A 57,671-nucleotide genomic window follows, 5' to 3' on the forward strand; every position below is an offset into this window, starting at 1 on the left:
CAGGATGGGAGATTAGCGCGGCACCCCTTGAGCCACGAGACAAGCCGCAGGTGTTGCCCATGCGAAGACTGCGAGCGGTATATTTATGCAAGCTAATGCATATTTATAACTTTTTGCAGTGACATCATTACTTTATTACGATAGAACATAAACTTTGCTTTCACCTGGAGATTTATAACGAGGTGAAATATGTCCCCCGCTAAGCGGTCGCCTATTAACAAAACAGGCGGCGGTTTCTAATCCCCCGCCTCGTTGCAGCGCTGTGTTGTAAATGCTCCGCAGTTTCTTCCGATGCTCAAATGATTCGAGCCGTTAAACCATGAAAGATGAATCATAGCTCTATCTTGCGATCATAAATTACCACCGCCAGGGTGAATACTAATGTCGCCGCCAGCAACAATATTAATAGCTCTCCGGTCAGGGACGAATTGTTAAGGATTGCCAGCGAATCAGCAGGCGTTATCATTTTCAGTTTAACGATAGAAAAATTGATGATTTTACTCATGCAATAAAAGGTGAGAAGGAAGACTATAAAAGTAATCAGACTGGAGAAACGCGAGCTTAATTTTCCTGTAATCTGACTCAAAAAGCCCATACTAATCAGGAATAGTAAAGCGGCAATACTTAGTAAATAAAACAGAATGGCCAGGTTCAAAATATCCGGGTAATTGGATATCAATTTCATAATATCCGGAATTGCTTCCCGGGCCAAAAACAACCCCATCAAGACAGCTATCAAGGTACCTGCAATATACTGGGTAATTAAGGCAGCCAGCTTGGCCCCCATAATCATGACCCCTGAAACAGGCAATGACATGATGAGATAAACCGTATTATTGCTCCACTCACGGCTTACCAGTTTGAAAGAAGAAATAAACGGCAAAAAAGCCGCCACGGCCAGCACCATAAAAGTAGGTATTATAAAAACTGCCGGGTGAAATGATGTATACCGGTTCATATTAAAATAGAACAATCCGTTAAGAATCACTGCCGCAGCTACTACTATAACGATTTCAGGCACTAATTCCCGCATATCTTTGGTATATAATTGGGAAAACATTTTCAACTTACTGGTGGACATGGCGAAACGCCTCCTTCATTATTTCTACCAGAGATTGGCCTCTTTCCACTCGGAATTCTTCCGCCGATCCGGAAAGCATAATCTTTCCTTGATCGATAAAAAACACTTCGTCAACCAGGCTCTCCACCTCGGCAATCTCATGAGTGGATATTATTATGGTCTGTTCCCCTTCCCGATAATCTCTTACCAGGGTGTTTATTATTTCTTCCCGGGTCAGAATATCTATACCTGATAATGGTTCATCCATTAACAGATAAGGGGCACGCCGGGCAACAGTAAACAACAGCTTGGTTTTGGCCCTCTGACCTTTGGATATTTTACCTATTTTCATTTCCGCACTCAGGTTTAAGTATTTTAAAAGCTCATGGTATTTATTATTATCCCAATCCACATAAAAGCTTCGGGTAAATCCGGCCGCCTGACCAATAGTCATCCAAGGATATAAATGATCTATTTCCGGCAAATAGGCTATTCGGGCTTTGCTCATGCGCGGCAATTCACCGTCTATCAGTACTTGCCCCTGATCCGGACGATTGAGCCCTGCTATCATTTTAATACTGGTTGATTTACCTGCTCCATTGGGACCAAAAAGACCAATTATTTTACCGGTGGGAAAATTTGCGTCCAACTTATCCAGAGCCAGTGTACTGCCGAACCTTTTCGACACCTCTTTAAACTCAATCACTAAAACCCTCCTCCCTGTTCCTTTTCTTCTTCCTCCAACATGCTTATCATCTGGGCGCAGGTATATCCCAGAGACTTCATCTCCCCGACAAAATACTCCAGCACATCCCGGGCCATCTCCAACTTAATTTCTGTCAGCATCGGCTCGGCAGCAATAATAAATGTCCCCTGCCCCCGCTGCGTTTCCACCATTTGCAGGGCCTCCATTTCGCGATATGCTCTCTGCACGGTATTCGGGTTTATGCGTGCTTGTTCAGCATATTCCCGCTGGGATAATATTTTATCACCCGTCTTAAGCTCGCCCCGAATAAGCTGCTTTTTATAGCTGTCAATTATCTGCCGATAAATGGGACGGGAACTGTCAAATTTCATGGCTTCCACCTCCTGGGCCATTAGTGCACTAGTCTAATAGTTTACTGTTATAGTAAGCGTATTATTAATTATTGTCAAGCGGTTTATTGAAAAGCTCAAGAATATAGACGTGAAAAAGGGCAGGGACTGGAATCTTCTAATGTAATCTTCTGCCCTGCTTCCACCCAGGCAGCTCAACCTCACATCTAAATTTTTCAAGAGAAATAGATATGGATATTTTAGGCATCATTGGCTATAATAATAGTAAATATTAAATTAGACGGAGGTTATTATGACCTATATTAGCCGGCATACAGAAGCTACGGCAGATAAAGCTGCAAAAATGTTTCCGGTAGTTTTAATTACAGGAGCCCGGCAGGTAGGCAAGACTACATTACTAAAACATATGACCAGCGATATTCCCTACTTAACCCTGGATGATCCGATTTTATTGCAAAATGCCATTGAGGAAGCGGGAAGCTTTTTCAAAATGACACCGCCACCGGTAATGCTTGATGAGATACAGTATGCACCCAGCCTGTTTAGCTATATTAAAATGAGCGTGGACGAAAGCGGCAAGAAAGGACAGTTTTTTTTGACCGGTTCGCAGCAATTTAATATGATGAAAAATGTTAGCGAAAGTCTCGCCGGCCGGATTGGCATTATTAATCTGCCAGGCTTATCTCTGCGCGAAATTAAAAACGATGCTTTTAATGAGCCTTTTGTACCGGGTGAGGAGTTCTTCGGAAAAAGGAAAACTTCCGTCCAGCAAAGTGATTACAAGGAATTATGGGAGATTATCCACCAGGGTACAATGCCAGCCATGCATGCAGATAAGCTTGACTGGCAGATGTTTTATGCTGCCTATGCCAAAACCTATATCGAGCGTGATGTAAGAGCACTGGCCCAGGTTGGCGATCAAATTAAATTTATAAAATTCATGACCGCTATGGCCGCCAGAACCGGGCAAATGCTTAACTTATCAGCTGTGAGCAGAGAAACCGGTATAAGCGTGCCGACCGCCGACAGATGGCTGTCCATTTTGATTTCATCAAACATAGTATACTTGCTACCGCCGTACTATAGTAACATTACCAAAAGAATGGTGAAAACACCCAAGCTTTATTTTCTGGACACCGGACTGGCAGCATATCTCACCAAATGGAACACGCCTCAGGTGCTGGAGGCAGGTGCTATGGCGGGCGCCTTTTTTGAAACCTTTGTAGTTTCCGAAATCCTAAAAAGTTATTACAATACCGGAATTTTAGAGCCGGCTCTCTATTATTACCGGGACAAGGACGCTAAAGAGATTGATATTCTAATTGAACAAAATGGCATGATTTATCCAGTTGAGATTAAAAAAACCGCCAATCCGGGCAAGGAGCACATCGAACATTTTTCCGTATTGAATAAGCTTAAAGGTGTAAAGATAGGCAGCGGTGGCGTTATCTGCCTGTATGACAAGTTAATTCCCATCAACGATAAAAACCTGAGCATCCCGGTGGCATGGGTGTAGAATTATCCTGGTTTCTAACTTCTGACCGCCTTTTGCTCTCAGGGCATCATCCGGTCGATATGTTTTACTGCCGGTACAGGCTGATATTAGCAATATTCTCTACATGAAACTACTCTTGAAAATTCTTAAGACTTTTCACAATTCTCAGGCTTAAATATCCAGCTGAAAAGGATTATAGCTAACCGCGTGGTCGTAGGTATCAATACCCTCCCGACGCTTCAGCCATCCCACCACCGCATAAGTTAGAGGAGTAGCCAAAATTTCAAAAGCCACTTTAAAAAGGTACTGGTAAAGCACCATCTGCAGGAGAACTGCATTGGGTACCACTCCCAGAAAACAGACGGTAATAAAAACTATGGTATCAAGCCCTTCCCCAATCAGGGTAGAACCAATGGTGCGCGTCCACAGCCATTTCCCCCGGGTCAATATCTTCATCCGCGACAGAATAGCAGCGTTGGAGAATTCCCCCAAGAGGTAAGCTAAAAGGGAAGCCGAAACAATGCGCGGGGTCATGCCTAAAACGGTCGCAAAAGCCTCTTCCGCTTCAAAAAAGCCGGGGGAGGGTATCGCCATAACCAGGAAAAAAACTCCTACCATCAGAATGTTGCAGGCAAAGCCGGTCCATATAACCATCCGGGCCCGGCCATAACCGTAAACTTCGGTAAGTATATCACCAAAGATATAAGCCAGCGGAAATAAGATTACGGCCCCGGGCAAGATCATGCTTCCAATGGTGATAAGTTTCCCCGCTATGATATTGGATAACAACAAAGAAGTTACAAAAAGACAGGCAATGATGACAAATAAGTGCGACAGTCTATTCTGTTCCTTAAGCAATTCTAATCTCCCCTCAACCTAATTCTCTCTTAACCCAGTTTTACTATCCATAAGTATAAATAAGAAGTAGGCTGTTGGCAAAATTTTATCGCCGGTTTATTGATTTTTGAACTGGCCTCTCGGCAATTGCTCCAGGCTAAATATCGCTTCCTCATCTCGTCCACCAGCTTTTGCTGTCGTATCCGGTGCAAAAATGAAGTTGTTTGACTAGAAGATAGTTATATTTCAGCAAAAATATCTCCTAACGATATCTTAAGCCCGGCAAAAGCGCTTGATTCTATGGTATCTTCCTCCCCCAGGATTTTTAAGCTGTCTATATCTCTCTCGGGGGAGAAGGAGTACTGTAAAATACTCTTGTTCTCCAGATTTACCACCCAGTACTCCGAAACACCGCTTTTCATGTACAGGTTTAGCTTCGTAACCATATCCTTGCCTTTAGTTGATGGAGACAATACTTCAACAACAAGTGTGGGGATGCCCTCATATTTATTAGCCTCGTTGACCTTATCCAGGTCGCAGATAACAACCACATCCGGCTGGACAACATTAGGATCTTCTTCGAATTTGGTGGCAAAGCCGAAAAGCCTCACATCAAAAGGCGAGGTTAATGAGCGGCAGGACTTTCCTCTAAAATAGTTATTGAAGTGCCAGGCTATTTCATTCACCACAACCTGATGTTTAAAACTTGGTGAAGCCAGCAAGTAAATTTCCCCATTGATGAGTTCATACCTCTGGTCAGATGAATCAACCAAATCCATGTATTCTTCATAGCTGATTCTCTTCTTTGTTTTATAGTTTTTTGATTCTTCGTGAACCAGAAAATAATCAGATTCATTATAGCGAAGCAATTTGGCCACGCTTCTCCCGTTTTTGGTGATAATAATATCTTCCTTCTCTAACAAGGAAAGATACTTCCCGAAAGCATTCTGCAAATCTGTACTTTTGACACGCATAAGCTCACCCCGGCTTCTTATTTTAGCTATTATTTTAAGTGGCTTTAGCTATATTGTCAATTTATATTACCTATACGGGAATTGCTTTATTCATGGCATTTACCTGTCATAAGGCAGGTTAGGCCTGTTTCGCAAACAAATAACATGAAAATATCTCTCTTCAAACACAATATAGGGCTTGTTTCCGATATAGTTTTTGCATATTTTGCACGGTGTCCTGGCTATTCGGTTTTTCTTTTCGGCCTGAAGCTGTTTCTCGAAAGCAGTCATGGTTTTCATGCACATCTCCCCTTTCTATGGCAACCGGAAGGTGACGCTTTTCCCTACCATAACCTTCTTCTCCTGAACCCGGACGAATCATATACATCAAATCGTGGCCCTGAATCCTAATCCACGAAAATTATATCCTTTTTTTAACCAACATAAACTCATATAAACATAAAATGGAGACTTCCAGCTAAAACTGGGATCCTCCAGCAAATTATCTGTTCCATAATACCTTATATTTATGTAATGACCTGGCAACTCGGAAGCTTGGAGACCCTTGTTTCTTGTTTTTATTATAACAGATTAATTAAAAATACTCTAGATTGCAGCATTAATGGTAATAACAGGTTCCCCTACTTTTCCCGACCCTGGATTTGCGCTAAGATAATAATAATCCGATTCGGCGCCGCTTAAAGCAATATTGCAGAAAGGAATGATTACTTAGCATGTTAACCTTTGATATTCAATTTCCCACCCGTATTCATTTTGGCCGGGGCAAGATTGAGGAATTGGCCCGGGAGATTTTGACTTATGGCAAAAAGGTGCTGCTGGTCTACGGTGGAGGCAGCATTAAGCGTAGCGGGCTTTATGAACAGCTGCTAAATATTTTTAAAGAGTCCGGAATCACAGCTATAGAACTGCCCGGGGTCCAACCCAACCCGCGAATAAGCAGTGTGCGCCAGGGGGTAAAGCTCTGCCGGGAACATGGGGTAGAACTGCTGTTGGCAGTCGGCGGGGGAAGTACTATTGATTGCGCTAAAATTATTGCTGCCGGGACCAGCTATGAGGGGGATGCCTGGGACTTCTTTACCCGCCGGGCTAGGATAACCCAGGCTTTACCGCTGGGATGCATACTGACTCTGGCTGCTACCGGCTCGGAAATGAACGGGAACGCGGTTATCAGCAACGAAGAAACGGAGCAGAAGCTAGGCACCGGCAGTCCCTTATTGATTCCCCGTTTTTCCATCCTCGATCCGGAATACAGCTTCAGCGTTCCGCCTGAACAAACAGCGGCGGGAACGGTAGATATTATGAGCCATGTATTTGAGCAATATTTCAGCCCTACTCCGGGAACCTTTATTCAGGATCGCCTGGCGGAAGCTATGCTTAAGACCTGCATCCACTACGGGCCGATAGCCCTGGCCGAACCGGACAACTATGAGGCCCGGGCCAATCTGATGTGGACCGGAAGCCTGGCCCTGAATGGATTGCTGGGAGCGGGCAAGCGCACTGATTGGGCTACCCACGATATGGAACACGAAATCAGCGCCATCTATGATGTAACCCATGGTCTGGGCCTGGCCATCCTCACTCCCTATTGGATGTACTATGTGCTGGATGAGAAAACCGCACCCCGGCTGGCGGATTATGCCCGCTATGTCTGGGGGATAGAAGGAAGTGAAGACCTGGCCGTGGCCCGGGCGGGCATAAACAAGACGGCGGAGTTTTTCCGCTCGCTGCATCTGGCCGGCAGTCTGAAAGAAATCGGGGTGGAAGCAGAGCGACTGGAGGAAATGGCCACGAAAGCAACCGCCTGGGGAGCCCTGGGGGCATTTAAGAAACTGGAATATTCGGATGTACTGAAGATTTTACAAAACGCCTACAAGGGAAATATCCCTTTTAGCGCATAAGCCCGGCACTTTAGCAAATATTACTGGCTTCAATAATGCTTATGACACTGGGGGCTGTGACTTCAAGCACTATCAAGCACTATATTGATACAATTGCCAGGGAATATTTAATTGCTTCTGGCTGTGGAATCTCGTTTTTAAAAAATTTAGGGGGTTCATCCCCCTAAATTTCTGGAAAATACGAAGAATCTCTCTCCGGCAGAACGTTCAGTCTTCGAGCTTTATGTAAAAGGCCATACAGCCAAAGAGATCGCCAACATTCTGTGCCTGAGCATAAATACCATAAAGACACATAATAAACGCATCTATATGAAGTTGAATGTTTCTTCCCGGGAGGAATTGCTCCATTATATAAATAGGCTAAAGGAAATAGGAATTGATGATTATGATGGACAAAAGATTCTCCGGGCAGATGAATTATTAAAATCATTTATTCCGCTGCAAAAAGTAATAATTATGCATTTGCTTGCATAAATATTCCGCCCGCAGTCTACGCATGGGCAACACCAACGGCTGGTCTCGCGGATCAAGGGGTTCCGCGCCAATCTCCCGTCCATGGGAGGTGGCGCTCTCGCGACATCCTGTCGCTCGCCCCCTTTCGCCTGCTCGTCTTCGCCGGTGCAACCTTAATAGTAACATCCGAAGGATGGAACATCAGGAGTACCCGAAGGGTGAAGCATCCATGCTTCGCCAACGCTCGCTTTGCATATTTATAACCATTCCTTTCGCTAACGCTCAGGCACAAAACGTGATGAAAGAATTTCTTTCAGATTTATGCAACCCTATGCAACAAAAAGGGGTTTTTGCAGTAGAGTCAATCATTATTTTGCTATTCCAGGTAATCGACATGTGAGCAGATTTCCTCAACAATGGCTTCCTTCTTCAGGTTGAAGGCCTTCTTATTCTCCTCAAAAAGATTATTTCCCCTGGTATCGATGGAAACGATCAGGGGTCCGAATTTCTTCACGCGCATTACCCACATTGCTTCCGGCATACCCAAATCCAACCATTCCACAGCTTCAACCTCTTCTACGCAATTGGCCGCCAGAACAGCACAACCTCCGGGAAAGACCGCATGAATAACCGTATGTTCCTGGCAAGCAGCCACCGTATTCTGACCCATGCCACCTTTGCCCACAATCAGCTTCAAACCGGTTTGAGCGATAAATTCTTTTTCGTATTTTTCCATACGCATGCTGGTAGTCGGCCCAATGGAGATTACCCGATATTTCCCCGGCTTTCCTTCTATTTCTTGCATAATCGGCCCGGCGTGAAAAATAGCTTTGCCGGCCAGATCGATCGGTAGTTTCTTATGTTGCTTGATCAATCGTTGATGCACATCATCCCGGCTGCTAATCAGATATCCATTCAAATAAAAAATATCGCCAATCGCCAGTGATTCCAACTCTTCATCCTGAATCGGTGTCGTTAATATCTTGCTGCTCATAAAACTGCTCCTTTGTGCGAAATGCTTTCGTACTCCATATCGGCACTAAATTTAATTACGGATCTCCGATGGGCCCAGCAGCCGGTAGACAGGCCCACCGCTATAGTAGCCGGATGACGGGCGGCTTCTTCAATATGTACGCCCATTACGGAATTTTCTCCGGTAAAACCACCCGGTCCAATTTGTATGGCATTCAGCCCGGCTTCGATTCTGGCTTCAAGCTCAGCACCGCGTGGATTGCTGTTTTGGGAACCTATAGGACGCAGCAGGGCTTTCTTGGACAATTTGGCTGCGACCTCAACTGAACCGGCGATACCAATACCAACCAGCAGAGGCGGGCAGGCATTTATTCCATAAGAAGTAATCTGGTCAAATACCAGCCTTACTATGCCTTCATATCCTTCCAGAGGCATCAGGACTCTGGCTATTCCAGGAAGGCTGCAGCCGCCCCCGGCCATATATACATAGATTTTTGCTTCATCGCTTTCAGGTATTATCTCCCAGTCAATCCAGGGAATCCTCTTACCGATATTATTGCCGGTGTTTTTCTCGTCAAAAACCTCCACCGCATTATGGCGAAGTGGGCCCAGGAAGGTAGCCCTTTTCACTGCTTCACGCAGGCAATCCTCCATTTCGCCAAGCAGCGGAAACCCGGTTCCCACTTGCACAAAATACTGAATCACGCCGGTATCCTGGCAGAGGGGGCGGCCCAACTGCCCGGCCAGTTTCATATCCTCGAACATGGCATCGTAAATAATTGTAGCCAGGTTACTATCTTCTTTTTCTCGCAGTTCCTTTAATTTGGCATATACATCATCAGGCAGATATATACCGGTGTATACAGTAAACCCGGCCATAATATCGATGAACTTCTCGCGAAGCTGTTCCATATTTGTCTTACAGACTTCTTCCACACCCATTTTATCTTCCATATGCTTCACCCCAATTGTTATCTTAAAGTTTAACTATAGATTATTCAACAGTGAATGACAACTGTAAAGCATTCGATTTACATAGCCACAGTAAAAAAAGGCAAGTGGTAAAGCCACTTGCCCAAATATTCATTTTGCTATCATTAGCAATTGATTTACTTTTCCAGGTTTATCATCTACTTCTTTACCAGCCATCCAGCTACATAGGCCTCTTTATTACCATAATTTACTTTCAGCCACTTTCCGCTGCTACCCAATACCTGCAGCTCTGTCCCCTTGACTACACTGCCTAAAATCTTGTAATTGGTTCCAGGACCAGTGCGAACATTCAGAGCGTAGACATTAACTGTAGCTTTGTCAGTCGGGCTGACTGCAACCGGGGCAGGAGCCGGTGCCGGTGTTGGAGCAACAACTTTAGGAAGAGCATCAGGAGTAAACAATGCTTTACCATATTTTTCTTTGCCAAATGAAGCTATCATATTCTGTCCTTTAGTTCCGGTCATGAATTCAATAAAGGCATTGGCAGCATTCTTATGAACACCGGGATGCTTGGCCGGGTTCACAGCTATAACTCCATAAGGATTGAAAAGCAACTTGTCACCTTGAAGAATCTCGGTCAATTCGGTTTTTCCTTTCCAGCTTAACCAGGTGGCCTCATCTGCCAAGGTATAGGCTTTCATTTCACCCGACATCAAAAGGGTATCACCCATGCCTTTTCCGGCTTCAATGTACCAGGGCAGGGCCGGGGTAATTCCCGCTTTTTTCCATATGCCAAGTTCTTTGGTGTGAGTACCGGATTTATCAGCACGGGAGACAAACTTGCTTTCACTGGCAGCAATCTTTTTGAATGCAGCTACTACATCGCTAGTTCCTTTTATTTTAGCCGGGTCGCTGGCTGGACCCACAATCAGGAATTCATTATGCATTACATCTTTACGGTTTATGCCAAAACCATCAGCTACAAATTTATCCTCAGCCGCCCGGGAGTGAACCAACAATACATCGGCATCTCCCTTTTGTCCCATTTCCATGGCCTGGCCGCTTCCCACCGCTATTACTTTTACTTTGGTATTGTAATCCTTTTCAAAAACCAGCAGTAAGTAATCGAGCAGTCCAGAATCCTGGGTGCTGGTAGTGGTAGCCAGGGTCATTGTGCTTTCCACATTCTGAGCCGCCTCAACATTAAACGGCAACAGGGTAAAAGCCATCATACAAATAGCAATTACCGCGACTACATCCCGAAATCTTTTCATAATACTAACTCTCCTTTCCTTGGAGCTTCATAATAGCTCCCTCTCCTATATATTTTCTCTAATAAACCATGGTTCCATCTAGAAATTGACGGGTTCTAAGCTCGCGAGGATGGTCAAAGAACTCAGCTGTATAAGCTCGCTCGACTACCTCACCATTAATCAGCAAAATACTTTCATCAGCGATTCTTTTAGCTTGAAAAAGATTGTGCGTAACTATAATTACACTGGTATTATATTCCTGGTGATATTTACGGATTATCTCCTCAATATGCTGGACACTTCCTGGGTCAAGATTAGCTGTGGGTTCATCCAAGAGTAAAACCCGGGGCTGTAAGACCAGAGCCCGGGCCAGAGCTACCCTCTGGGTCTCTCCCCCGGAAAGGCGGGTAGCGGAATGCTTCGCAAAATCCACCATATCCACAAAATCCAAGGCTTCATTAACCCTTCTTTCGCATTCGGGCTTCGCTACTCGCCTGAGCTTTAAGCCATAAGCTACATTATTGAATACCGTACTGCGAAACATAAACGGCCTCTGAAACACCATGCACATTTGCCGCGATACCGACAGCCGGTCAGCCTGTGAAATTCCTATATCACCTCCCATAAACTTAATCCAACCGCTATCAGGAGCAAGCAGGAGATTTAAAACCCGCAACAATGTCGTTTTACCTGAACCGTTAGGGCCCAGGACAGCATAAATTTTACTTGTCTGCAATGTTAGTTCATTAATATTTAATACAGTTCTATCGCCGAAGTTCTTTTTTAAACCTGATATTTCAAATAAGTTCATTGCCATCACCTCTACTTCAAACTAAATTCTTCGGCATTTGATAGGACTATTGAACTTACCATGAAAGATAGTAATAATAGAATAATCCCCAGAGCTATCCCCATCTCGAAGTTGCCCTGCCTGGTTTCCATTACTATGGAAGTAGTAAGCACTCTGGTCATATGCCTAATGTTTCCTCCCACCAGCATTACTGCTCCTACCTCAGCAAAAGCTCTTCCAAAACCGGTCATAATTCCGGCAATAATTCCGGTACGCGCCTCCTTTATTATGGTCCACGTAGCCTGTGTCTTACTTGCTCCCAGGCTAATGGCATGCTCAAAAATCAATCCTTCCTTGGCAGCTATACCGGCAGAAACCAGTCCGGTAATGATAGGTGTAACCAGAAGACACTGGGCTATAATCATCGCTGTAGGAGTAAAAAGCAATTCCATAAAACCCAGGGGTCCGCTGCGAGATAAGAGCAGATAGACCAGTAGACCAGCCAGAACCGGCGGCAAGGCCATCAAAGTATAAACCAACCTTAACAATAGCCTCTTCCCTTTGAACTCAGACAGACCAATCCAAGCCCCCAGGGGAATACCTATCAGGGCACTAAGTAAAGTAGCTGATCCTGATACCTGCAGGGACATTTTAACTATTTCTAATATCTCCATCTTTTGTGCAAACAAACTGCTTACGGCTGCTTCCATAGCGATAAACCCTCCAATGGTTTCAAAATCATTCTTGCCCGAAAACCCTCTTGCTTCTCCCCAGGCAAGGCCACTTAATAATCTATAAATAACTTCTATATACAAATAAAAACCAGGCCCATCCAGAAAGATAAGCCCGGCATTTAGTCAACTTGCATGCGTTTTTGCTCTCCTTTCCAAATGGGAGGCATGAGCGTTTCCCCTCCTACCTATCGGCTTTCCAGTCATAGCTTTTTAAAAAACCTTAGACGGGAAAACTCGGCGAGCCATAATTATTTACTGCTTATTTGTTTATTCTACAATAATTCTAAAATTCCTCCATATCATAGTAAGTTATCGTAGTAAGTTTTTAACACAGCGCTGCAACGGGGCGGGGGATTGGAACCCGCCGCCTGTTTTGTTGATAGGAACCCGATCGCTTAGCGGGAGACATATTTCGCCTCGTTATATAATTAAATTAGGAACCTTTATTTTACTCGCTTCCATATTCCAGGTCTGCCCGGTAAGGCTGTTCAGAATGTTTGACCAGCCGCTGGTATATGCCGGGAGGAAGGAATTGCAGTCCAAGCCTGACTATGTCCTCCAGGAGATATAGCAAATCGGGCTTACCATCCCAATAACTATACAATACCTCGGAGCTTACGCTATCTGTTAATCGTTTGAAAACCAGAGCCAGCAATACCAGGTCATCTAATTGGCCTAAAAACGGAACCATGTCAGGGAGAAAATCCCAGGGCGAAAATACATAGGCTGCCGTAGCCAATAACAAAGTCCTGTCAAGGGTAGTAACTGACTTATCATTAACCAGGCGATAGAGAAGCTTTAAGAGATTAGGAATAAACCAGAGTAATTCTTTCACTGTAGTTTTTGTGAAATCCTTTAAACCAGAATTGCTCATAAAAAACCTCCTTTTTTTATGGGCGGATGATTCTACTGCAAAAGCTCTTTTAAAAGACAATCTTCTTCCCTCTAACATTAACGCTTAATATCAAACCAACTGCAATAAGATTGGCCAGCATTGAGCTTCCCCCATAACTGAGGAACGGAAGAGGGATTCCCGTTATAGGCATTAAACCAATCGACATGCCGATGCTTTCAAAAACATGAAACAACCACATAGCAGTGATGCCCAATACTAGCAAGCTTCCGAACAACTCTTTTGAGTTTGAAGCAATAATAATGGCCCTTATTAGCAAAATACCATAGCAGATAATCACAAAAGCAGCACCTAAAAACCCTAATTCCTCTCCTATCACCGCATAAATAAAATCGGTATGATGCTCGGGTAAAAAATTGAGTTGAACTTGAGTGCCCTGGAACAGCCCTTTTCCGGTTAAACCTCCAGATCCTATGGCTACCAGTGATTGAATGGTATTCCATCCCATCCCTCTCCCTCCCTGGCCATCATTATATGGATCCAGAAAGATGGTAAGCCGTTTCAACTGGTAATCCTCCAGGGGCAGCCACATACCAAATTGGAAATGCAGATAAAGGCAAAGAGCAATTAATAATACAGCGAAGATAATTACCTGTATTAGCACCTTGGAATTAGCCCCGGCAGCAAACATCATAACCAGAGTTATGGCAATGTAAACCAGGGCAGTTCCCAAATCGGGTTGGAAGATTATTAAAAGAAACGGTATACCCATAAACAGAAAACAGGGTAACATATCTGATAATGTGTCAAGTTCACCTTTGCGGCGATTTAAAAATTCAGCAAAGGCGAGAATTAGCAAAACCTTGGTAAATTCCGCGGGCTGTACCATAGGTAAGGAACCCAGTCCAATCCATCCGGTTGTCCCGCGAATCTCTGTCCCCCATATAAGTACGGTAAGTAAAAGTAGAATCGAAATACCGTAAAGTATAGGACTGAATCTCCTAAACTGGCTATAGTCATATCTTACTATTAGTATGGCCAGAGCCAGGCCAAGTAATATTATCAATACTTGCTTTTTTAGATAAAAAAAAGGATCACTGGAAATCCCAATACTAGCGCTTCTTAGAATCACCAGGCCAAAAATTAGCAAGCTAAACAAAGCGGATATAAAAGCCTTATCAATAAATCTTAATCTTTTCGCATTCAATTGCAGCTACCTCCCCAATTCATTATAAGGGGAGCAAAAAACTCTGTCTAGCTAGACAAATAATATGAAACATTGACATGGGGACGGGGTTGTTGACGTTGACATTGACATGGGGACGGGGTTGTTGACAACTTCATCCTTCAGCGTCAAAAAATTATTTTTCGTAATAACCCCCCACGGCCGCAACCTTAATAGTGACATCCGCAGGGTGGAACACCAGGAGTACCCGCAGGGTGAGGGCCACAACCACCGATGAAAAGCGAGTTACTAACCCCCACAATGAAAAAGGAGACCTTGTAATCAGTCTCCTGCTTGTATCGCTTACTTTTATGCTGCTTCACTGTCGACCCTATTCGTTGGCAGCTCTCTTAAATCCCCGTATAGGAATGTTGGCCACCAGGGCAATAGAATTCTCCTCGTTTTCCAGGTCAACAACAAGGGATTCTTCGTCTATTTCCATATATTCCCGAATTACTCTTATTAACTCCTCTTTTAATGTATTCAAGAAATTGGGAGATACTGAAGCCCTATCATGTATTAAAACCAGGCGTAATCTCTCTCTCGCTATATCCCTGCTACCCGCATTCTCCCTTCCCAATAAGCGGTTAATAATATCCAGCAAAACCCCCTCCTCCTTTCTTATCTAGCCATTTTCAGAATTTTTTTGAATCGGTAAAAGAAATTTTCCGGTTCATCGAGGGATGGCAGTGGGATATCTTCTCCCATCATTCTCCGGGCAATCCTTCTATAGGCAGCACCCGCTCTGGAAGCATTTTCCATAACCGCAGGTTCTCCTCGATTGGTGGAAACCACTATACATTCATCTTCAGGTACAACTCCCAGTAATTCTATGGAAAGTATATCCAGGATATCTTTAATATCCATCATATCGCCACGCCTCACCATTTTGCTTCTTAGTCGATTTACAATCAACCGGCTATTTCTAAGCCCGGCAGCTTCCAAAAGACCGATTATGCGATCGGCGTCCCGGACTGATGAAACCTCGGGCATGGCCACAACTATAGCATCATCCGCCCCGGCAATAGCGTTCCGGAATCCCTGCTCTATACCTGCGGGGCAATCTACCAGAATAAAATCAAAATCCTGACGCAACTCATTGGTAAGGTTTTTCATCTGGTGAGGCGTAATAGCCGTCTTGTCTTTGGTCTGGGCCGCAGGTAAGAGATGTAATCCTTCAAAACGCTTGTCCTTTATAAGAGCTTGCTTAAGTCTGCATTTGCCATTGACTACATCTACGATGTCAAATACTATTCGATTTTCTAAACCCATCACTACATCCAGGTTTCTCAGGCCAATGTCGGTATCTACCAATACCACTTTTTTGTCCATCATGGCCAGTGATGTTCCTAGATTGGCAGTGGTTGTGGTTTTTCCGACTCCGCCTTTGCCTGAGGTAATAACGATAACCCTACTCTTCATCTTCAGTCCTCCAATCATATTTTTAACTTTTCTATACAGACTTTTCCGGATCTAATCCGGGCCATTTCAGGGCTATCAACCAGCACTACCTCCCCATCTGGTGGGCGTGTTATGTGGTCAGCTATCCTTAATTGGGTAGGAATCAAGCGATAGGCAACTATAATCGCTTTTTCGTCACCAGATGCTCCCGCATGAACCATTCCTCTAAGACTTCCCATAACCAGGATGTTGCCACCGGCAATTATTTCAGCTCCGGGGTTGACATCACCAAGTATTACCACATTGCCATCGGTAAAAAACTTGTTTCCTGAACGTAAATGACGACAAATTAAAGCTGTTTCTTCATAATGGGAAAAGTTTTCAAAAAAATCGTTTTCCTCTTCCCCACGAATTTCGCTTTTAATAATAAAGTCATGTAAGCGTAAACCACGTTCCGCCAGAAATGTCTTTATTTCCTGGGTCTGCTTTAAAGTTAATTTGCCCGCTTTGGCGGTTATACTTATGCGACTACCCCATGAGCAATCCTGGGCCAAGCTTAACCTTCTCTCCAATTCCCTTTTCATCTCTTCAAAGCTGTTACAAGCGCTCAAATTCAGGTGTATTTCGCTAGCTGTTTCCCTAATTGCTGCCACCATCCAGCCTCCAATCTAACAATACTTAAACCATTCCGATGCTTATAACATTTAAGCATCAGAATATCTTAATATTCTTTTTGCTAAATCAGCCGCTATGCAATTTAGCTTCACGTTATACATCTTATTCTATATATTACTTTTTTTCCCTTTATAGAAAAACAAAAAAATAAGGGAACATTACTCAAATATTCCCTGAAAATCGTTTATTCCCGCCCAAAAATTCCCCGTTTTTTCGCTATATGGACTGGCTTCTTAAATAAGAAAAGTGAGGAGTAAGCAAAGACCCTTACTCTATGGGCTGGCCGGTTGCATTTTCCATCGCTGCTTCAGTTTCATCTATCTTATCTGCCGCTTTCGCCTTATCTGCCTCATCTTCTGCCAGGTGATCCCTTAAACCAAAATAATGTTCAAATATATCCCTGGCCACATAACCGGCTGATTCACTTCCATGGTGGCCATATTCCACCACCCCGGCAAAGGCGATTTCCGGATCATCATAAGGAGCAAAAGCCACAAATACCCCGTGAAATTCTTTTAATTGATTATCTCCTGCCCGCCCGGTTTGAGCGGTTCCAGTTTTAGCGGCTATTCCTATTTCTTTGGGAAAATTATAAAAAAGGAAGTGAGCCGTACCACCAGGCTGAGTAACGGCCAGCATAGCTTTCCGGGTTTCCCTGATGCTTTCCGCCTTTAGTTCTACATCATGTATAAGTTGTGGGTGAAAAACCTTTAAAACCTTATTGTCATGTGAAACTATGCGACTGACCACATATGGCTTCATCAAATGACCTCCATTGGCTATGGCGGCCACATAGTTAGCCAGCTGGATTACGGTATAATCGTTGTTGCCCTGGCCGATAGACATATTAAAGGTATCGAAAGCCTGCCATTTTGTTTCAAAGCCATAGTCAATTTCGTACTGGGCTTCCAGCTTAATCTTTTCCTGTTTAAGCTTTTTTTCCAAACTACGCTTCTGTTCATCATCCTGAGCCTTAGCCAATAACTCCTCGTACTTTTCTGCCAGTTGCTTTTGCAGCACTTCGTACTTCTTGTCAACAACCCGGGCAAATCTTTCCTTCTTCCATTCAGGCGAAGGTAACAACCCGCTTTCCTCGTCAGGAAGATCAATACCGGTTTTGGTCCCTAATCCAAACTGTCTGCCCACCCATACTATGGCATCTTTGCCCGCCCTACGGCCCATTTCTTGAAAAAAGGTATTGCAGGAGGTGGCCATACCGGTATAATAGTTTACATTGCCATGTACTCCCGTACAAGGGATATATGGAGCTATCCAATAGGCACCCTTACAATTAACCAGGTTTTTTAAAGGATCAACTCCCCCTTTTTCCAGAGCCGCCATGCCGGTTACAGGCTTAAAAGTGGAACCGGGCGGATAAGTAGATTGCAAAGCACGATTCACCTCGGCTCCCGGTTCCATAGGATTATAGGCATTACCCTGGGGAAAATAGTAGGGTACTCGTTGCAAGCTGAGATTTCCCTTCCAATCATTGGGGTCCAGGGGAGGATTACTGCACATAGCCAAAACTTCCCCGGTTTTAACATTCAGTACCACGGCCGAACCGACCCGAGCCTTGGGATACTTTACCTGCAAACGTTTCAAGGTATCAGCCATACTTTTTTCCAATACCCTCTGCAGCTTCATATCCAGTGTAAGATAAAGATTGTCTCCGGGTGAAGGTTCCAGGGTAACCAGTTCTCTTATCGGACGCCCCCGGGCATCGACTTCCACTTGCCGGGCACCATCTTCACCCCGTAGGTACTGCTCATATTGCTTTTCAATACCTGATTTGCCAATCAGGCTGTTAATACTGTATTTGCTCGTTTCTACCCGGGCCAATTCCTCCGAGTTTATGGAGTGAATGTACCCTAATACATGACCTGCCAATGCTGCTTCCGGGTAGTAACGCAAGGGTTCCACTACCACTGATACTCCCGGCAGATCCCGCCGGTTTTCCTCCAATTTCACCACCATTTCCCAGGGTATGTCCCGTATAATAATTACCGGCTCAAACAAGCGGAATTTCTGTTTTTCGATTTTATCTTTAATAAAATCGAAAGTAATATCGGGATAATAATCCTGTACCAGGCTTACCAGATTATTAATTACCTGTTGCTGATCTCCCAATTGCAGGAAAGTAAGGGAAAGCGTATATACCAATTTGTTAGCAGCCAGTATATGGGCATTGCGATCATATATTTCCCCTCGCGGAGCCTTTATGGCCACCAATCGGATGCGGTTGTCTTTGGCCTGGGTTTGGTATACCTCGTTAAAAAACAATTGCACAATAGCCAGCCTGATAGCGAGTATAACCAGCAACGCAATGACTATAGCTGCATATATTTTTAAGCGCTTTTTTAACTCATCGCTTTTCATCTACCTCTCCCCTGTTGGCCTGAGAATACCTTGGTAAGAAGAATTATAATACCATAAGTATAATGGTATGGCTAAAACTGTGTTGTAAATGCTTTGGTAAATTACTGCCACTACTATATTCATATCAACATTGAAAATATCGTGGGTGAACAGGGCCAAGAAAAAAAACAAAAGGGAATTTATAAATGTACTTAAGAGAACCGTTATCATAGCTACCAGTATATTCTCTTTAAAAACTCTATCCTGAAAATGCCCTACCAGGTAGGCAGTAAAAGCCTTGGATAGAGCATTTACCCCAATAAAGCGGCCCAGGTAGAGATCTTCAAACAAACCGCAAAGAAAGCCATATATGGTTCCTCCCCGGGCCCCATTTATCAAGGCAAAAAATACTACAAAAACTAATACCAGGTCAGGTAATGTCCCCTTTATACTATAAAAACTAAAGACGGTCGACTGTAATAATATGGCCGTAAATGGTAATAGGAAAAGAAGCAAATACCTCAATTTTCTGAATCCTCCGCCCCTTGTACGGTTTCCGGTGGCTGGAAGCCGGTTATAATCAGGACTTCCTCCAACTTATCAAAATTAACAACCGGTTCTATATCAGCGGATAATAAGAGTCCGCTGGGTTCAGGGCTTATGTTCTTAACCACTCCGATATCTATGCCCCGAGGATAAGTCACCGACAAACCGGAGCTTATTACCCGGTCGTTCTTTTTTATGGGAGAATAATAAGGAATATTTATCATGCGCAAGAGGTTACTATCCCCATGCCCTTCAATTATGCCGTTGGTTTCCCGGCTTTCCTGAAGTATAGCACCTACAGCCACCTCGCGATCAGTAATCAGGTTGACCTGCGCTGATTTCTTGCTTACGCTCCCCACCTGGCCCACTAACCCCTCGGGGCTGATAACCGGCATCCCTTTTTTTATACCTTGTTTGCTTCCTTTATTGATAAGCAGATAGCGATACCAGTTATTAGGGCTGCGGCTTATAACCCGAGCCGATAACAAGGTGTAGCTGTCCAGGCTGTCGCTTTGGAAATCCAACAAGCTGCGCAAACGTTTTAACTCAGCCTGAGATTCCCTTAAAACCTGATTCTCTATCTTGAGCTCCTGGTTTTCTTTTTGCAATACCTGAATCTGCTGGCTGAGGACTTCCTTGTTATTGAGGACAGAGGCAATACCCCCCCAATTATGCCTGAGCTTATTTACCCCGCTTTGCAGCGGGGTAAATATATCTCTTATCAAATTCTCCGCTATACTTATTTCCCCTCGTTCAGGGGAAGTAAGATGCATAAGCAGAAATGATAGCAATACTGTGAATACCACCATCCACAGGTATTTGTTGCGTAATATTTTTAACAATTGCCTTCACCCGGTTAAAATGATTTTTTGGGAGAAATCAAAACCTTGCGCAAAACTTCAATATTTTCCAGTACCCGTCCAGTTCCCTGGGCCACGGCTAAAAGGGGTTCGTCACATACATAAACCGGCATTTCCGTTTCCTGACTGATCAATTTGTCCAAACCCTTAAGCAAAGCTCCGCCTCCAGCCATAATAATGCCACGATCCATGATATCCGATGCCAGTTCCGGCGGGGTTTTTTCCAGGCATACCTTAATCCCATCTACAATTTGCTCTACCGTTTCTTTAAGGGCCTTTTGGATTTCCAGGCAAGATACCTTTATAGTTTTAGGTAAACCACTTACCAGGTCGCGCCCCCGTACATCGTAGAACTCCTCCTCACCTTCCCATAGGGCTGACCCCACCGATATTTTAATATCCTCAGCAGTTCGCTCCCCAATCAGGAGATTATAGTTCTTCCTCAAGTTCTGAATGATGGCTTCATCCATATTGTCGCCGGCCACCCTTATCGAGCGGGCTGTGACCACGCCTCCCAGGGATATTACCGCCACCTCGGTAGTACCCCCACCTATGTCAACAATCATGTTGCCGGTGGGTTCATGAACCGGAAGGCCTGCACCAATAGCCGCGGCCATAGGTTCCTCAATTAAATAAGCCTCCTTGGCACCACCCTGCAGTGCTGCTTCTCTAACCGCTCGTTCCTCCACGGTGGTACATCCGGTAGGTATGCTTATAACCACTCGGGGTCTTACCAGGGGCATTCTCTGATCCAGGGCCTTGGCAATAAAATACTTTAGCATAGCCTGGGTTATATCAAAATCAGCTATTACTCCGTCCTTCATGGGCCGGATAGCAACAATGTTTCCCGGTGTCCTGCCTATCATCTGTTTAGCTTCTTCACCCACGGCCAGCACCTTTCCACTATCATTCAGTATAGCTACAACCGAAGGTTCCCTGAGGATTACCCCTTTACCTTTCAAGTGAACCAGGGTATTGGCGGTACCCAGGTCAATACCCATATCCTTACCGAAAACCACTATCGTATTTCCTCCTTAACTAGATTAGCCCTCTTGCTTTCAGGCTGCAGTAATTTACTTCCCCAATAATGACATGATCCAGAATCTCGATTCCCATTATTTTACCAGCCTCCATCAAACGGCGGGTGATTTCAATATCCTCCTGGCTGGGAGTAGGATCCCCGCTGGGATGATTATGTACCAGAATCATGGAAGCAGCACTCTTTTTTACTGCTGTTTTAAAAACCTCACGAGGGTGTACAATGGAGCTGTGCAGTCCCCCGATGGATATATCCTGCATGGTAATAAGACCGCCCTTGCGATCAATATACAAAACCCGAAAGTGCTCCCGGTCATAATGGCGCATTTCTTCCATGGCCAATTCTCTAACTGCTTCCTGCACATCTTCGGGAGATTTTATGATCCTTCTTAGCTGAATATTGCCGACTACTCTTCTCCCCATTTCTATGGCAGCTTTGATGCTCACCGCCTTGGCCATCCCGATTCCTTTCTCGGCAGTAAGTTCCTCCAGACTGGCTGACATAAGAAACCTCAAGCTTCCCCCATGCCGGGCCAGGAGCTGCCGGGCCAGTTCCAGCGCATTCATTTCCCTGGTGCCGCTCCCGAGTACAATGGCCAGGAGTTCGGCTTCATCCAGCTTGTCTTCGCCACGAGCTATAAGCTTCTCCCGGGGACGCATGATTTCCGGCATTTCCTTTATATTGAGATTTACGAAATACTCGTTCATCTACTTTCACTCATTCCTCAGGAGATTTATGCCACGCCGGGCCAGCATTCCATATACCCGGCTGACCGGAAGCCCTACCACATTAAAATAGCAGCCATCTATGCGTTCGGCAAAAACAGAACCCAGCCCTTGTATGCCATAGGCCCCCGCTTTGTCCATGGCTTCTCCACTACATATATAGGCTCGTATCTCCATCGGTGACAAGCTGCGGAAATAAACCCGGGTCACTTCGCTTTCCACCTCAGATTCAGCCTGGTCAATATCCTTTATACATACCGCTGTTATTACTTCATGAGATTTAGCACTAAGATAGCTTAACATAAGGAAGGCGTCATCTTCATCCTGCGGTTTGCCCAAAACCTTACCATCGCATACAACTATGGTATCGGCGGCTAAAATTAATCCATGTTCAAAATTCCTGGCTACCGCTTCTGCTTTCTCGCGAGCAATTCTCTCAGCTGCTTTCCGGGGCAGCTCTCCCGGAAAGAATTGCTCATCCAACTCGGCGGGAACACTTTTATACTTAATCCCCAGAGCATCCAACAAGTCCTGGCGCCGCGGGGATGCTGAAGCCAATATTATTTCCTTATGCAGATTACCGCCTCCTAAATCAAAAGCGCCGGTATAACAAATAGGCCAGAACAAATCCTAAAATGGTAAAAAAATTGACATGAAGCATAAAGCCAAATTGCAAACTGAATACATTCAGGTCTAAAGAAAAAGCAGGCAGACCAATGCTCTGAACCTGCCCCAGCACCTTCATATTCGGCCATAGCTTTACTACGGCTTCTCCTATCCACCCACCGATAATTCCTCCCAGTACCAGCAAAAGCAAGAAAATCTGCCAGCCTGGGTAGGTGCTGGATCTTGCCACTTTTCTTCCTCCAGTCGCATATTTTTTTAAGTGTAGCATTAGGACCGGCTAAAAACAAGGCCAGCAAAAAAGGGGATAAATCCTACCATTGCCTGCCATCAGGAAATAGAGCATCCCCTTTTGAATATCCTTTCTAACCCCCCATGGCCGCATACATCCTTAATAGCGAGGCAGGGTGGGGGCCACCATTCAATCCTCCGCCTTCCGTACTCCGATATCCGTCCTCTGTCCTCCGTCTTCTGTCCCCCGTCTTCTGTCCTCCGTCTTCCTACCTGTTATTCAATGCCAGGTAAAAACTTAAAAGCTCCAGGTTTACTGATAGATCTACATTTCTCAGTATAACATCATTGGGCACTTTAAGTACCCGCGGCGAAAAATTGAGAATGGCTTTTACCCCCGAGGCCACCAGGAGGTCGGTAACATCCTGGGCCGCCGGAGCAGGCACCGTAATTACCCCCACCGTAATATTCTTTTCCGTCACTCTTTGCTGCAGCAATTCCAAAGGCTCAATCTTTACTCCATCCAGTTCGCTGCCGATTATTTTCTCATCCACATCCATAATCGCGCTTATAGTAAATCCCCGATCCAAAAAACCCTGGTATAAGGCAAAGGCCGAACCCAATTTGCCGGCACCGATGATAATAATATTCCATCTCCGATCCAGTCCTAAAATCTTTAATAAACAACCATAAAGGTCTTCCACCTTGTATCCTACCCCACGGGTGCCAAACTCGCCAAAATAGGCCAGATCCTTTCTCACCTGGGCCGAACTAACGCCTACACCAGCAGCGATTTCGCCCGATGAAACTGTTTCCACGCCTTCCTCGATCAATTGCCTGAGATAGCGGGAGTAGATTGAGAGCCTCATAACTGTCGCTTCTGGAATCTTGAAGACTTTCAAGCCCCCATCCCCCTTTTCTTAAATTTTTCTGCTTGCCTTGCCTCTCTTTTCACTGGACATAGAATTTGAGAAGAATATTTTGCCAGTTTTTCGGTATAACCGCTGCTAACATTATAGGAAGATTATGATTAATTTGTAAACAATCATTGCTGCAAAAGCTGCTGAAGGAATGGTCACAAACCAGGCTATCAGAATTTGGCGGGCAATATTCCAGCGCACACCCTTCAAGCGTTTGGCTGCTCCAACTCCCATGATGGCAGAGGAAACAACATGGGTGGTGCTAACCGGAGCTCCCAGTAGACTGGCGGAATAGATTACCGTTGCGGAAGTGAAGTCGGCGGCAAAGCCATTTATGGGTTCAATGCGAAATATTTTTCCCCCCATGGTTCTGATAATCCTCCAGCCTCCCACTGCAGTCCCCAGGGCCATAGCCAGGGCACAAGCTACCATAACCCAGATAGGAACATGAAAACTGCTAATCAGCCCTCCGCTTAACAAAGTCAAGCTTATTATTCCCATTGATTTTTGCGCATCATTGGAACCATGAGCAAAAGAAGCCATGCAGGCGGAAAGCATCTGGAGCTTGCGGAATTTGTTATTGGTTCTGGCCGGAGAAGCTTTCTTAAATATCCAAAATAATAGAGTCATTACCATACTTCCCGCTACGAGACCCAGTATGGGTGCCAGAATCAGACCACTGAAGATTTTGACAAAACCCTGCCAATTGACGGCATAAATGCCAAAACCGGCCATCACTCCTCCCACCAGTCCCCCTATCAGGGCATGGGAAGAACTGCTGGGAATACCGAAATACCAAGTAAATAGGTTCCAAAATATGGCCCCGATTAAAGCAGTAATCAAAACCAGAGGAGTTACCAGGTCTGGAGCTACCAGGCTCTGTCCTATGGTGGCCGCAACCGCGGTGCCACTCAAGGCCCCGGCAAAATTCAGGGTGGCGGCAATCATTATGGCCATACGTGGTGACAGAGCTTTGGTGGAAACTGAGGTGGCAATGGCGTTGGCGGTATCATGAAAACCGTTTATGAAGTCAAAGAGGAGTGCCAATAAGACGACCAAAATAATCATTACTAAACTAAACATATTTTACCGTTATTCCTTTAATTATGTTGCTGACGTTTTCACAATAATCCAATGTGGTTTCCAGGTGTTCATAAATCTCTTTCCATTTAATTATTTCAACCACATTCTCCGTTTTTTCAAAAAGAAGGGCAATACCTGCCCGGTACAGGTAATCGCCCTCATGTTCATAAGACCTGATTTTTTCGCAAGAAATAACAATTTCATCATGCCTGGTTTTAAGCTCGGGAAGCTTATTCACTGCGCTTTTAATTTCCCAGGTAGCCGTATTCAGAACCGCAATAAGTTTCATTATATACTCGGGTTCTTTGGGGGTATTTGCTTTGTAGAGAACGAACTTTTCCATGGAACCCTGGATATGATCTAAAATATTATTCAATTCTCGGGCCAGCATGAGAATATCCTCTCGATCAAAAGGAGCGATGAAAGAACTGTTGATTTGCTTCATAAGTAAAGACAAGGTTTGATCTCCCCGCTCTTCCATCTGGGTCAATAACTCCAGCTTTCCCCGGGCATCCTGAGCTGTCTTGGAAAACTCCAGCAATATATCAGCAGCATCACAAACCGCTTCAGCCAGTTTATTAAAAAATACAAAGAACTTGTCTTCCCGTGGCTTTAACTTGAAAACCACTTTTATACCTCCTCGATCCTACTTATCCTATTTTAATTATAGCAAATAAAAACTTTAAGCCTGTGTTAAGAATCTGTTAATAATAGCTTAAACACTGGTTAAGAATTTTCTCGCCTTATCCAAGAGATAGAATGATCCGGTAATCAAGAGATGCTCTCCCGGCTTCAGTATACGCTCTCCCAGCTTAATAGCCTTTATAATGTCTTCCTCAACATATAAGTCTGCTCCCGGGAACAGAGAAAGCCAATCATCCTTCAATCTTTTCCAGTTTTTGCTCCGGCTGCCTTCCGGCCGGCTTAAAACTAAAGCCCTGGTATTGTGGCCCAAAGGTTGTAGTATATTCTGTGCATCCTTATCATCAAGTACACCCAGAATCAGGATTTTTTTCTTTCCGGGTAAGAGCTCTTCCAGGGATGAGGCCAATACTGAGGCCGCCTGGGGATTATGGGCTGCATCCAGAATAAAGGGGGGATTAATCCTTACTATTTCCATTCTGCCCGGAATTCTTAGTTTTGCCAGGGCCGCTTTCATATCCCGCTCAGTCCACAAGAACCCAGCCATTCTCAATACCTGCAGAGCAGTAAAAGCCACCGCCAGGTTTTCCAACTGGTAAAGGGCCGGAGAGGGAAAAAAGACCTTATCCATGATTTGCCCGGAGAAAGCAAGCTTGAGTAACTGCCCTTCCAGACTGGGCTGGGACTCACGAACAACTTCCGCCAGCGAACTGGGATAGAGCGGAGATTCCAGCTCCCTGGCCCTTGCTGCAATCACCTGCCGGGCCGGAGAATTAACCGGCCCCATAACCAGCGGCACCTTTTTCTTTATTATACCCGCTTTGTTCCTCGCGATTTCTTCCAGGGATGCCCCTAAATATTGAGTATGGTCATAATCGATTCCGGTAATAACCGAAGCCACCGGCTCAATAACATTGGTGGAATCATAAATACCACCCATGCCAACTTCAAATATGCCCAGTTCCACCTGTTTATCGCGAAAATATTCTAAAGCTATAGCGGTTAGTATTTCAAATTCCGTAGGTCGCTCGCTCAAGTTTTTAATATGCTTTTTAACCTGCGCCAGATAGGATAAAAATTCTTTTTCCTCGATGAAAGCATCATTTATAGTAAACCTTTCCCGGTAGGAATGAATATGGGGCGAAATAAAACGCCCCACGCGATAGCCGGCTTGACTTAAAACTGCCGATAGCATAAATGCCGTAGACCCTTTGCCATTGGTTCCGGCAATATGGACTGTTTTTAGACCCTTCTCCGGCTGTCCCATCTCCCGAAGTAAGGCTTCAATTCTGCTTAGACCGGGTTTAATACCCGAGCTGGCCATTTCTTCAAGTTGTTGACCTACTATTTCTTCAAAAGATGCAAGCGTTGTAAAATCCCCTCTTTTCTGTTTATCGCCTCTCCAGCTTTACTTCTCTCCTTCTCAATAACCTCGGGGGGAGCTTTGGACAGGAACTTCTCATTTTTAAGTTTATTTTCCGCTTTCTGAAGATCGTTTTCGACCATCTTTAATTCTTTTTGCAGGCGCTGGATTTCTTTTTCCACATCGATTATGCCTTCTAAAGGCACATAGATTTCGGCCAGCGAAAGCAGGGCCGAAACCGCCTGTTCCGGTTTCTTCTCCAGTTCGTACAGCAGCTCTAACTGCTCCAAACGGGCCATTTGCTTGATTATGGCCTGATTATCTATAAAGACTTGCCTTCTTACTTCATCAGGCACTACCATTATTGCCTTAATAAGAATAGAGGGGTTTATATTGAATTCAGAGCGAATATTGCGCAGGGCTCGAATAGCCTGCATCAACTGCTGCATCTGCCCCAGCTCTGCCAGCCAAATCAACTCCTCCTTATACTCCGGCCAGGGATCCAGCATAATAGTAGCGGAATGAGCAGGCAGAAATTGATATATCTCTTCAGTGATAAAAGGCATAAAAGGATGCAGGAGACGCAATATATCGACCAGAACATCCCGCAAGACATTTTGTACTACCAATCTTTCCCGGGGATTAGCCTGGTTTACCAGCCGGGGTTTGGCCAGTTCAATGTACCAGTCGCAGAACTCATCCCAGATAAACTCATAGAGCCTGCGGGCCGCTTCCCCCAGGTCATATTTATCCAATAAGCTGGTTACTTCCGCAATGGTCAGCTGCAAACGGGATAAAATCCAGCGATCTGCCAGGCTTAACTCCTCCAGGCCCGGCTTTACGGCTTCAAATCCCTCCATATTCATAAGCACAAAACGAGAGGCATTCCACATTTTATTGGCAAAATTACGCGTATTCTCTACTTTATCCCAATGAAAACGAACATCATTCCCCGGAGTTACACCCGTAATAAGGGAAAACCTCAGGGTATCGGCGCCAAACTTTTCGATCACTTCAATAGGGTCTATGCCGTTATTCAAAGACTTGCTCATTTTCCGGCCCTGGGCATCCAGAATAAGTCCATGAATATTTACATCATAGAAAGGAACTTCTCCCGTGTGTTCAATTCCGGAGAAAATCATGCGCGCCACCCAAAAAAAGATGATATCGCGGCCGGTTACCAGGACAGTAGTGGGATAAAAGAAGTCCAAATCCCGGGTCTTATCCGGCCAGCCCAAAGTGGAAAAAGGCCAGAGAGCACTGCTAAACCAGGTATCCAATACATCCTCATCCTGTTTTAATTCCGCTGATTCACAATTAGGGCAGCGTTCCGGGTCCTCTTTACTGCAGATTATCTCTCCACATTCCTGGCAATACCAAACCGGTATGCGATGTCCCCACCACAACTGCCGGGATATGCACCAATCCCGGATATTCTCCATCCAATTGATATATATCCGGGTAAAACGCTCCGGAATAAACTTTATTTCTCCATCCAGCACCTTTTGAATGGCGGGTTCAGCCAGGGGCTTCATCTTTACAAACCACTGGGTGGATACCAGCGGTTCGATTACGGTATCACAGCGCTGGCAATGTCCTACGGCATGCCGGTGTTCTTCCACCTTAAGCAGGTAACCCTGAGCCTCTAAATCTTTCACTACCTGGCGGCGGCAGGCATAACGGTCCAGGCCCTGGTAAGGACCGGCATTCTCATTCATAAAGCCATACTTATCTATTACCGCTATTTGCTCCACCCCATGCCGCAAACCCATGTCAAAATCATTGGGGTCATGGGCCGGGGTTACCTTAACCGCTCCGGTGCCAAATTCTTTATCTACATAATCATCGGCAAATACCGGTATCACCCGGTTCATTAGGGGGAGCAAGATTTTTTTGCCAATAAGATGCTGGTATCTCTCATCATCAGGATGTACGGCCACCCCAGTGTCCCCCAGCATGGTTTCCGGCCTGGTAGTGGCTACTACTATAAACTCCTCTTCACCCTCCAGCGGGTATCTTATATGCCAGAGATGACCATCACTGTCTTCATGTTCCACCTCGATATCAGAAATAGCTGTATGACAACGGGGACACCAGTTTATTATGTAATCCCCCTGGTAAATCAAGCCCTTTTCATAGAGGTTTACGAAAACCTCGCGCACCGCCCGGGAACAACCTTCATCCATAGTGAAGCGTTCCCGGCTCCAATCGCAGGAGGAACCCATAAGACTCAACTGCTGGGTTATCCGGTTGCCATACAAATGCTTCCATTCCCAGACCCTTTCCAAAAATTTTTCTCTGCCTAATTCATACTTATTCAAACCCTCCCGGGCCAGCGCTTCCTCGACCCTGGCCTGGGTGGCTATCCCGGCATGGTCGGTTCCGGGCAGCCATAAAGCGTTGTATCCCTGCATTCTCCGCCAGCGGGTTAATATATCCTGCAAAGTATTATCCAGGGCATGTCCCAGGTGCAGGGACCCGGTGACATTGGGCGGGGGCATAACAATGGAAAAAGCTTCTCCCTCCAAATCTGGCCGGGGAGCAAAATAATTATTCTCCCTCCAGTATTCATACCATTTGTTCTCTACCTGTCCTGGTTCATATACACTGGGCAAACTCGCAGCCATCGACATGATTTACCTCCTTATTTCCACTGCTGATTCTACTGCAAAAAGCAATTAATACTTATTGGCTTGTATAAATATACCGCTCCAGCGTCCTTAATAGCGACCGCAGGGAGCATCAGTTGTGCCCGACAGGGCGCTTCGCATGGGCAACACCTGCGGCTTGTCCTGCGGCTCAAGGGGTACCCGAAGGGTGCTGCAGCCATGCTTCGCCAACGCTCGCTTTGTATATTTATGCCAACCCTTATGCATGGAAAAGGGTCATTGCAGTGGTATCACTCTAAACTTCTTTCTCAATTCTACTTAAAGCAGGTATCCCAGTGCAAGTTTAAGAGCAAATTTCACTTAACATTTATGGCCTTTATGAGTTACAATTGTCTCTAGATTATGGCATTAGAATTGAGGGAGAAGAATGCACAATAATATAATTGCCCGGGAAGGATGGCCTTTTATTATTTTTTTTGCCGTTATAACGTTTTTGCTTCTATGGATCTCCTGGTATAAGTTCGCCATTGCCGCTGGCATCCTCACTGTTTTTTGTCTTTATTTTTTCCGCAATCCGGAACGCAAAATCAACGAGGACAAAGAGCTGGTTTTAGCCCCGGCTGATGGTAGGATTATGGAAATCAATACCGTCTGGGAGGACCAGTATTTACAGGCTAAAACCATACAACTGAGGATTTTTTTAAATCTATTTAATGTCCATGTTAATCGTTGTCCCATAGCTGGTACCATCGAATGGGTAAATCGAAAAGGCGGAATTTGTTTACCTGCCTTCAAAAAGGAGGCGGGTGAAAAAAATGCCCGAAACTATGTAGGTTTGCTTTCCGAATACGGGAGAATATTGGTAGTACAGATAACCGGATTGATAGCCCGGCGCATTGTTTGCTGGGTGAATCCAGGCGATACCTTGAATGCCGGGGAAAGGATCGGCCTTATCCGCTTTGGTTCCTGTACCGAGCTTTACTTACCCCTGGAAGCCGAAGTTCTGGTGGTTCCGGGTCAGAAGGTTAAAGGCGGAGAAACTATTATTGCCCGTTTTAACCCGATAATATCTGAACAGGAAAAATAAATAGGAGGCTTGAGGGATGAAGGTTGCAAAACCAGGTAGAAATGACCCCTGTCTTTGCGGTAGTGGGAAGAAATACAAAAAGTGCTGCGGTGCCTTAAGTGAGCTGCTGGATTTTGATGGGGATCCTTTTACTCGCTATAGCCAATTGATAATGGCGGCAAAAATAAAACTGGATCAATTTTATGGCCAGCAGATTAAAAAGGTCAATAAGGAAATTAAAGAACACTTTCTGGCTTTTACGGTAGATAAAATTCTGCCCCCGGAACATGAAAGCCTTATGTCTGACTGCTTATGGTTTGATCTGACTTCCCATGACGATGATACCTTTGCTTTTCAATATTTAAAGGAACATGGCAGCTTTATGGAAAATCCCTTGCGGGACTGTTTAACCGCTCTGGCTTTTTCTAATCTATCGGTATATGAAGTTAAAGGATACCAGGATATGCACCTGGAGGTTGAAGATATTTTCCTTAATAAAGTACAAAAAGTTCTTTTAAAGGAACCCTGGGACACAGATATTGAAAATCCCATTTTACTCCTGGGGAGATTAGTCAATTTCCCGGGAGAAAATGTTTTTTCCGGCATGGTTCTGGTTATGGAAAACAAATCTGCAGAAAAAGATTTCCTCAAGCAACATATGGAATACCTGAGCAGTTTATTGGAAGAAAAATTTACCAGCCTCTTAAAATTTAATGCGGAAATGCTCTATGGGCTTTTCGACCACGCTTATAAAAAAGTGCTGCTCAGCTTCAATCATATAGAAAGCAGCAGTATTAACGATGAAGAAAGAGCCCTGCTCCTGGAGCAGCTGGCAAACAATAAAGACTATACCTTGCTTCACCAAACCGGAGGATATAGCTGGTTCCACCTTTCCGGAGAAAATCGAGCTTATGCCAGAATAGGAGTCGGCATGGATAAGGTACTTTTTGCTGCCGATTTACTGGAGGATATTCATAAGCTTAAGCAAGTGCTGGTGGATATTTTACCCGAGAAAGAATGGGCTGTGGTTAATAACCGTTTCCGCAAGCAGCCCCCGGCGGCGGAATTAATGAGTTTGTGGTTTACGGTAATCAAAGATAGGGAAACTGAGCGCTGGTTGTCTACTCCTCATGGAGAACTGGATAAAAAAACCCCTCAGGAGTTGCTGGCAGAAGAGAATGGCCGCGAACGCCTGTATAAACTGTTGGATGATTTTTCTAAATCTCTGCCCGGTAAAAGCGAGCAAGAATTAATTCAATATATGAGAGAAAGAATAAGTCAAAGAACCTCCCTCTAAAGGGAGTTCAACTTAGGGATTTACGAAAACAAGTAAATTTTTGACCGACTCTCTTCAAGCGGAGACTCGAAAGTAAAAGACTGCACCGAAGGATGAAACCTTTTGTGCAGTCTTTTATTTATTCGCTGATTGTTTCCATTATGATGTCAACAATCTGATTTCTCAGTTCAGCTATTTGATTATTAATTTCATCTTGCTTCGAAATTTCATCCTGTATCTCATCTAAAATGCGTTGTTGCTCACCAAGCAAGATATCGGGAATAGGAAACTCTTGCATAACAATTGGAAAGATATTTTGATTCTGCAATCCCTTTTTGTAAACCTCTATAAGATATTGGAAGTATTTGCTCCGTAGATAATAGTAGGCAAATGTCGGATTATACCTTGCATTATCAAAACGTATGCGCATAGTAAAATCGGCAAATATGCCCTCAAAATCATCTTTTACAATTGCCGTTTTCCCTATTGCTACACCAGAGCGAGCAACGATAATATCACCCTTTTGTAAAGCTTTAGCTATATGAGCTTCATAATATGTCGATGAAACTAATTGTGTTTCATCCAATTCCACTTCTAATGTTTTAATTGTGGCCATCGATACATAATATGCTTCACCGTTCTCATCAAAGTCACTTGGAGAAATACTTGCACCAAGAACAATAGGTTCTGCAAGGAAATGTTTAATTTTCTTATCAGTCATTTCAGAAAGCTGTTTCATTACAAAGTCACCAGCAGGTCGATGATATTTTACGCTGAACCGTAAATCTGGATTATTAGAGAACAAGGATTGTCTTGATGTGTAATTTTTGTGTGTTTTCAGTTCTTCAAAAGTATCGTAATCAAAACTGAATTCACGTTGAAATACCGAATCAATTATTTCTTGTGTTGTTAATGTTGTTGTAGAAAGTGACTTAATGGTATTTTCTGCATCTTTAATTTTAGGAACGATGTAGCTTTCATTTGAAGAAAGCCGGTCTATTATATCTTTATTAAATCTAAGTTGTCCAAGATCTACTATATTGATTGTCGGATACCCTTTTCCTTGTCGAGAAACAGCTATGAGGTTCTCATAAAAAATAGTTCGTAAACAGTAGTAGATTATATTTGGTATTTTTTTTGGTTTAATTCTTATAAATGCAGAAGTGAAATAAATATCTTTTGTAATATCATCGATGAGTACATACTTCTTCAAATTAGGGCGCACCTTAGAAATAAGGATATCTCCGCTATCGACCGAAATAATATCCCCTTTTTCGATTTTTTTATAATAGTTTTCATCCAATAGGTTACGGTTATTAAAATTTAAATGAACAGGTGCTACATAACCATTTTTATCGACATCGCCAATCTCACAGTATTTAAAATCATCATAAAGATCATCCACTAATACAGCCGGTGAGTCTGGATATTCAAACAGATCATTAAATGTATAGTAGGCGCATTCATGCTTTTCTTGATACCTATGAAAATCGTAATCATTTCGCAGCGTTCTTTCATGGCTCAGCTTTTCAAAGTTTACATTGTTCACACGCATAATCTTCACCTCATTCCCATTCAATATAACGCATATAATCCAATATGGTCATATATGTATTTTCATGAAGTGCCACATACTCACTGCGATAGGCTTGTAGTCTGCCATTTTTAAATTCTCCGATGAGGATATCATCGGTACGCTCAATATACTCCTCTTTCAATGTTTCACTATTATAATATTTGGATATGAATGCTTTAATATCTGCGTATTCCTTCTCAATATCAGATTTAGAAGATTCAAACGCCTTGATTTTATCCTCAATCTGAGCTATCTTATCAGCTTTTTTCTCCTTAGATTTTTTAGCTACTTCTTTTCCAATAGCTTCCTGCACATCATCAATCCGTTTGTTATAATCCTTCTCAATTGCAACAACATCCAGTTTCAGCGGTGCATATTCTATAGTAAATAGCTCATTTGGCATTTCTTTCTCGCCACGTTTCGTACGTTTGTAGCCTACGTTATCAACCTCAGCCATGAACACATCATAGTTCAACTTTGGAGCCACATCGCTAAATACCCACCATGTGTTTACATGACCGAAAGAATCAACGGTGTCCTTATCAAATGTGCACAAGTCATTTAGTTCTATGCGATATTTGTCAATCAATTCATTGGTAGAGAGAGCATCATCTCTATCAGTAAGATAGTTTTTCAGCATTCGGCGAATTGTGGCTTTTTCTTCATCGGCGGTCATTTCTTTAATTGAGGGCAGCTTTTTCTTTTCTTTTGTACCATCATGAACCGCTATCAAATTTTCAACGCGGGTTTTTAGTTTTGAATACTCGCTTGATGCTGCATTCCATGCTGCATTCCATGCGGACACTTCATCAGAGGTCTTCTTCTGCGCAAACAGAAGGCTTGTCTTAGTTGAAGTATACGGCTCAAACGCAAGCTGTGGCAAAGAAACAATTGCTTTGATTTTGAAGTATTTATAAAGGAACAGGCGAATATATTTGTTTTCTGTTGTATCAAATACACTTTCTGGCAAAACTGCAGCTAAGCGTCCATTTTCACGTAGTAACTGGTACCATCTCTCAATAAACAGATTTTCTGAGTTCTTCTTACCACCAAAAATAAAGCTCCTTTTGATTGTCTTTTTTGTATCGTTATCTAAATCAACACTGAACGGAGGATTTGTCAATATAAGATCAAAGTTTCCATTAACAGCTTTATCGTGGTAAAGCTCATCAACTTCACTGTCATGCATAATATTTGGTGCAGTTTCCTTTTCGTACTTAGCAAAAGGTAATAAACCATCCTTAACAAAAATATTGGTAGAGCCATCACCATGCAAAATCATATTTACCTTGGTCGCGGTGCCAAGATTGAAATTTGATTCTGAGGCATATATATATGTTTGGGCCCATTTATTTTCTCTGTGGTTAGGATAGAACCAGTCAGATTCGATTTTATCTTTCACTGCTCTAGTCGTACCTAATTCATTGCGAAAACGATACTTCATGTTTTCAGTTATAAACTTCATATATTCAATTAAGAACGTGCCACTACCTGCAGATGGGTCTATCATATAAGGTAATTCTTTATCATTTTTAATTCGGTTAATAGCGAGTCTATCTGCTTGTATTGCCCACAACATAAAACGAACAATATTTATATGAGTAAAAAATTGCCCCTTGCTCTGTTTAAAACCATTACGAATAATTCCTTCGAAAAATTCACCGAGGATATCTTTACCGCTAAGACTATTTTTCCCATCGACAAAGGATAGACCTTCTAACTTTTGAACTGCATATTTTAGCTTGGAAAGAGAAAATTTTTTGCTATCGATGACATATGATTTTGCAAGTTCCGCTTCGTCAAGAATGTATAACTTTGACTTCAGTGCATTTCGGTATAATTCATTGATTCGCTCAAATAACTGATCATTTGTCTCAAATTCTTCGTCTCCTTCTTTTTCAAAGGTAAGAGACTGGAATTTATATATTTCCCCATCCTCGGTGGTGTCCTCATCTTGAATTTTTGCGAGTATAAGATTCGTGAGAGATGCAAAAACCTCATTATCATCAGTTCCACCACCTCCCCACAAAACGTTGTGGAGGTCGGTTTGCAACTGATTTAGCATTTCACCAGTAAAATTTGTTTCAAGGTCCTTATCAGATGCTTTCACATATGGCTTATGTTGCGCTTTGCCATAACGGATAGGTAGTTCATTAGTGTAGTTGCGTTCTGATTCCCAATCCTCGAATGTAGGATATTTTTCAGTGTCAATTATTATGCATTCATCTAAAACTTTTCCGCCTATTTCATCGGTAGTATATAAAACAAGATATTTAACACCGCGGCCTTCTGCTTTTTCCATCCCTGCAAGCTTATACAACTGTTCTTTAATTGTTTCGTCCTTGTCAATAGTTGAATACTCATCTGGACTCTTAGCTTCAATAAACAGAAATGCATCTCCTTTAGAATCACGCACAATAATGTCAATTCTACTCGTGATAGTATGAGGGCGTCCTGCTGTGTATTCACGCTCAATTTCAATACGATCTGCAGCATATCCGAGCTCATTTACAAGTTTTGTCAAAAGAAATGCACGAGACATTTCCTCATCACCACTAATTTCATTTATAACTCGACATTGTACAATTCCATCATAAGTGATTTTGCCTTTAGCAAGATCAAGCGAGGATACGACCTTAGTCGCATTATTGTCAATATACTTTTTAATAAGTGTTCTATTCATTAGAATCGGCTCCTTCATTATTATTTTTGATGAATTCCATCATATCATTAGGCGTACAATCCAGAGCCCTGCAGATGCTTTCCACCTTATCTAAGGCCATATATTGGCCTGTTTTTATTTTTGTGATTATGTTTGCTGATATGTTTGCGCGGCGCATTAGTTCAGCATTTGATATGTTTTTTTCTATCATTAGATGTTGCAATCTTTTGTAACTTACAGCCATAGTACACCCCTCCTAAAAGAGACTGTATTGAGGATATCACACTTATGTGAATATTTCAATGGTTCTCATGAAATATTCAGAATATTATTCTTGCTATTATCCTCTTTTGGATCAATATATGTACTAATGAAGGAGGTGCCGCATGAGTAGAGACTGGACACAGGAAGAATTGCAGAATACAAGCAAAGCTATGAAAGTCACCGGGCATTTAGGTTATGAAGAGTTCTGCGAACAATTGGATAAGACCATCTTCAAAGCTTACTGCAAGGACGCGGATAATAACTTTATTAAAATCAGTGGACCATATAACCGCAAAGAAGAATTTGAAAAGCAATTGCAGGAGCATTTCAGCCACTTGAAAGTAATTACAGTGTTATCAGAAGAAGACATAGCCTTTATAAGAGAGGCCCTTGAATAAGGCCTCACAAATAAGTAGACCTCGTTACTGTACTCACACTGGGCAGGGTAGCGAGGTCTTACTTTTATTCTTTATTTTCTACTTCAGCCGCCTTCTTTCGAGCATAGCTTGCCCGTCTGTTCCTACGATTACGCTCGGCTTGACAATCCCAACTATCGCAATATAACTGACGGCTTGATCGCCTTACAAAATACTTCCCGCAGGCAAGGCAGGACAGTATCGAGCCTTGCGATTCAAAATAGTCAAGGTCTTCATCAACTGGTGGTGCAACATCAGCCACTATTCTTGAAAAGGTGTACCAACATATATCAAAGACTGACTGCACATCTGCGCCGAACATCACTTTTTCGGTTTTCTTATCTAATTTCAATCTCATTCGGAAATCCGGGAACATATCAATGACTTTAAAGATCAGATCATTGTAATCTTCTAAAACACAGGCCCTGTATTCCTTATCGTCCTTATATTTACTATATCTTTCTAAAAAGGCAAGGCTGTCACGAAGCCTGCCTTCATAATATAGATTTCTTGCATTATTAACATTACCTTCATACTTCAAGTTATCAAGGATGTAATACAACTCGAAGACAGTACCAAGATCACATAAATCCTTGATAAAACGTTTTATGCTGAAAGTAGCATCCCTCTCAATGATATCCCTAAAAGTGACGTGTGCGAACTTCTCACTTTCGAGCATTTCACAAAGAAGGTCAATATCATATGGATGAATATTGTTTCTACACCAATCCCAGACGGCATCTGAAATCGATTCAGTGCTGTCTGGGTTATTTAATTTGACATAAAGGTTGCACAGGCTAACCAACAGGTCTTGACCGGTCAAGGAATAGTCAGTTCCGCTTAATGGAGCATGGCCGCCTGTGAAAAGAGGCTTGATTATTTCGCCCTCATCGTCATAGTCCGGGACATACTCAGGGAATCTCACAGCCCTATAAACCATTTCACCAACTCCACCAATCTCGACAAAACTGAGATTTATTACCGGCAATTGTTTCATAATATCCATCCTTTGAATGTAATCATATGTGTAAGCGTTGAGAATTATACTTCGCTTACATTCTATTATACAATGGCATTGAAAACAAGAGCAAATTGCAAAATGCCTTGTTTCAGAGCTCTTTGACATCTGAATAGTCCACCCGCAAGAGATACTTTTGCAGTGTTGCCGCCACGATGGTGAAAACCGGAGCGCCTCTATTGCAATCGGATACGAGGAGACCACGAACAGGTGGCTGCCTTAGGAACGGTAGCGAACGGTGGATGTAGAAACCAAAACAAATATCAAGATAAGGAGGAAAGAGCAAATGGAAAAAACCACCATGAGTGTGCAGGAGCTGTCGGCACAGATGGGCATTAGCCTACCAAAAGCCTACGAACTTGTAAAATCGCCGGGATTCCCCACCATACGAATTGGTACGAGGATTTTGATTCCGGTTGATGCCTATAAGGAATGGCTGCTCAAAAACTCGGCTCACAGATAATGAAAACACTAATATTTCGGAGAGGAGGTGAACGAGATGGCAAATGCAATGCAGGAACTGATGGATATGAATATATGGATGCTGTGGAGATGGGCAACGGATCAAAATGGCAAGCCGACAAAGAAACCTTTTGCAGCTGGAGGTGGCCCAACCGGAACTGATGATAAATGGTCTCATACATGGGTCACATACAATGAGGCGTTAAAAGTAAAGGAGCATAATTCCGTTGCCGCCGGTATCGGTTTCAAGATACCAAAAGGCTATTACTTCATAGATATCGACCATAAAGTACTCTCAGATCCGCTTGTGCAGACGATTTTAGCAAGGCATGATTCTTATGCTGAATACTCAGTCAGCGGCACTGGCATACATCAATATGGCAAGTGTGATTTTACGCAAATCCCTACTTACCTTGACAAAGACGGAAAAATAAAACTCGATCGGCAGTTCTATATGAAGAATCCACATAACGATTTGGAACTGTATATCGGTGGCATCACAAATCGCTTCGCCGCCTATACCGGCAATATCATTGAGGATAAGCCTCTGCGTGAATGTACTGCAGCAGTCCTTACGACACTTGATAAAAATATGCGCCGCAAGGAAAAAACCAAGTACAGTGCCAAGCGAGACGGGGATCGCGCCGACTTCGACATCGCCTGCAATCTGCGTAAGCAGAAAAATGCAGAGAAATTTAAAAAGCTATATGACGAGGGCGATTTCAGCGATTACAACTCACAGTCAGAAGCGGATGCAGCGCTCTGTGCCATTATTGCTTTCCGCACCGGCCCCGATCCCGATGCTATCGATGCTGTATTTCGGGATTCTGCACTGTACCGCGACAAGTGGGAGCGTGATGATTATCGCGAAGCCACAATCAATATCGGAATCGAAGCCTGTCACGGAATTTTTCATAAATCAAAAATGAATCATCCATATTTCATCAAATTCGATGAAAGAGGAGCACCCTTCGTGTTTCCGCCACTACTGGCAAAGTGGACGCGAGAGCAACTGCATTATATCCTCGTCCGCGACAACGGCAGACAGGCGCTTCTCATCTATGTATATGAAGATGGTTATTATCGGCTATATGCCCCGGATATGCTCAAAGGTGTCATGAAAGGCTACATTGCCGATTATGACGAAGAACTTGTATCCATGGGAAAAGTGGCTGAGGCATACAACCAAGTCACTACCGACCTTAATTATGTCAGCCAGGATGATCTAAACGCTAATGAGGATTTAATCAATTTCCGCAATGGTTTGCTCCGCATAACCGAAAGCGATGCCACCCTTATTCCACACTCCCCGGATATCCTCTCCACAATACAAATCCCATGTAGCTGGACAGGCAGAGAAACACCCACGCCAGTGTTTGACAGATATATGCACACTCTCACCAACGGTGATAAAGCCGTCGAGCAACTACTTCTAGAGTTTATCGGAGTATGCATCTCCAACGTCAAGGGATGGCGGATGAAAAAGGCGCTTTTCCTTGTAGGGGATGGTGACACCGGCAAATCTCAGCTAAAGAGCCTTGTAGAGCGGTTGCTTGGTAAAGGAAACTTTATCGGCATTGATCTGAGGGAAATCGAATCCAGATTTGGCACCGGTGCAATTTACAATACGCGCCTTGCCGGCAGTTCTGATATGAGCTTTCTCGCCGTAGTTGAAATGAAAATCTTCAAGAAAACAATCGGTGGGGATAGCCTTTTTGCTGAGTTCAAAGGACAACAAGCCTTTGAGTTCACCTATAACGGTCTACTTTGGTTTTGCATGAACAGACTCCCTAAGTTTGGCGGCGATGATGGCAAGTGGGTCTATGACCGGATTATGGTCGTGCGCTGCCATAACGTGATACCAAAAGATAAGCAGGACAAAACGCTCCTCGACAAAATGTATGCCGAGCGTGATGGCATCGTATATAAGGCTGTCAAGGCACTGCAGACAGTCATCGCCAATGGCTACATGTTCTCCGAGCCGGACAGTGTAAGCCTTGCGAGAGAAAAATACATGGCCGAAAACAACACAGTGATCTCTTTCTTTGAGGAGTGTATGTGTGAATGGCCAGATAGGAAAATCAACAAGCACTGCACTACAGGCCGCATCTTCAAGGTTTACCAAGGCTGGTGCCGGGAAAACAATAACGGTTTTGCAAAAACAGCAAAGGAATTTAGGGAAACTCTCGCTTCACACCTCAGAGCAGACTTTACAGCCATCACTACCCGGCAAAACGGAAATACCTACTATAAGGATTATTCGCTTACAAATGAAGCAAAAGAGCAGTTTTCAAGGGAATACGGCTATGACGGCACTGAGTTCTTATAAAAATGGTAGCAGTAGTAGCAGTGCTGGTAGCAGTAAAAATCACAACTGCTACCACGCCAAACGCCCCCAGCACAAGGCTTTCAGTGCTATCGGTAGCAGTTGTAGCAGTTCTTTCAACTTCTCAGCAGAATTTCAAAAATGTTTGTAAGAAGTAAATAAAGAATACAAAGATTATGCGGAGTGTGAATACCAACACGCTCTGTACTGCTACAACTGCTACCAAACAGCCTACAAACCTTGATATACCTAGCTTTTCTGCAGTAGCAGTTCCAAAAAGTTCTGCTACCAGTACTGCTACTACTGCTACTAAAAACTGCAATCCGAAGGGAGGAGATAAAAAGACGATTCGTAAAAGCACTTCAGAGATATACCCCACAACAATAATTTTAGGAGGAATTTAAAATGGCAAGAAACTACCCGCTTACAAAAATGAACAAGGAAGGAACTCTCCTTCGCCCGCAACATTCATACTTCTCTAATGAATATACAGAAACTATGTGTGATTTATTCTTAAGAGACTGTGTCCTAAGTGACGAGCATGGAAAACTACACAAGTATTACCGTCTCCACGCAAAACAGGATCACAATATGGAAATGGCCTTTGCCTATGATATCCATTGCCCTGAATGCCAAAACGGTATGCTAAAGCAAATCAGCAGACCACTCAGTTATAACGAACTGGGCTTATACAGATGCCCTGTTTGTGACAAGAAATAAAGGAGGAGCAATTTATGAACACTTACACAGAAAGATTACTTTATACCGGCTCCCCAGAATATGATAAGCACTTCTGGAATGCCATGAGAGGCAAAGACAGCAGCTATGATGAACTTTCAAAAGGCCGCAGCACTGGAACCGGTCTATATGCAATGCCAAATTCATCGGACAACAAGTACATGGCTGCTCTTGAAAAAGCAAGCCTGTTCCGTAATATTGGTACAGTCATAAAGGCTTATGGCTCTGGCTATCGTATTTTCGCCAAAGACAGTAACGACCTTGCTGAATGGGTAGCAGAAAATGAAGCCATCCCCATTTATGAAGGTATTGAAGATTTCACCATTAATACGGTAGACAGTTGGAAGCTGGCTGCTTTGGTAAAGATGGATGAAGCCTTCATACATGACGCCAGCTTTGACATTGAGAATTATCTTATCAAACGCTTTGCCAAGAACTTCGGTAGAGCCGAGGATAATGCCTTCATCAATGGAAACGGAACTGAAATGCCCACAGGTATTTTGAACGCCACTGGCGGAGCAGAAGTTGCTGCGACTATCGATGAAATTATCTATGACGATGTTATCGGCTTGTACTTCTCAGTAAAACCGGAGTACCGCAAAAATGCAGTATGGCTGATGAACGATGTAACTGCACTTACTTTGCGTACTCTTAAGGATAGTGCAGGCAACTACCTCTGGCGCGACAGCGATGATACTATTCTCGGTAAGAAGGTCATTATGACCGAGTTCATGCCGGATGCTGAGTCCGGTTCAAAACCTATCGCTTTCGGAGATTTCAGTTATTACTGGGTAATCGGCAGAAGACCCATCGGCGTTCGGACACTGACCGAGAAGTTCGCTGCCCTCGACCAGCTTGGGTACTTGGCCTATGAGTTTCTTGACGGAAAACTTATCAGACCAGAGTCCGTAAAGGTAATTCAGATTTCTGAAATCATCGGTTAAAAGACTTCCAGGAGAAGGCACAGTGGAATGATCTGCTGTGCCTTTTTCTGATAGGAATATGTATTTTTCAAGATTGAATCTACATCAAATTTGCCGCAATTATGCTCAGTTTATCTCGGTTGTGGCTTTAATACCCCGTTTGAATCTGCGTTTTTTTACGCGTTGCCCCACGCCCGTTGTCCAGTCTAAAAGGTACAGAGATCAGACCACCCCCTACCGGTCAAAAAAACTATAAAGGGAGTAACGATTCGTTACGCCATCTCGAAAGGAGGAATCCCTATGGATGAAAAGACCATCAGCATCACCGAAAAAGCAATCGGTGACACGCTCTACATTATAGAATCGGCAGTCAGTAGCGCTGCCAAAGAGACTGCTTATGACAAGCTGAAACGCATGATACTAAGTGACGTTAAAAGCCTTGAAATGAAGGCTTCTTAGCCCATATCAACTTGACTTCTTCACAGTAGTACGGGAATATAGAGTACCGCTTGAAGACTGTCGGAAAGGAGGAAAAACATGAATAATAGACAGTCTAACAATACTGTGAAGGATAATAAAATCACCGCTCTCTATTGCCGCCTCTCTCGCGATGACGAGTCGCAAGGTGACAGCAACAGCATTAAAAACCAGAAGACCATTTTACAAAAGTACGCTGATGACAACGGCTTTACTAACACAGAATTCTTTGTTGATGATGGGTACAGCGGCACAAACTTTGATCGCCCCGATTGGCAGCGGCTTTTGTCCCAAGTGGAAGAAGGCAACATTGGTACAATCATTGTAAAGGACATGAGCCGTCTCGGTAGAGACTACCTCAAAGTAGGTTATTACACCGAAGTGCTTTTCCCCGGCTCTGACATACGCTTCATTGCCATAAACAACAATGTGGACAGTTCCAATCAGCAGGACAGCGATTTTACACCGTTCCTTAACATCATCAACGAATGGTATGCCAAGGACACGAGCAAGAAAATCCGCTCCGTCTTTAAGTCAAAAGGTCAGTCCGGTAAGCCGCTCTGCACTAATCCCCCTTACGGCTACATCAAAGACCCGGAAGATAAGCTGCACTGGATAGTTGATGAAGATGCTGCCAAAGTGGTCAAGGAGGCATTTCGCCTGTGTATGCAAGGTTATGGTCCTACACAGATAGCTAAAGAATTTAGCGAACGCCACATAATGAATCCCACAGCTCATGCAAAGGCAAGCGGAATTAACATCCCTGATAACAGAGGTCATGACGATGATTACATCTGGCGAGGAAGCACAATCGTTCATATGCTTTCAAGGCAGGAGTATTTAGGGCATACGGTGAATTTCAAGACCTACCGCAAGTCCTATAAGCAAAAAAAGCAAATGAAGAATGACCCTTCAGAGTGGCAGATTTTCGAGAATACACACGAAGCGATCATCGAGGAGCCTGTGTTCGAGGTAGTCCAGAAAATCCGCGAAGGCAGACGTAGGATTACACCGATGGGCGAAATGCCAATCCTCTCAGGTATGCTCTTTTGCGCTGATTGTGGAGCTAAGTTATACCAAGTTCGCCATCGCGGTTGGGAGCATGACAAAGAACATTTCGTGTGCGCTACCTACCGTAAGATTAAAGGCGGCTGCAGTTCTCACCAGATACGCAATGTGGTCGTTGACGAACTGCTCCTTGATGGCATTCGCCGGGTAACGGCCTTTGCCAGAGAGCAAGAGGATGAATTTGTGGAGATGGTGACCAAGAAAACAAGGATAGACCTTGATAGGAGTATACGTGACGGCAAACGAGAACTAGAGCAGTCACAGACTCGCATCAACAAGCTGGATGATATTATCCAAAGGCTTTATGAGGACAATATCGAGGGTAAGATTTCCGATGAGCGTTTTGCCAAGATGACCGCTAACTACGAAGCTGAGCAACATACCCTAAAAAGCCGAGTGGCTGAATTGAAATCCGCTATGACTTCAGACAAGGAAAGTGCACTGGGTGTAGACCATTTCCTGGCTTTGGTACGGAAGTACACTGACATAAAAGAACTCACAGCAGAGATTATCCGGGAGTTTGTTGATAAAATAGAGGTTTACAAAGCAGCGCGCATTGATGGCAGACGGGTACAGCGTATCAAAATCGTATATAACTGCATTGGCGAGTTTGACCCATCGGTTTCTACATCCACCACAGAACAAGAAAAATCGGCATAGCCGGTAAATACATACCAAACTATGCCGATATTTTTCAGGGATTAAAAATCCCTAAGACGCACCCTCTAAAGGGAGGTTCTTTTATTTTGAGGTCACTATAGAAGCTCAGCCAGAGCGGCTGTTAATTCCTCTACCCCATCTCCGCTCTGGGCGGAAAATACCAAAGGCATTTCGGGTAAATCCAGGGTTTTACGGATTATCGCTATCTGTTTCATTCTGGCCCCTCGGGAAAGCTTGTCGGCTTTGGTCGCCACTATCAGTAGCGGTATCTGCAAATGTAACAGCCAGTCCTTCATTAAAATATCATTTTCTCCGGGTTCATGCCGAATATCCAGTAATTGAATCACACCCCGAAGCTGTTCCCGTTTACCAATATAAGCCTCAACCATTTTCTTCCAGCGGGCTTTTTCTTTCTGGGAAACCCGGGCATAACCATATCCCGGTAAATCCACCATAAACCACTGATCGTTAATTAAATAATAATTAATCGTGCGGGTTTTGCCGGGAGTTGAACTGGACTTGGCCAGGTTTTTACGGTTGCAGATTTTATTGATCAATGAAGATTTACCGACATTAGATCGGCCGGCCAGGGCAATTTCCGGGATATTGCCCGCCGGCAATTGATTAATATCTACATAAATTCCCTCTAATTCCGCCTTTTTTATTTTATAACCCGCCAGGGGGGCAAGGGGACAATCCTTTTGCCACCCTTTTGTGTTGTCCCCATGTGTTGCTTCGTTCTGCGGTTTCCGTCCTCCGCCTTCCGCCTTCCGTCCTCCGTTTAACATAGATCTTTATTGGCTTCGGGCTCTACCCTGTCCTGGTTCAGGTTCTCCCCTACCAGTTCAGGATTTAGCAATACGCCGGGAAAGTCTTCACCTGGCTGAATAGGCTCCAACCTGAGCAGGGTTTCCTCCAATACTTCATCCATATGACTGACCAGAACCAGCTTAATTTTTCTCTTAACCGGAGCCGGTATTTCAGCCAGATCTTTTTTATTTTCCACCGGCAAAAGCACCTTGGCAATTCCCGCTCTATGAGCCGCCAGGATTTTTTCTTTTAATCCGCCAATAGGCAGGATTCTGCCCCGCAGGGTTATTTCACCGGTCATAGCCACATCACTTCTGACCGGTAGGCCAGACATAGCTGAAGCCAGAGCCGTAGCCAAAGTTATTCCGGCGGATGGCCCATCCTTGGGGATGGCCCCTTCGGGAATATGGATGTGTACATCATATTTATCGCGAACTTCATCACTTATTCCCAGCTCATCTGCTTTAGAACGAACATAGGTTAAAGCTGCCTGAGCTGATTCCTTCATTACTTCACCCAGCTTGCCGGTCAGGGTCAAGTTTCCCTTGCCCTTCAGCAGAGCAACTTCAATAGATAATATGTCGCCCCCACTCTCCGTCCAGGCCAAACCAGTTGCTACCCCTACCTGGTTTTCACTTTCCGCTAATCCGTAACGGTATCTGCCTGCTCCTAAAAAGCGATTTAAACTGTTAGAGGCAACATGAACAAAGGTATCTTTATCTTCCACCACCTGGCGAGCAACCTTACGGCATATAGATGCAATTTGCCTTTCCAGGCTTCTGACTCCGGCCTCCCGGGTATATTCGCGAATAATCCTGCGCAGGGTTCCTTCGGAAAATGATATATTACTTTCCTTTAGACCGTGCTCTTTTATTTGTTTTGGTACCAAATAATCAGTGGCGATGTGTACTTTGTCTTCCTCGGTGTAACCTGTTATTTCTATTATTTCCATCCGGTCCAGTAAAGGACGAGGGATATTGAAAACTGAATTGGCCGTAGTAATAAACATTACCTTGGACAAATCAAAAGGGATTTCCAGATAATGATCACTAAAAATATAGTTCTGTTCGGGGTCTAAAACTTCTAGAAGAGCCGAAGCCGGATCTCCACGAAAGTCCATAGTCATCTTATCGATTTCATCCAGGAGAAAGACGGGATTTTTGGAACCCGCTGTTTTCATACCCTGCAATATGCGGCCTGGCATAGAGCCCACATAGGTCCGGCGATGTCCTCTTATTTCGGCCTCATCCCGGATGCCTCCCAGGGACATACGGATAAATTTTCGCCCCAGTGAGCGGGCTACCGACTTGCCCAGAGAGGTCTTTCCTACGCCAGGAGGACCAACCAGACAGAGAATAGGGCCTTTCATTTTTTTGGCCAGTTTACGAATAGCCAAATACTCCAGAATCCTTTCTTTCGGTTTTTCCAAACCGTAATGGTCTTCCTCCAGTATAGCTTCAGCTGCTTTTAAATCCAAACGATCACGGGTTTCGAAGGACCAGGGTAAAGACAAAATCCAATCCAGGTAGTTGCGCACCACCACGGCTTCGGCCACCATCGGCGGCATTTTTTCCAGCCTTTCCAACTCCTTAAAGGCCTTTTCCTCAGCATCTTTGGGCATATTGGCTTTCTTGATCCGTTCTCTGAATTCTTCAACTTCACTGCTGCGCTCGTCTTTTTCCCCTAATTCCTTTTGGATAGCCTTAATCTGTTCCCGCAAATAATATTCTTTTTGCGTCTTTTCCATCTGCTTGCGAACCCGGATATTGATTTTCCTTTCCAATTCCAAAACTTCCATTTCCTTGGCCAGCAGTTCGCAAAGATAATTCAATCGCTTATTAACATCGCTCAATTCCAGTATACGCTGTTTTTCGTTTATTCTCAGATTAAGATGGGATGCAATTACATCAGCCAGTCTTCCCCCTTCTTCAATAGCTACTACTGAAACCACGGTTTCTGGAGGAATCTTTTTGCTCATCCTAACATATTGTTCAAATTGACCCACCAGGTTTCTCATGAGAGCTTCCAACTCAGGGCTTTTAAGCTTTTTATCCTTTAATTCTTCTACCCGCACTTTCATATAAGGCTCATTAGTGAGATATGCATTAATTTCCGCTCGGAATAAGCCTTCAACCAGAACCCGCATGGTTCCACCCGGCATTTTTAATATTTGTCTTATTTCAGCAACCGTACCTACTTCATAAATGTCTTCTTCGTCCGGCTCATCGGTTTGAGCTTCCTTCTGTGTTGCTAAAAATATCTCCTTGGAACCCAGCATAGCGTCTTCTATGGCATTTATGGACTTCTTTCGCCCTACATCCAAATGAATGACGGTATAGGGGAAAACCAATACCCCGCGGAGAGGCAGCATAGGTAGTTCTCTATATGTTTGATGTTCTTCTGTTGGCATAAATAAACACCTCCCAGGCACATCTATTCTACTATATGTGTTAATTCAGTGCAATAACGCCTGTAATCGATTTCCAGGCAGTTGCCGCTTTACTAGCAATCATCAAGTTGAAACGCCAAGACCGGGCTCATTAATCGTTGGCAACGGTTTATCTGTAGTAGCGGGAAATACTTCCTGCTCAAGAAATGCCCAGGTAAAGACCTCATCCAAATCTCGAACCGGAATTACTTTTAAATCGGGAAAATCATCAAAAATATTAAGCCAGTTTTCTGCCGGAATAATAACCTTTTGCACACCAGCCCTGCGGGCAGCCTCAATTTTAGCTATAACTCCTCCCACCGGCTTAACTTTGCCATAGACAGAAATTTCCCCGGTCATAGCTAAAAGATTGTCTACTACTTTACCGGTGATACTCGAATAGATGGCAGTGGCCATACTTATACCCGCCGAAGGTCCATCTACGGGAATACCCCCGGGGAAATTGAGATGGATATTGTAATCTCCAATTTCCAAATCATAAATAGACCTCAAAACAGTAAGGACATTTTCAACCGCTCCTCGGGCCATGCTCTTACGCCGGAATTGTCTTTCCTGTCCTCCAACTTGTTCTTCATCTACCACCCCGGTAACCGTCCAGTTTCCCTGGCCTTTGGCCACAGGTAAAGCAGCCGCCTCTATCTCCAGTAAAGTGCCCATATTGGCGCCAAACACGGCCAGTCCATTAACTACCCCTACCATTGCTTCTTCCTTTATCTTGATTTCCCGGCGCGGTGAAAATCGGCCATTGTTTAAAACTTTTTCCACGATAGAGAGGCTTATTTTGCTTTCTTTTTCCACCTGGGCTATTCCCGCCGAGAGTTGAACCATATTAACCGCTTCCCTTCCATTACCGGCATAGCGGCTTATTTCCTCCAAAGCTGCAGTCTCCAGGGGAAAATTGATTTTTTGTGCGGCATTAAGGGTTATCCGTTCTATATCTTCTTTGGCAAGGGGATTAAAAAAGATTTCCAGACAGCGTGAACGCAAAGCAGGCGATAATTCATCCGGTGAGCGTGTGGTAGCACCCACCAGGCGAAAATCAGCGGGCAGCCCATGGTTAAATATTTCATGAATATATACCGGGATAGTCCGGTTGCATTCTGTATAATAAGCACTCTCCAACATAACTTTTCTATCTTCTAAAACTTTTAGCAATTTATTCATCTGTAAGGGATGTAATTCGCCTATTTCATCTATAAAAAGAATGCCCCCATGGGCTCGGGTACAGGCTCCCGGCTTGGGTTGGGGAATGCCGGCTGAACCCAGAGCTCCAGCCCCCTGATATATGGGATCGTGCACTGAACCAATCAATGGATCAGCTATGTTTCTTTCATCAAAACGGCTTATAGTGGCATCAACTTCTACAAAGTTGGCATCTTTTCCAAATGGAGACAGGGGGTTTTTTTTAGCCTCTTCCAATACCAGCCGTGCAGCCGCAGTTTTACCTACCCCAGGAGGCCCAAATATTATAACATGCTGCGGATTCGGCCCGCAAAGAGCGGAACGAAGAATGGAGACTGCTTCCTTTTGTCCGATAATATCATCCATCTGAGCAGGACGGGTCAAACTGGACAAAGGCTCGCTAAGTTTTATGTTACGCATCTGTCTTAACCTGGAACTCTCTTTTTCCGATTCCTTTACCATTACTGTTTTATGGCTCTGTTGGTTCTTCAAGAGATTCCAAAAATATAAGCCAATAACTATCGCAAAGAACAACTGTATCAAATAGAGGATACCGCTATATTGGGCAAAAAATTCATTCATGAGTTTTTTCCTTTCCTTTCTGCTTTTTGTATTATTCCCTGAGCTCCAGTTTGGGATTAGAAAAAAACTCAGTAAAAAAAGGTAGCTTTCGCTACCTTTTCCACAAGATAATATTGCTTTTACTGCAAAACCTTTATTATAGAACCTACCACAGACTAGTTAACTTTTCGCCGCGCTTCCATAGTAACCAGCAGAGGTTGCTCCTTCTTTTCAATTACATCCCGGGTAATGGCCACTTTAGTAACATCCAGGCGAGAAGGAATCTCATACATTACTTCCAGCATAATATCTTCAATTATTGCCCTTAAACCTCGGGCCCCGGTATTCCGGCGCAGGGCTTCATCAGCAATAGCCTGCAGGGCATCTTCCTTAAATTCGAGATCCACCCCATCCAGTTCAAACAATTTTTTATACTGTTTGACCAGGGCATTCTTGGGCTCGGTGAGAATGCTTATCAAGGCATCAATATCCAATGCCTCCAGGGTGACAATAATGGGCACTCTTCCTACGAATTCAGGAATAAGGCCGTATTTCAATAAATCCTGGGGAAGAATCATATTCAGGATTTCCCCGATTTTTTTCTCTTCCCGGCTCTTGATGTCAGCACCAAAACCCATGACCTTTTGTCCTATCCGGTTCTCAATTATCTTGTCTATACCTTCGAAAGCTCCCCCACAAATAAAGAGAATATTACTGGTGTCTATCTGAATAAACTCCTGATGGGGGTGTTTTCGCCCTCCCTGCGGAGGGACACTGGCTACAGTTCCTTCCAGAATCTTTAAAAGGGCCTGCTGCACCCCTTCGCCCGATACATCCCGGGTAATACTGGGATTATCTGTCTTACGCGCGATTTTATCGATTTCATCAATGTAGATTATTCCCTTTTCTGCTTTTTCAATATCGTAATCAGCGGATTGAATAAGCTTTAAGAGGATGTTTTCTACATCTTCGCCCACATAACCGGCTTCGGTTAGGGAGGTGGCATCAGCAATGGCAAAGGGAACATTCAATATCCGGGCCAAAGTCTGGGCCAGCAAGGTCTTGCCACTACCGGTCGGCCCCAGCATCATTATATTGCTCTTCTGAAGTTCCACATCATCCAGTTTCATCCCCAAGTTTATTCTTTTATAATGATTATAAACAGCGACAGCCAGAGACTTTTTGGCCCGATCCTGACCGATAACATAATCATCGAGAATCTCGCGAATATCTTGTGGTTTGGGAATATCCCCGAGTTCAAAACCCAGGTCATCTGCCAACTCTTCTTCAATTATCTCATTACACAACTCTATGCACTCGTCACAAATATACACACCCGGTCCAGCAACAAGTTTCTTAACCTGGTCCTGAGTCTTGCCACAGAATGAACACTTCAATTGCCCTTTTTCATCCCCGTATCTGTGCATAAATCCACCTCTCTTTGGCCAAAAGTTATTTCTTGCTGGTCTTCTTCGGATGGCTTATTACTTCATCTATAATACCATATTCTTTGGCCTCCTGGGCAGTCATAAAATAATCGCGATCGGTATCCTTTTGGATTCGCTCCAGGGGCTGGCCGGTTCTTTCAGCCAATATTTTATTTAAAGATTCTTTCATATTCATTATACGCCGGGCATGGATTTCGATATCAGTGGCTTGTCCCTGGGTTCCCCCTGCCGGTTGGTGAATCATGATTTCCGCATTGGGGAGGGCATATCTCTTGCCTTTTTTTCCTGCCGCCAGGAGGAATGCTCCCATACTGGCAGCCAAACCTACACAAATGGTGGAGACATCAGGGCGGATATATTGCAGAGTGTCATATATGGCCATCCCTGCCGTTATCGAACCGCCCGGGCTGTTGATATACAACGAAATGTCCTTGTCCGGGTCTTCCGCTTCCAAGAATAGAAGTTGGGCAATTACCAGATTGGCTACAGTATCGTCAATACCACTACCCAAGAATATTATCCGGTCTTTAAGCAGACGCGAATAAATATCGTAAGACCTTTCCCCTCGATTAGTTTGTTCCACTACCATAGGTACCAGATATGACATAAATAATCACCCCTTGAATTTTAATTCTTAATTAAACTTGTCACTTTGCGAGTTATTCAGCTGCCGCTGTGGCTATCTCTGCTGCTTCCTTAATTACAGCCTTGTCGATAAGGAAGTCAATCGCTTTATCTATTTTTAACCCGGTCCTGATGTTCTCGATGGCATCGCCCAGTTCTTCCTTTATCTTGTCTACTTCCATTCCAAAGCTATCGGCCAGTTTCATAATGTGTTCATTCAGTTCTTCTTCACTGACCTCCATCCCCTTTTCCTCAGCCAGTTTTTCCAGCATAAAATCACCTTTCACTGATTTCTCAGCTTCCGGCCATATTTTCTGGCTGAAGTCCTCCCGATTGCTGTTGGTAAACTGGAAATACTGCTCCAGAGTCAAGCCCTGATAAGCCATTCTTTGCTCAAAATCTTGCAACATCCGTTCCACCTGCATATTAATAACCGCATCGGGGACAGGAATATCACAGTTTTCCAGGGCCTTTTCCATTAGCTCGGTTTTAATACTCTCTTTACGGCGGCTTTCCGCCATCTCCTCCAGGTTCTTCCTAATATCCTGGCGCAACTCATCAATAGTATTAAACTGGCTAACTTCTTGGGCAAACTCATCATTAAGTTCCCTGGCTTCAGTCGTTTCAATTCTTTTAACGCTAACCTGGAAAACAGCCTCTTTGCCCGCTAGATCCTCGGCATGATACGATTCCGGGAAAGTAACCAGCACATCCTTGCTTTCCCCGGCCTTCAACCCTACTAATTGTTCTTCAAAACCAGGAATAAAAGTATTGGAACCCAACTCCAGAGAATAGTCTTCTCCCCTGCCCCCGGCAAATGCTTCACCATCAATAAAACCTTCAAAATCAATGTTCAACTTATCTCCCATAGCAGCCGGTTCTTCTATTTTTTCTGCTACTTGAGCATAATGCCGACGCATATCTTCAAGTCTCTGAATAACATCCTCTTCTTTTACCTGAAAATCAGGTATTTCAACCTCTATGCCCTCTATTTCCCCTAACTTGACTTCCGGCTTGACCGGTACACGAGCATTGAACTTAAAGGGTTGGCCTGATTCCGGGTCATTGATGTCAAATTCCGGCTGGGCTATAGGCTTGATGTTTAATTCCTCCAGGGCCTTTTCATAGGCTTCTGGAACAATATATTCCAGAGCGTCCTGGAAAAGCACTTCCTTGCCAAATTGGAGTTCCAAGAGCTCTCTGGGTGCTTTTCCTTTACGAAAACCAGGAATAGCAACCTGTTTGACTACTTTGCGATAAGCGTACTGTAGCCCTTCCTCAACCTGCTCGGCACTAACCTCTATTTCAATGTAGGCCTCGCTGTTTTCTATCTTCTCTAATTTTGCGGTCATTTATGCTCCTCCTAACCCTTTCATTAATTTAGCCTGGCTTGTTGCTGTATTTTACGAATACTGCACCTGACCTATATTATTGGTGTTTTTTGTTTCCTGAATAATCCTCTTAAGAATTTACCCTAATTTAACTTAAAACACAAGACCCCGGCTGTTGCCGAGGTATAATAATGAAGCGAAAGATGAGATTAAAACCCGCATTCCTCGCCTGAGACAGGTGATATTCTACCGCTTTAGTAACTTCCAAGACTTTTTTTATACCTAAAAAATAATTAATTCCACAAGCATAAGTCAAGTTTGTCTATTTACCCTTTATTAATTCCAGGGTTGCAGCATCTACCTGGCCTGTCGGAGTCAGATTGTGATCGCTCTGAAACCGGCTCAAGGCATTACCAAGCTCTTCTTCAGTAGCCGGCTTCTGTTGTAGATAATCCTGCTTTATCAATTCCTCTACTACAGCATCCAATTCCTCCACCGTAAGCAATTGAATATTAACCCGGGTATATGGTTCCTCTCTGTAGCTAGCGCGAGGTTTCCGCAGCGGAGCTGCCCCCGGCTCTGAAGAATCTTTGGAATCCGGGGAGGAAAGCTCACTACCCTCCCCCGGCCTAACCCCATATTTCAGGTGCTTCAATTCCTGGATATTCTCATCATGCGCCAGGTTTGTATCTTTTTTTATATTGGGGTCGGTAATAACTTCATCTAAAGCTGACATCTGTTTATCAGCAGGAGGCGGCAAGTCGGGACTCCTCTGCGGGTATTGAGCTACTTGCCCACCGCAGCCACCAAGTACGCCAAGTAAAAGAGCTGATGTAATTAATAATATCAAATTTCTTTTAATCGCCATTTTCCTTATCCTCCATTTTACTTACATAACCCAGAATAGAACCAGGATTCAAGGAATGCACCATATTGCTGGGAACAATAACCAGAGAAGCCTTTTCCTTTATTCCTTCATAAAGGATATTCATCGCTCTTAAACTGAACGCTTCCGGATTGTTATGATATCTGGTGGCGGCCTGGGCAAACTTGTCGGCTATTTCCAATTCTGCAGTTCCCAATATAACCCGAGCCCGGCGTTCTCTCTCTGCCTGGGCTTCTCGTGACATGGCATCCTGCAGTTCATCCGGTATCATGACATCCCTAATTTCCACCGAACGAACGGAGACTCCCCAGGAATGGGTACGAGCATCGATCATAACTTTTAACTCTTCATCTATATGTTCTCTTCCGGCCAGCATAGCATATAGCTCAGTTTTTCCAATCATATCCCGCAGGGTGGTCTGAGCCGCCCAAAAAACCGCTTTCTGGTACTCCTCCACCTCCAGGGCCGCCTTCATAGGGTCATCCACCACCCAGAACATTACCGCATCCACATTTACCGGAACATTGTCCTTGGTCAAAGTTTTCTCCGCTGCAAAAAAGGTGGTTCTAATCCGCATATCAATCCAGATGGGAGCTTCATCAATGATAGGAATTATGAAAAAAAGACCCGGTCCGGCCATTCTACGAAATTTACCCAGCCTTAAGACAACCACCCGATCCCACTCCCGGGCTACCTTGAGCGACCAGGCTGCAAGTATGGCCGCTATGCCCAAAATTACCGTAAGCCAGATTTGCTGCATAATAATATAGGCGTAGATTGAAAAAGCTCCAATTATAATAAAAAGTAAAATTGCCGGCGCATTAAGCCTGTCTCCGCGATTCTTTGTCCAATCGGGCTCCCGATAATCTCCATTATTAGCCATCTTTCATTTCCCCTTTCTAAAGCCCTCGTAAACCAAAAGCACCGGGGTTAATCCTTAAAGTTATCAAGCATCAGGTATTCTAAGCAGAGTCAAGTGTTATTATTTACTATGATATCAAAAATAATTCTTTTAGACTAAGTAATGTTATGTAAATTATACGAAAAAATGAGGGGGATGTCCTCTACCCTGGAACATCACCCCCCGTTTTATCTTCTCCCGCTAGCCCCTTACACCTTGCATTTATTGAGCTCCCAACAAAGTAAGCGCCATTTTGCTGGTTAGATATCCGCTATCCGGGACTGCTTCGCACAGTTTCTCCAATTTCTCCCGGGCTTTATCTTCTTGCTGGTCAAAGTAATAGATGCAAGCCAGATAAAAGAGGCTTTCATCATAATAATTGGTGGAAGGAAAATCCCTGGTATAATCCAGGAAGTATTTTTCCGCATTTTTAAAGTCGGAATTGATATAATAAACCCGGGCCAGATAATACAAGGCTTCACGATGGAGATAAGTCTTCGATTGCATAGAAACCACCATACCCAGGTTGCTGGCAGATTTCTTAAAATCACCGGCTAAATATGCCTGATAACCCTCGGAGTAATACCATTTTTCCTGTTCCAGATCGTAATCAGCCCCCGCCATGCTGTTTTCCTCACCTCTGCTATTAATCTCTTCCGGTAAAAAGCGAACCGCCGGCTTTTCTGATAAAACCATCTGAGCCTTGTTCCCCTTCTCAATTTTTTGCTGGAAATACTCCACTTCTTGTTTATTCTTACTGGATTGCTTTTCATCATTATCTCGCTGACCGACTAAATAACTAACTCCCTGTACCAGCAAGACCGTACACAACACCCCGGAAAGCAACCAGGCCAGTCTTATTCGGGGTAAAGCCGGCCAGTGAATCCATTTTTCACTCGCTTCTTCCAATTCTACTATCTGTGAAGACTCTTCTTCATAAATATTCAAGTAATTTAACAAAGGTTGATTGGATGAATCCCAGCCCAATCCTTTGCTCCATACTCTCCGCGCCGAATAGCGATCTGCTTCCGCCAGGTAACACAAACCCAAAAGTTGGTAAATCCCCACAAAACAGTCTTTTTCCTGTAACAGTTCCCACAGAGAATTTCTAGCCGCCTCATAATTCCGGTTTTCCACCTGATTCAAGGCTTCATAATAGCGCTTTAACCAGAATTGAAAGGGTGGGTCTTGCAAATCCTCCAGGGACAAAGAAGCTTCCGGATTGGCCGTATCCAACTCTAAAACTTTTTTCCAACAAAGCTCCGCTCTTTCAAAATCACCCCAGAGGAAATAACAGCGGGCTACAAGATTCAATATCTCAATGTTTTCGACATCTGCTTTTATCGCCTCTACCAGGATTTCATAAGCCCCGGTAATATCATGTTTCAAGATTTTTTCCGCCGCCTGCTCGGATAATGAAGTAATTGATGAATCAGTATTTTCGTTAATATTTGTTTCCATACTTTCCTTCATATTTACCATTCCTTTCTTAAGGTACAAAACATCATGAAAGAAATTCCCTTCATATTCATTAGCTTTCATATCTTCTTTCCAACTTATTCCACATTTGTTTTAGAATTCCTTCCAGCTTCTGTAAATTTTTATCTGCTTTTTTTGAGCAATAATTTAAATTGCTAAAATCCCAATTTATGCCTGGCTCGTTTTAAGCTATCCGGAACATATCCCAAAAAGATAAATATTATGATATTAAGCAAGCATATAAGGAGCATGAGGAATATGGTATATGCCAGCAGATTTTTACGGTTAGAAAAAATACGGATGTCCGGACCTGACATTCATTTAATGCAGAAGAGACTAAAGGAGTTAGGATATAATCCCGGAGCGGAAGATGGGATATTCGGAGAGCAAAGCGAAGCCGCGCTAAAAGCCTTTCAAGCCAGCCGGGGTCTCGTAGTTGATGGCATTGTTGATCCCAATACCTGGCTTCAGCTGGAAGCCGGTTCCTCAATCCGGCTGCAAAGCAAGCGAGAGGGCCAGACCTGGGAGCAACCCCGCATCAGTATAGATGTGGTAAAAAGAAAGCTTACCTACACCTCTGGCAGCTTCAAGAAAACCTATCCGGTAGCGGTGGGTAAGCCGCAAACTCCTACCCCACTGGGAAATTGGACCATAGTCCAAAAAACTGTCAATCCCGGAGGAGCTTTTGGTGCTCGCTGGATGAGACTCAGTGTTCCCTGGGGAGGATATGGCATCCATGGAACCAACCGCCCCAGTTCTATTGGCAAAGCTGCCAGCCACGGCTGTGTGCGCATGTATAATGCTGATGTAATTGAGCTTTATGACCGGACTCCCCTGGGTACACCGGTTAATATATTCGGGAAAGCCAATACGGGACGGGTTCTTTCGAGGGGTGATGAAGGCAGTGATGTGAAAGAGGTGCAGAGGATACTGAGAACACTGGGATACTACCGGGCCAAACCCGATGGCAAATTCGGCCCTAAAACCGAAGCCGCGGTAACTGCATTCCAAAGGGATAATCAACTTATAGCTGATGGTATTGTAGGACCATATACCCATCATGCCCTGCAGAAGGCTTATGATCTGGCTATCAATGATGTCGAGCCCTAGAGTCTTCAGAGCCTTCAACCCCAATTGACAGCTATCCCTCATAGATGATATCATGAAGAAGTTCGGGGCGTGGCGCAGCTTGGTAGCGCGTCTGATTTGGGATCAGAAGGCCGCAGGTTCAAATCCTGTCGCCCCGACCATTATTAAGTTTAAGTAACCGCGCGGTTGGCGCGATTTTCTTTTTCTGGCAAATGTCTGGTTTTTCAGTAAGTGTTGCAACCACAGAAATTATCGCAGGTATTAGTTTTATGTTGTGTCGGAGGACCGACATTATATTATCAGAACCAGATTTATCTTAGTCAACCCTTTTAGCGATTATAAATTCACATATTTAAAATCCTCATTTCAATGC

At 43.9% G+C, this 57,671-nt stretch carries 53 protein-coding genes, 1 tRNA gene, 1 pseudogene and 1 riboswitch; of the genes and pseudogenes, 15 read left to right on the forward strand and 40 right to left on the reverse strand.

Annotation, left to right across the window (positions count from 1 at the left end):
- Positions 1 to 331: 331 nt before the first annotated feature.
- The 3 genes from AWB54_RS10280 to AWB54_RS10290 are packed head-to-tail and all read right to left on the reverse strand — an operon-like array spanning position 332 to position 2,137.
- Positions 332 to 1,081: a hypothetical protein gene (locus AWB54_RS10280; protein ID WP_061214522.1), complete on the reverse strand. Its 750-nt coding sequence runs from the start codon at positions 1,079 to 1,081 to the stop codon at positions 332 to 334.
- A complete protein-coding gene (locus AWB54_RS10285; protein ID WP_061214523.1) occupies positions 1,068 to 1,766 on the reverse strand; it encodes an ABC transporter ATP-binding protein in 699 nt (232 codons plus the stop codon). The genes AWB54_RS10280 and AWB54_RS10285 overlap by 14 nt, the downstream gene beginning before the upstream one ends.
- Entirely contained in the window at positions 1,766 to 2,137 is a 372-nt protein-coding gene (locus AWB54_RS10290) for a GntR family transcriptional regulator (protein WP_061214524.1), read from the reverse strand. Before AWB54_RS10290 ends, AWB54_RS10285 begins: the two co-directional genes overlap by 1 nt.
- Before the next feature lie 271 nt (positions 2,138 to 2,408).
- Here AWB54_RS10290 and AWB54_RS10295 point away from each other — a divergent pair, with 271 nt between their 5' ends.
- A complete protein-coding gene (locus AWB54_RS10295) occupies positions 2,409 to 3,632 on the forward strand; it encodes an ATP-binding protein (RefSeq protein WP_061214525.1) in 1,224 nt (407 codons plus the stop codon).
- Positions 3,633 to 3,782: 150 nt separating this feature from the next.
- Here AWB54_RS10295 and AWB54_RS10300 read toward each other — a convergent pair whose 3' ends face one another.
- A complete protein-coding gene (locus AWB54_RS10300) occupies positions 3,783 to 4,469 on the reverse strand; it encodes a queuosine precursor transporter (protein ID WP_061214526.1) in 687 nt (228 codons plus the stop codon).
- Positions 4,470 to 4,687: 218 nt separating this feature from the next.
- Entirely contained in the window at positions 4,688 to 5,422 is a 735-nt protein-coding gene (locus AWB54_RS10305; protein WP_061214527.1) for a Uma2 family endonuclease, read from the reverse strand.
- 713 nt (positions 5,423 to 6,135) lie between these two features.
- Here AWB54_RS10305 and AWB54_RS10315 point away from each other — a divergent pair.
- From AWB54_RS10315 to AWB54_RS16530, 3 genes and pseudogenes are all read left to right on the forward strand, one after another.
- Positions 6,136 to 7,320, forward strand: a complete 1,185-nt coding sequence (locus AWB54_RS10315; RefSeq protein ID WP_061214529.1) for an iron-containing alcohol dehydrogenase — start codon at positions 6,136 to 6,138, stop codon at positions 7,318 to 7,320.
- 171 nt (positions 7,321 to 7,491) lie between these two features.
- Positions 7,492 to 7,659 (forward strand): annotated as a pseudogene (locus AWB54_RS16705) (response regulator transcription factor); the annotation flags it as partial.
- Positions 7,660 to 7,794, forward strand: a complete 135-nt coding sequence (locus AWB54_RS16530) for a hypothetical protein (protein WP_268873645.1) — start codon at positions 7,660 to 7,662, stop codon at positions 7,792 to 7,794.
- Between the two features lie 355 nt (positions 7,795 to 8,149).
- Here AWB54_RS16530 and ttdB read toward each other — a convergent pair whose 3' ends face one another.
- The 22 genes from ttdB to AWB54_RS10425 all read right to left on the reverse strand — a co-directional run bounded on the left by ttdB (position 8,150) and on the right by AWB54_RS10425 (position 29,630).
- Positions 8,150 to 8,767, reverse strand: a complete 618-nt coding sequence (gene ttdB, locus AWB54_RS10320; RefSeq protein ID WP_061214530.1) for a L(+)-tartrate dehydratase subunit beta — start codon at positions 8,765 to 8,767, stop codon at positions 8,150 to 8,152.
- The gene (gene ttdA, locus AWB54_RS10325; protein ID WP_082736157.1) at positions 8,764 to 9,699 is read right to left on the reverse strand and encodes a L(+)-tartrate dehydratase subunit alpha; all 936 of its coding nucleotides are present in this window, start codon (positions 9,697 to 9,699) and stop codon (positions 8,764 to 8,766) included. The genes ttdB and ttdA overlap by 4 nt, the downstream gene beginning before the upstream one ends.
- 176 nt (positions 9,700 to 9,875) lie before the next feature.
- The gene (locus AWB54_RS10330; protein ID WP_061214531.1) at positions 9,876 to 10,952 is read right to left on the reverse strand and encodes a substrate-binding domain-containing protein; all 1,077 of its coding nucleotides are present in this window, start codon (positions 10,950 to 10,952) and stop codon (positions 9,876 to 9,878) included.
- A gap of 58 nt (positions 10,953 to 11,010) precedes the next feature.
- Positions 11,011 to 11,742, reverse strand: coding sequence for an ABC transporter ATP-binding protein (locus AWB54_RS10335; protein WP_061214532.1), 732 nt, complete (start codon positions 11,740 to 11,742; stop codon positions 11,011 to 11,013).
- Between the two features lie 11 nt (positions 11,743 to 11,753).
- Complete coding sequence (locus AWB54_RS10340) at positions 11,754 to 12,431, reverse strand: ABC transporter permease (protein WP_061214583.1); 678 nt, start codon at positions 12,429 to 12,431, stop codon at positions 11,754 to 11,756.
- A 153-nt stretch (positions 12,432 to 12,584) separates the two neighbouring features.
- Positions 12,585 to 12,707: riboswitch (molybdenum cofactor riboswitch) on the reverse strand.
- 196 nt (positions 12,708 to 12,903) lie between these two features.
- Positions 12,904 to 13,329 carry a YkvA family protein gene (locus tag AWB54_RS10345; RefSeq protein ID WP_061214533.1) on the reverse strand — a complete coding sequence of 142 codons (426 nt, stop codon included), beginning with the start codon at positions 13,327 to 13,329 and terminating at the stop codon, positions 12,904 to 12,906.
- Positions 13,330 to 13,378: 49 nt separating this feature from the next.
- Entirely contained in the window at positions 13,379 to 14,515 is a 1,137-nt protein-coding gene (rodA, locus tag AWB54_RS10350; RefSeq protein ID WP_061214534.1) for a rod shape-determining protein RodA, read from the reverse strand.
- 349 nt (positions 14,516 to 14,864) lie between these two features.
- A complete protein-coding gene (minE, locus tag AWB54_RS10355) occupies positions 14,865 to 15,137 on the reverse strand; it encodes a cell division topological specificity factor MinE (RefSeq protein WP_061214535.1) in 273 nt (90 codons plus the stop codon).
- A gap of 17 nt (positions 15,138 to 15,154) precedes the next feature.
- Positions 15,155 to 15,955: a septum site-determining protein MinD gene (minD, locus tag AWB54_RS10360; RefSeq protein WP_061214536.1), complete on the reverse strand. Its 801-nt coding sequence runs from the start codon at positions 15,953 to 15,955 to the stop codon at positions 15,155 to 15,157.
- A gap of 14 nt (positions 15,956 to 15,969) precedes the next feature.
- Positions 15,970 to 16,587: a septum site-determining protein MinC gene (gene minC / locus AWB54_RS10365; protein WP_338116442.1), complete on the reverse strand. Its 618-nt coding sequence runs from the start codon at positions 16,585 to 16,587 to the stop codon at positions 15,970 to 15,972.
- 289 nt (positions 16,588 to 16,876) lie between these two features.
- The gene (mrdA, locus tag AWB54_RS10370; RefSeq protein ID WP_061214537.1) at positions 16,877 to 18,985 is read right to left on the reverse strand and encodes a penicillin-binding protein 2; all 2,109 of its coding nucleotides are present in this window, start codon (positions 18,983 to 18,985) and stop codon (positions 16,877 to 16,879) included.
- Entirely contained in the window at positions 18,986 to 19,489 is a 504-nt protein-coding gene (gene mreD, locus AWB54_RS10375) for a rod shape-determining protein MreD (RefSeq protein WP_061214538.1), read from the reverse strand. It lies immediately after the preceding gene.
- Positions 19,486 to 20,352: a rod shape-determining protein MreC gene (mreC, locus tag AWB54_RS10380; protein WP_061214539.1), complete on the reverse strand. Its 867-nt coding sequence runs from the start codon at positions 20,350 to 20,352 to the stop codon at positions 19,486 to 19,488. Before mreC ends, mreD begins: the two co-directional genes overlap by 4 nt.
- Positions 20,353 to 20,366: 14 nt before the next feature.
- Complete coding sequence (locus AWB54_RS10385; protein WP_268873646.1) at positions 20,367 to 21,389, reverse strand: rod shape-determining protein; 1,023 nt, start codon at positions 21,387 to 21,389, stop codon at positions 20,367 to 20,369.
- 19 nt (positions 21,390 to 21,408) lie between these two features.
- Positions 21,409 to 22,116: a RadC family protein gene (gene radC, locus AWB54_RS10390; RefSeq protein ID WP_061214540.1), complete on the reverse strand. Its 708-nt coding sequence runs from the start codon at positions 22,114 to 22,116 to the stop codon at positions 21,409 to 21,411.
- A gap of 6 nt (positions 22,117 to 22,122) precedes the next feature.
- Complete coding sequence (locus AWB54_RS10395; protein ID WP_061214541.1) at positions 22,123 to 22,692, reverse strand: Maf family protein; 570 nt, start codon at positions 22,690 to 22,692, stop codon at positions 22,123 to 22,125.
- A 34-nt stretch (positions 22,693 to 22,726) separates the two neighbouring features.
- On the reverse strand, positions 22,727 to 22,990 hold the full coding sequence (locus AWB54_RS10400; RefSeq protein ID WP_235811158.1) for a DUF4321 domain-containing protein: 264 nt from the start codon (positions 22,988 to 22,990) through the stop codon (positions 22,727 to 22,729).
- A 268-nt stretch (positions 22,991 to 23,258) separates the two neighbouring features.
- Positions 23,259 to 23,891 carry a redox-sensing transcriptional repressor Rex gene (locus AWB54_RS10405; protein WP_061214543.1) on the reverse strand — a complete coding sequence of 211 codons (633 nt, stop codon included), beginning with the start codon at positions 23,889 to 23,891 and terminating at the stop codon, positions 23,259 to 23,261.
- Positions 23,892 to 24,002: 111 nt separating this feature from the next.
- Positions 24,003 to 24,992 carry an inorganic phosphate transporter gene (locus AWB54_RS10410; RefSeq protein ID WP_061214544.1) on the reverse strand — a complete coding sequence of 330 codons (990 nt, stop codon included), beginning with the start codon at positions 24,990 to 24,992 and terminating at the stop codon, positions 24,003 to 24,005.
- Entirely contained in the window at positions 24,985 to 25,620 is a 636-nt protein-coding gene (locus tag AWB54_RS10415; RefSeq protein WP_061214545.1) for a DUF47 domain-containing protein, read from the reverse strand. The genes AWB54_RS10410 and AWB54_RS10415 overlap by 8 nt, the downstream gene beginning before the upstream one ends.
- A gap of 87 nt (positions 25,621 to 25,707) precedes the next feature.
- The gene (locus tag AWB54_RS10420) at positions 25,708 to 26,958 is read right to left on the reverse strand and encodes a bifunctional folylpolyglutamate synthase/dihydrofolate synthase (protein ID WP_061214546.1); all 1,251 of its coding nucleotides are present in this window, start codon (positions 26,956 to 26,958) and stop codon (positions 25,708 to 25,710) included.
- Between the two features lie 20 nt (positions 26,959 to 26,978).
- Positions 26,979 to 29,630 (reverse strand): valine--tRNA ligase, encoded by a 2,652-nt coding sequence (locus AWB54_RS10425; RefSeq protein WP_061214547.1) that lies wholly within the window; start codon positions 29,628 to 29,630, stop codon positions 26,979 to 26,981.
- Positions 29,631 to 30,033: 403 nt separating this feature from the next.
- On the opposite strand from AWB54_RS10425, the gene AWB54_RS10430 reads away from it, so the two are divergent.
- Complete coding sequence (locus tag AWB54_RS10430; protein ID WP_061214548.1) at positions 30,034 to 30,693, forward strand: phosphatidylserine decarboxylase family protein; 660 nt, start codon at positions 30,034 to 30,036, stop codon at positions 30,691 to 30,693.
- A 16-nt stretch (positions 30,694 to 30,709) separates the two neighbouring features.
- Positions 30,710 to 31,969, forward strand: coding sequence for a YecA family protein (locus AWB54_RS16340; RefSeq protein ID WP_061214549.1), 1,260 nt, complete (start codon positions 30,710 to 30,712; stop codon positions 31,967 to 31,969).
- 118 nt (positions 31,970 to 32,087) lie between these two features.
- Here AWB54_RS16340 and AWB54_RS16150 read toward each other — a convergent pair whose 3' ends face one another.
- Genes AWB54_RS16150 through AWB54_RS10455 form a run of 3 tightly spaced genes read right to left on the reverse strand, consistent with a single transcriptional unit; the run spans position 32,088 to position 36,430 of the window.
- Entirely contained in the window at positions 32,088 to 33,503 is a 1,416-nt protein-coding gene (locus AWB54_RS16150; protein ID WP_201785622.1) for a restriction endonuclease subunit S domain-containing protein, read from the reverse strand.
- Between the two features lie 10 nt (positions 33,504 to 33,513).
- Positions 33,514 to 36,207, reverse strand: a complete 2,694-nt coding sequence (locus tag AWB54_RS10450) for a restriction endonuclease subunit M (RefSeq protein WP_082736160.1) — start codon at positions 36,205 to 36,207, stop codon at positions 33,514 to 33,516.
- Positions 36,200 to 36,430, reverse strand: coding sequence for a helix-turn-helix domain-containing protein (locus AWB54_RS10455; RefSeq protein WP_061214550.1), 231 nt, complete (start codon positions 36,428 to 36,430; stop codon positions 36,200 to 36,202). Before AWB54_RS10455 ends, AWB54_RS10450 begins: the two co-directional genes overlap by 8 nt.
- Positions 36,431 to 36,572: 142 nt before the next feature.
- Between AWB54_RS10455 and AWB54_RS10460 the strand changes: the two genes are divergently transcribed.
- On the forward strand, positions 36,573 to 36,848 hold the full coding sequence (locus AWB54_RS10460; protein WP_061214551.1) for a hypothetical protein: 276 nt from the start codon (positions 36,573 to 36,575) through the stop codon (positions 36,846 to 36,848).
- Between the two features lie 64 nt (positions 36,849 to 36,912).
- Here AWB54_RS10460 and AWB54_RS10465 read toward each other — a convergent pair whose 3' ends face one another.
- Positions 36,913 to 37,863 carry a hypothetical protein gene (locus AWB54_RS10465; protein WP_061214552.1) on the reverse strand — a complete coding sequence of 317 codons (951 nt, stop codon included), beginning with the start codon at positions 37,861 to 37,863 and terminating at the stop codon, positions 36,913 to 36,915.
- A gap of 307 nt (positions 37,864 to 38,170) precedes the next feature.
- Between AWB54_RS10465 and AWB54_RS10470 the strand changes: the two genes are divergently transcribed.
- The 6 genes from AWB54_RS10470 (at position 38,171) to AWB54_RS10490 (ending at position 44,538) form a co-directional block, all read left to right on the forward strand.
- On the forward strand, positions 38,171 to 38,347 hold the full coding sequence (locus AWB54_RS10470; RefSeq protein WP_061214553.1) for an excisionase family DNA-binding protein: 177 nt from the start codon (positions 38,171 to 38,173) through the stop codon (positions 38,345 to 38,347).
- A gap of 36 nt (positions 38,348 to 38,383) precedes the next feature.
- Positions 38,384 to 40,675, forward strand: coding sequence for a phage/plasmid primase, P4 family (locus AWB54_RS10475; protein ID WP_061214554.1), 2,292 nt, complete (start codon positions 38,384 to 38,386; stop codon positions 40,673 to 40,675).
- A gap of 402 nt (positions 40,676 to 41,077) precedes the next feature.
- The gene (locus AWB54_RS10480) at positions 41,078 to 41,392 is read left to right on the forward strand and encodes a hypothetical protein (RefSeq protein WP_061214555.1); all 315 of its coding nucleotides are present in this window, start codon (positions 41,078 to 41,080) and stop codon (positions 41,390 to 41,392) included.
- A 14-nt stretch (positions 41,393 to 41,406) separates the two neighbouring features.
- Entirely contained in the window at positions 41,407 to 42,354 is a 948-nt protein-coding gene (locus AWB54_RS10485) for a phage major capsid protein (RefSeq protein WP_061214556.1), read from the forward strand.
- Between the two features lie 279 nt (positions 42,355 to 42,633).
- A complete protein-coding gene (locus tag AWB54_RS15390) occupies positions 42,634 to 42,792 on the forward strand; it encodes a transposon-encoded TnpW family protein (protein WP_082736161.1) in 159 nt (52 codons plus the stop codon).
- Positions 42,793 to 42,870: 78 nt separating this feature from the next.
- A complete protein-coding gene (locus AWB54_RS10490) occupies positions 42,871 to 44,538 on the forward strand; it encodes a recombinase family protein (protein WP_061214557.1) in 1,668 nt (555 codons plus the stop codon).
- Positions 44,539 to 44,633: 95 nt separating this feature from the next.
- Here AWB54_RS10490 and yihA read toward each other — a convergent pair whose 3' ends face one another.
- From yihA to AWB54_RS10535, 9 genes are all read right to left on the reverse strand, one after another.
- The gene (gene yihA / locus AWB54_RS10495; protein ID WP_235811159.1) at positions 44,634 to 45,326 is read right to left on the reverse strand and encodes a ribosome biogenesis GTP-binding protein YihA/YsxC; all 693 of its coding nucleotides are present in this window, start codon (positions 45,324 to 45,326) and stop codon (positions 44,634 to 44,636) included.
- A complete protein-coding gene (gene lon / locus AWB54_RS10500) occupies positions 45,320 to 47,758 on the reverse strand; it encodes an endopeptidase La (protein WP_061214558.1) in 2,439 nt (812 codons plus the stop codon). Before lon ends, yihA begins: the two co-directional genes overlap by 7 nt.
- A gap of 102 nt (positions 47,759 to 47,860) precedes the next feature.
- The gene (gene lonB / locus AWB54_RS10505; protein ID WP_061214559.1) at positions 47,861 to 49,561 is read right to left on the reverse strand and encodes an ATP-dependent protease LonB; all 1,701 of its coding nucleotides are present in this window, start codon (positions 49,559 to 49,561) and stop codon (positions 47,861 to 47,863) included.
- Between the two features lie 155 nt (positions 49,562 to 49,716).
- Positions 49,717 to 50,967 (reverse strand): ATP-dependent protease ATP-binding subunit ClpX, encoded by a 1,251-nt coding sequence (clpX, locus tag AWB54_RS10510; protein WP_061214560.1) that lies wholly within the window; start codon positions 50,965 to 50,967, stop codon positions 49,717 to 49,719.
- Between the two features lie 25 nt (positions 50,968 to 50,992).
- Positions 50,993 to 51,595 carry an ATP-dependent Clp endopeptidase proteolytic subunit ClpP gene (clpP, locus tag AWB54_RS10515; protein WP_011641052.1) on the reverse strand — a complete coding sequence of 201 codons (603 nt, stop codon included), beginning with the start codon at positions 51,593 to 51,595 and terminating at the stop codon, positions 50,993 to 50,995.
- Between the two features lie 52 nt (positions 51,596 to 51,647).
- Positions 51,648 to 52,964 carry a trigger factor gene (gene tig, locus AWB54_RS10520; protein WP_061214561.1) on the reverse strand — a complete coding sequence of 439 codons (1,317 nt, stop codon included), beginning with the start codon at positions 52,962 to 52,964 and terminating at the stop codon, positions 51,648 to 51,650.
- 301 nt (positions 52,965 to 53,265) lie between these two features.
- Positions 53,266 to 53,811, reverse strand: coding sequence for a peptidoglycan-binding domain-containing protein (locus AWB54_RS10525; protein ID WP_061214562.1), 546 nt, complete (start codon positions 53,809 to 53,811; stop codon positions 53,266 to 53,268).
- Entirely contained in the window at positions 53,801 to 54,712 is a 912-nt protein-coding gene (locus tag AWB54_RS10530; protein WP_061214563.1) for an SPFH domain-containing protein, read from the reverse strand. Before AWB54_RS10530 ends, AWB54_RS10525 begins: the two co-directional genes overlap by 11 nt.
- Before the next feature lie 240 nt (positions 54,713 to 54,952).
- Positions 54,953 to 56,272, reverse strand: coding sequence for a tetratricopeptide repeat protein (locus AWB54_RS10535; protein ID WP_061214564.1), 1,320 nt, complete (start codon positions 56,270 to 56,272; stop codon positions 54,953 to 54,955).
- A 195-nt stretch (positions 56,273 to 56,467) separates the two neighbouring features.
- On the opposite strand from AWB54_RS10535, the gene AWB54_RS10540 reads away from it, so the two are divergent.
- Positions 56,468 to 57,319, forward strand: a complete 852-nt coding sequence (locus tag AWB54_RS10540; protein ID WP_061214565.1) for a L,D-transpeptidase family protein — start codon at positions 56,468 to 56,470, stop codon at positions 57,317 to 57,319.
- 63 nt (positions 57,320 to 57,382) lie between these two features.
- Positions 57,383 to 57,459, forward strand: a tRNA-Pro gene (locus AWB54_RS10545).
- The last annotated feature ends 212 nt before the right edge of the window (positions 57,460 to 57,671 follow it).

Source organism: Syntrophomonas wolfei subsp. methylbutyratica (assembly GCF_001570625.1).
Lineage (GTDB): Bacteria > Bacillota > Syntrophomonadia > Syntrophomonadales > Syntrophomonadaceae > Syntrophomonas > Syntrophomonas methylbutyratica.

What these genes read in the sequence shown, in the direction of transcription:
- AWB54_RS10540 (WP_061214565.1), top strand. Translation starts at nt 56,468, where the DNA reads ATGGTATATGCCAGCAGATTTTTACGGTTAGAAAAAATACGGATGTCC.
- tig (WP_061214561.1), bottom strand. Translation starts at nt 52,964, where the DNA reads ATGACCGCAAAATTAGAGAAGATAGAAAACAGCGAGGCCTACATTGAA.
- AWB54_RS10535 (WP_061214564.1), bottom strand. Translation starts at nt 56,272, where the DNA reads ATGAAAGCTAATGAATATGAAGGGAATTTCTTTCATGATGTTTTGTAC.
- AWB54_RS10280 (WP_061214522.1), bottom strand. Translation starts at nt 1,081, where the DNA reads ATGTCCACCAGTAAGTTGAAAATGTTTTCCCAATTATATACCAAAGAT.
- AWB54_RS10335 (WP_061214532.1), bottom strand. Translation starts at nt 11,742, where the DNA reads ATGAACTTATTTGAAATATCAGGTTTAAAAAAGAACTTCGGCGATAGA.
- AWB54_RS16150 (WP_201785622.1), bottom strand. Translation starts at nt 33,503, where the DNA reads ATGCGTGTGAACAATGTAAACTTTGAAAAGCTGAGCCATGAAAGAACG.
- AWB54_RS10315 (WP_061214529.1), top strand. Translation starts at nt 6,136, where the DNA reads ATGTTAACCTTTGATATTCAATTTCCCACCCGTATTCATTTTGGCCGG.
- AWB54_RS10290 (WP_061214524.1), bottom strand. Translation starts at nt 2,137, where the DNA reads ATGAAATTTGACAGTTCCCGTCCCATTTATCGGCAGATAATTGACAGC.
- AWB54_RS10305 (WP_061214527.1), bottom strand. Translation starts at nt 5,422, where the DNA reads ATGCGTGTCAAAAGTACAGATTTGCAGAATGCTTTCGGGAAGTATCTT.
- lonB (WP_061214559.1), bottom strand. Translation starts at nt 49,561, where the DNA reads ATGAATGAATTTTTTGCCCAATATAGCGGTATCCTCTATTTGATACAG.
- radC (WP_061214540.1), bottom strand. Translation starts at nt 22,116, where the DNA reads ATGAACGAGTATTTCGTAAATCTCAATATAAAGGAAATGCCGGAAATC.
- AWB54_RS10455 (WP_061214550.1), bottom strand. Translation starts at nt 36,430, where the DNA reads ATGGCTGTAAGTTACAAAAGATTGCAACATCTAATGATAGAAAAAAAC.
- yihA (WP_235811159.1), bottom strand. Translation starts at nt 45,326, where the DNA reads ATGTTAAACGGAGGACGGAAGGCGGAAGGCGGAGGACGGAAACCGCAG.
- mrdA (WP_061214537.1), bottom strand. Translation starts at nt 18,985, where the DNA reads ATGAAAAGCGATGAGTTAAAAAAGCGCTTAAAAATATATGCAGCTATA.
- AWB54_RS10485 (WP_061214556.1), top strand. Translation starts at nt 41,407, where the DNA reads ATGAACACTTACACAGAAAGATTACTTTATACCGGCTCCCCAGAATAT.
- AWB54_RS10430 (WP_061214548.1), top strand. Translation starts at nt 30,034, where the DNA reads ATGCACAATAATATAATTGCCCGGGAAGGATGGCCTTTTATTATTTTT.
- AWB54_RS10530 (WP_061214563.1), bottom strand. Translation starts at nt 54,712, where the DNA reads ATGGCTAATAATGGAGATTATCGGGAGCCCGATTGGACAAAGAATCGC.
- AWB54_RS10460 (WP_061214551.1), top strand. Translation starts at nt 36,573, where the DNA reads ATGAGTAGAGACTGGACACAGGAAGAATTGCAGAATACAAGCAAAGCT.
- AWB54_RS10490 (WP_061214557.1), top strand. Translation starts at nt 42,871, where the DNA reads ATGAATAATAGACAGTCTAACAATACTGTGAAGGATAATAAAATCACC.
- AWB54_RS10465 (WP_061214552.1), bottom strand. Translation starts at nt 37,863, where the DNA reads ATGAAACAATTGCCGGTAATAAATCTCAGTTTTGTCGAGATTGGTGGA.
- AWB54_RS10295 (WP_061214525.1), top strand. Translation starts at nt 2,409, where the DNA reads ATGACCTATATTAGCCGGCATACAGAAGCTACGGCAGATAAAGCTGCA.
- clpX (WP_061214560.1), bottom strand. Translation starts at nt 50,967, where the DNA reads ATGCACAGATACGGGGATGAAAAAGGGCAATTGAAGTGTTCATTCTGT.
- AWB54_RS10475 (WP_061214554.1), top strand. Translation starts at nt 38,384, where the DNA reads ATGGCAAATGCAATGCAGGAACTGATGGATATGAATATATGGATGCTG.
- AWB54_RS10410 (WP_061214544.1), bottom strand. Translation starts at nt 24,992, where the DNA reads ATGTTTAGTTTAGTAATGATTATTTTGGTCGTCTTATTGGCACTCCTC.
- AWB54_RS10345 (WP_061214533.1), bottom strand. Translation starts at nt 13,329, where the DNA reads ATGAGCAATTCTGGTTTAAAGGATTTCACAAAAACTACAGTGAAAGAA.
- AWB54_RS10525 (WP_061214562.1), bottom strand. Translation starts at nt 53,811, where the DNA reads ATGGCGATTAAAAGAAATTTGATATTATTAATTACATCAGCTCTTTTA.
- AWB54_RS10450 (WP_082736160.1), bottom strand. Translation starts at nt 36,207, where the DNA reads ATGAATAGAACACTTATTAAAAAGTATATTGACAATAATGCGACTAAG.
- AWB54_RS10340 (WP_061214583.1), bottom strand. Translation starts at nt 12,431, where the DNA reads ATGGAAGCAGCCGTAAGCAGTTTGTTTGCACAAAAGATGGAGATATTA.
- AWB54_RS10470 (WP_061214553.1), top strand. Translation starts at nt 38,171, where the DNA reads ATGGAAAAAACCACCATGAGTGTGCAGGAGCTGTCGGCACAGATGGGC.
- clpP (WP_011641052.1), bottom strand. Translation starts at nt 51,595, where the DNA reads ATGTCATATCTGGTACCTATGGTAGTGGAACAAACTAATCGAGGGGAA.
- AWB54_RS16340 (WP_061214549.1), top strand. Translation starts at nt 30,710, where the DNA reads ATGAAGGTTGCAAAACCAGGTAGAAATGACCCCTGTCTTTGCGGTAGT.
- AWB54_RS10330 (WP_061214531.1), bottom strand. Translation starts at nt 10,952, where the DNA reads ATGAAAAGATTTCGGGATGTAGTCGCGGTAATTGCTATTTGTATGATG.
- AWB54_RS10420 (WP_061214546.1), bottom strand. Translation starts at nt 26,958, where the DNA reads ATGGCCAGCTCGGGTATTAAACCCGGTCTAAGCAGAATTGAAGCCTTA.
- lon (WP_061214558.1), bottom strand. Translation starts at nt 47,758, where the DNA reads ATGCCAACAGAAGAACATCAAACATATAGAGAACTACCTATGCTGCCT.
- minD (WP_061214536.1), bottom strand. Translation starts at nt 15,955, where the DNA reads ATGAAGAGTAGGGTTATCGTTATTACCTCAGGCAAAGGCGGAGTCGGA.
- AWB54_RS10480 (WP_061214555.1), top strand. Translation starts at nt 41,078, where the DNA reads ATGGCAAGAAACTACCCGCTTACAAAAATGAACAAGGAAGGAACTCTC.
- ttdB (WP_061214530.1), bottom strand. Translation starts at nt 8,767, where the DNA reads ATGAGCAGCAAGATATTAACGACACCGATTCAGGATGAAGAGTTGGAA.
- AWB54_RS15390 (WP_082736161.1), top strand. Translation starts at nt 42,634, where the DNA reads ATGGATGAAAAGACCATCAGCATCACCGAAAAAGCAATCGGTGACACG.
- AWB54_RS10425 (WP_061214547.1), bottom strand. Translation starts at nt 29,630, where the DNA reads ATGTCGATGGCTGCGAGTTTGCCCAGTGTATATGAACCAGGACAGGTA.
- ttdA (WP_082736157.1), bottom strand. Translation starts at nt 9,699, where the DNA reads ATGGAAGATAAAATGGGTGTGGAAGAAGTCTGTAAGACAAATATGGAA.